Raw genomic sequence first — 57,671 nt, 5'->3', positions numbered from 1 at the left:
GGCTCAGGAGCCGCCGGAGCGGGAGGTGTGATCCGCCGCCGCCCGTACGGCCGGGATCAGGTCCGCGGCCCGTTCGAGCTGGTCGCGCTGGGAGGGCAGGCCCAGGGAACCGAGGCGTACGACGAGGTGCCGGACGCCGGCTGCGACGTACTGTCCGAGGCGCTCGCACACCTGGTCGGCGGAGCCTGCGACGACTGCCTGGATCTTCTCCAGTTCCTCCAGCGGCATGCCGTACGCGGACCGTGCGTAGCCGTCCAGTGCTCGGCGGCCGCTCTCGACGTCGTCGTCGATCCGTACCGAGACGAACAGCGCGGGGGTGATGTCCGTGCCGGCGCGTCCGGCATCGGCCGCCGCTCGGTGGATGTCGCGGAGGCCGGAGGCGTAGTCGGCCGGTTCGGGCGGGTAGGGCAGCCATCCGTCGTACATCAGGCCGGTACGGGCCAGCGCCGCAGGGGTCGCGCCGCCGAGCCAGACGGGCGGCCCGCCGGGTCGGAACGGCCTGGTCGTGGGCGGGATGTCAGCGAACCGGAGGATCTCGCCGTGAAAGGCTCCGGCACCGTCCCAAAGGGCCCGCCACAGGGCGACGGTCTCGTCCAGGCGGGCGAAGCGCCTGGACCACGGCAGCTCGGACAGCGTGTAGAGGGGCCGTCCGAAGCGGCCGGGGAAGCCGGCGCCGACGGTCACGGTGAGCCGGCCTCCGGAAAGCAGGTCGATCGACGCGAGGGACTGGGCCGCCTGGACGGGACGGCGCAGGAACGGCATCAGTGCCGCCGTCCCCAGCGTCACGTTCTCGGTCGCGGGAGCGAGCGCGGCCAGCATCGTGAGCGCCTCGATGCGCGGGCTGATGAGGGAGTCGTTGACGAAGAGCGAGGAGAAGCCGAGGCGTTCGGCCCGGCGGCCGAAAGAGATCAGGTCACGGGGGTCGTCGGACGGGCCCCACTGGGCGGTTCCGGTCGGAAGCAGCACACCGATGTCCATGCCGGCGATGTTCACGGGCGATGTGGACGGGCGGCAATTCCCTGCGGGGAATGGCCTGGGGCTCTCCGCCACCGTTAGAACAGGCGCGTGGACTTCTCCCGTGCGCTTCGCGAACGTCGTACCCGCCGGCATCTCAGCCAACTCGACCTGGCGCTCCGGGCGGGCACCACCCAGCGGCACCTCAGCTTCATCGAGTCCGGCAGGTCCGTCCCCGGCCGGAACATGGTCGTGCGCCTGGCCGAGTCACTGGAACTGCCACTGCGGGAGCGCAACGAACTGCTGCTGGCCGCCGGATACGCACCCGCCTACCCCGAGAGCGCGTTGGACGACCCGGCGCTGGCTCCCGTGCGCACGGCGATCGGCCACATCCTGCGCGGGCATCTGCCGTATCCGGCGCTGGTGGTGGACCGCGGTGGTGACCTGATCGCCGCGAACACCGCATTCGACCTGATCACCGAGGGGGCGGCGCCCCGACTGGTGGGCGAGGGCACGAACATCTACCGCCTCGCCCTGCACCCGGACGGCCTGGCTCCGCGCATCGTCAACCTCGCCGAATGGGCACGCCACATCCTGGCCCGCCTCGGTCACCTCGAGGAGCTGCGCTCCGAACTCACCGGATACGTTCCCGACCTGGAGCGGTCCGCCGGGGCTCTGGGTTTCGCGGTGCCGCTGCGCCTGCGGTCGTCGTACGGCGAACTGCGCCTGATGACGACCGTGACGACCTTCGCCACGGCCGTCGACGTGACACTCGCCGAACTGAAGCTGGAGGCATTCCTGCCGGCCGACCCGGCGACCGCCGAGGCACTCCTGGCGGCCGCCGGGCGCACAGCACCCTCTGCTGTCGCGGGTCAGGCCCCCGGGAAGGGGTAGTCCGCCCCGGCGCCCGGACGGCCCGGTACCGCGTGGTACCGGGCCGTCCGCCCGCCCCGGGCCGGTGGCAGGGTGAGAGTGCCCGGTCAGTTGTTGGCCAGGAACTGCTTGGCCAGCTGGTCGCCGAGGGTCACCGCCGCGCTGTGGCTCTCTATGGGGGACACCTTGGAGTTCTTGAACAGGATGTAGGTCACGCCGGAGTCGGCGCCGCCGGTCGCCGGGTCGGGGTCGATGCCGAGCGCCTTGGCGGTGGCGTAGGAGGCCTCGCCGATGATCTTCGTGGGGCCGGTGTCACCGACCACCGCGTATTCGACCTTGTTGTTGTAGATCACGGCGACCACACCGCCGCCCTTGATGCCGGCGCTGGAGTAGTTCCAGATGCTGCTGGAGCTGGGGACCACGATGTACGGCAGCGACTCGGCCTTCAGCGGCTTGCCGTCGGACTGGTGGAACGCCGTGTCGTCCTGGTACCAGGGGTCGCGGTCCTCGTTGCAGTTGGTGGTGCGCTGCCCGTCGCAGTCGATGTCCATGTCGGCCTTCCAGAAGACCGCGCCGTTCTTGCCGCAGACGGGAATCGTCGCCGACGTCTCGTCGTCGGTCTTGTACTTGCCGCTGGAGATCTGGGAACAGGACGTCACCTTGGCGAGCAGGTCGGCCGCGCTGACCGAGCCCTCCTGGGCGGACTTCGGGACGGCGCCGGACGCGCTCGCGGGCAGCACTCCGGCGGCGAGCAGTGCGGCCCCGGAGGCCGCGGCAAGGGTCAGTGTTCGGATGCGCACTGTGGGGGGTCCCCTTCTGTTAGGAAAGTTTCCTGACCGGGTGTCGTACAAGGTGGACCCGGCTGCATGTCCGCGTCAAGCCCTGGATGTCAACTCGGTGATTTCTCGCGCATTGCGGTGATATGGCCACCAGGGAAGACTGGTGGGGCAGGACATTCCGGATATTTGCTCAGGAGCCGTGCGGGGGTTCGGCGGTGGCTCCGGTGGCTCCTGGAAGGCGAGGGGTCATGTTCGTACGCGCGGTGTACGTCACCGGCGATCCGGCGAAACTCGAGGCTGCCGTCAGGGCGCTGAACAGCGAGGGGCGCGAACTGCTCGAAGAGCGTCCCGAGTACCGGGGCGCGGGCGTCTTCATCGACCGGGAGCTGGGCAAACTGCTCGCGGTGAGCTGGTGGGGCACCGAGGCGGCCCGGCGCAACAGCGACCAGGTGATGCGCGAGCGGCGCAGGCCGATGCTGGAACCGTTCGCGGGCACCGTCGCCGTCGAGAACTACGAGGTCGCCGTCCACCACGCCGTGCGGCCGCCGAGAACCGGCGGTGGTCTGCGTTCCACCCGGGTGGAGTTCGACCCCGCCGACACGGACCTGTTCGCCGAGACCTTCCGCTCCTCGGCGCTGCCCCGGCTGGAGGGACTGCCCGGCTTCGCCCAGTGCTCCCTGTTCGTCGACCGGCAGCGGGGCCGGGGCATGGCCGGCTCGCTCTTCGTCGACCGCGCCTCGATGGCCGCCTCGCGCGCCGGACAGGCCGAGGCCCGGCGCGCGGACGCCGCCAAGGCACGCGTGACCGTGGTCGGTCTGGAGGAGTTCGAGGTCCTGCACGCGGACGTCCGCGCCGACTGACCTGCCCCGCACGGGAGTCCGGGAACGCGAACGGCCGTCCCGCCCCGTGCGGGGCGGGACGGCCGTCGGCGGGACGGGCTCCGGCTCAGCCCACGTCGAAGGTGGCCGGGTCCGGGCCGATGCGCCGGTCCTCGTTGAGCGCGCTGATCGCCGCGAGGTCCTCGGTGTCCAGGCTGAAGTCGAACACCTGGATGTTCTCCTTGATCCGGGACGGTGTCACGGACTTCGGGATCACGATGTTGCCGAGCTGGATGTGCCAGCGCAGCACGACCTGGGCCGGGGTGCGGTTGTGCTTCTGCGCGATCGCGACGATCGCCGGGACCTCCAGCAGGCCCTTGCCCGAGCCGAGCGGCGACCAGGCCTCGGTGGCGATGCCCTGCTCGTCGTGGTACTCGCGGGCCGCGTGCTGCTGCAGGTGCGGGTGCAGCTCGATCTGGTTGACCGCCGGGATGACGGAGGTCTCCGCGATCAGCCGCTCCAGGTGCTCCGGAAGGAAGTTGGAGACACCGATCGCCTTGACGCGGCCGTCCGCGTACAGCTTCTCGAACGCCTTGTACGAGTCGATGTACTTGCCCCGGGCCGGCAGCGGCCAGTGGATCAGGTACAGGTCCAGGTAGTCCAGACCCAGCTTCGCCAGCGACGCGTCGAAGGCGCGCAGCGTGGCGTCGTACCCGTGGTCGGCGTTCCAGAGCTTGGTGGTGACGAAGATGTCCGCACGCGGTACGCCGGACGCGGCGATCGCCTTGCCGGTGCCCTCTTCGTTGCCGTAGATCGCCGCTGTGTCGATGCTGCGGTACCCGGCCTCCAGTGCCGTGGCGACGGCCCGCTCGGCCTCGTCGTCCGGCACCTGCCACACGCCGAAGCCCAGCTGGGGCATCTCCACGCCGTTGTTGAGGATTTTCGGGGGGACCTTGCTGCTCACGAGCTCTCGATCCTTAGGTTGTCGACAGGTGGTACTCCCATCGTCAACGATCACCGGCCCGGACGCATTCCTGACCGCGGAATCCGCCGGAACTGACCGGTGGGCCGGCCGGTGCGGGCGGAGATTGGCCGGAAATGCATCCGACCTTATGGGTCCGGACCATTGACCGGGGCCCGTCTCTGCCGGGACTCTGGTGCGCATCGTCGGACGTATCGCTGAACCCGGTCCAGAGATGTGAACATCCCTGTGGGTTTCCCGATCGGACCCTGTGAACGAGAAACCTCTCTCTGCGCTCTGAGACCCCCCGACCTCAGGAAAGCAGGTACCCACCCCATGAACGAGACGCCCTCCGAGGACCGTCAACAGACACCCGCCGCCCCGCAGACATCGGATGAAAAGGTCTGGCGGAGCCCTGGTTACCACATCGTGGAGACCGCCCTGGAAGTGACCGGCTACGCCCTCGGCGACCGCTGATCGGCCGCGGGCGGGCCACCATGACCGTCACCGCCGCCACCACCGTCCACCCCGGGTCGGACCTGGGCCCCTGGCCGGCCGCGGAGTTCGCCGAACGACTGCGCGCCGTCACCGCCGACCGCTACCACGACCGCCACCCCTTCAACCAGCGCATGCACCGGGGCGAGTTGACCCCGGCCGAACTGCGCCGCTGGATCGCCAACCGCTTCCACTATCAGCGGCACATCCCCGTCAAGGACGCCCTGATCCTCGCCCGACTCGACCGGCCCGAGCTGCGCCGTCCGTGGGTGCGCCGCATCCGCGACCACGACGGCACCGCCGACGGCGAGGGCGGCATCGAGCGCTGGCTGCGCCTCGGCGAGGCGGCCGGCCTTTCTCGCGAACAGCTGTGGGACAGCACCCGGGTGCTGCCCGGGGTGCGCTTCGCGGTCGAGGGGTACGTCACCTTCTGCCGCCTGCGCCCCGCCCTGGACGCGGTCGCCGCCTCCCTCACCGAACTGTCCGCGCCCGGCCTGATGCGCACCCGCATCGCCGCCTTCGAACGCCACTACCCGTGGATCGACCCGGCCGGCCTCGGCTACTTCCGCACCCGCGTCGACCAGGGCGCCCGGGACGGTGCGGAGGCCCTCGCGCTGGTCATGTCCTGGGCCCGCACCCGCGAGGAGCAGCACCGCGCCGTCGCCGCCCTCGCCTACAAGTGCGAGGTGCTCTGGGCGCTGCTCGACGCCGTGGACCGGGGGGACACCGGGGGCCGGGACGACGCTCCGGACGGCGGTGGGCCATGACCTGGCACCCCGTCCTCGCCCGCACGGCCGTGCTGCGCCACGACCGGGTCCGCGGCACCGACCTGTTGCTGCTGCCCGAGCGTGTGGTCGTGCTGCACGGCCGGGCGGGCGGCGTGCTCCGGCTGTGCGACGGCACCCGGGCGGTGCCCGAGATCGTCGCCGAACTGTCCGGGGCCTTCCCGGGCGCCCCGGTCGCGACCGAGGTCCCGGAGTTCCTCAGCGCGTTGCGGAAGGAGGGATGGCTGCGATGACGACCGCGGAGCCGGGTGGACCCGCGCCGCCCTGGGCACTGCTCGCCGAGCTCACCCACGCCTGTCCGCTCCACTGCGGCTACTGTTCGAACCCCGTCCGACTGATCGGTCGGTCAGCGGAGCTGCCGACCGCGCAGTGGGCGGAGGTGTTCCGGCAGGCCGGCGAGCTGGGCGTCGTCCAGACCCATCTGTCCGGCGGCGAGCCGCTGCTCAGACGCGATCTGCCCGAGCTGGTCGGCGCCGCGGACACCGCCGGCCTGCACACCCAGCTCGTCACCAGCGGGCTCGGGTTGACCGAGCGGCGGCTGGCAGGGCTGGTCGGGGCCGGGCTGCGCGCGGTGCAGCTGTCCGTGCAGCACGCGGCACCGACGGCCGCCGAACGCATCGCCGGCGCCCGTTCGTTCACGGCCAAGGAACGCGCGGCCCGGCTGATCCGGGCGGCGGGCCTGCCCTTCGGTCTCAACGTCGTCCTGCACCGGGGCAACCTGGACGCCGTCGAGGACCTCATCGCGCTCGGCGTGGCCTGGGGCGCGGACCGGATCGAGCTGGCCAACACCCAGTACCACGGCTGGGCCGCCCGCAACCGAGCCGCCCTGCTGCCACTGCCGGGACAGGTCGAGCGGGCCCGCGAGGCGGTCCTGCACTGGCGCCGGCGCCTCGACGAACCAGAGCTGGTCTGGGTCGCCCCCGACCTCCTCACCGGCACGGCGAAACCCTGCATGGGCGGCTGGGGCCGGATCTCGCTCACCGTCACCCCGGACGGCACCGTCCTGCCCTGCCCGGCCGCCGCCACCCTGCCCGGCCTCGACCCGCCCAGTGTCAGGGACCGACGACTCGCCTGGATCTGGCGGGAGTCGGGAGCCTTCAACGCCTACCGGGGCGAGTCCTGGATGCGCGAGCCCTGCCGCGGCTGCGCCCTGCGCACCGCCGACTTCGGCGGCTGCCGCTGCCAGGCGTACGCACTCACCGGAGACGCCCGCAACACCGACCCGGCCTGCCGCCACGCCCCCGGCCACCACCTCGTACCCCTGCGGCGGACCTCCGAGGCCGCCGCCCCCAGAGAAGCCCTTGCAGAAGGAGGACCATGAAACGCCTGCGAGTCGCCCTCGCGGCCGTCACCCTCACCACCGCCCCCCTGGTCGCGCTCCCCGCGGCCGTCCCCCCGCCCGCCCTCGCCGCGGCCGCCGCCCCGGCCAGGCCGGCCGCCGCCACCGACTGGTCCACCGCGGTCGTCGACTCCACCATGGCCCGCTACACCCCGAGCACCATCGGCGGCTGGTCCTACCCTGTCGGCCTCTACCTCTACGGCCAGTACCTCACGTACCGGCGCACCCACGACCCCCGCTACCTCACCTACATCAAGGACTACGTCGACCGGTTCGTGAAGAGCGACGGGTCGATCGACCAGTCCTTCAACAGCCTGGACAGCATGCAGGCGGGCCGGCTCCTGGTGATCCTGCATCACGAGACGGGCCAGGACCGCTACCGCAAGGCGGCCAAGAAGATCCGCGACCGTCTGAACACCTATCCGCGCACCGGCGACGGCGGCTTCTGGCACGCGGACAACTCCAGCCGCGCCCATCAACTCTGGGCGGACGGCGTCTACATGGTGAACCCGTTCCTCGTCGAGTACGGCAAGGAGTTCGGCGACAGCACCTACACCGACGACGAGGCGGCGAAGCAGCTGTACGTCTACGGCAGTCATCTGCAGGTCGCGAACGGACTGCTCAAGCACGCCTACGACGAGTCGGGGACCGCGAGTTGGGCCGATCCGCAGACCGGGCTCGCCCCCGAGCACTGGTGCCGCGCCGTCGGCTGGTACTCCATGGCGATCGTCAACGTCCTGGACGCCGTTCCGGCGAACCAAGCACGGCGCCCCCAACTCCTGTCCGTCTTCCGCAAGCTGGCCGCCGGTCTGGAGAAGTACCAGGACCCGGCGACCGGTCGTTGGTTCCAGGTGATGGACAAGGGCGACCAGTCCGGCAACTGGACCGAGACCTCCTGCTCCAGCATGTTCACCTACGCCCTCTCCCGCGGCGTCCAGCAGGGCTACCTCGACCCGCACTACGCCGCCGTCGCGCACCGCGGCTACCAGGGCGTGCTGGCGAAGCTCTCGGTCGGCTCGGACGGCCGCACCAACCTCGCCGACATCTCCATCGGCACCAACGTCGGCGACTACGCGTACTACGTCGGCCGCTCCCGGGCCACCAACGACTTCCACGGTCTGGGCGCCTTCCTGATCATGAACGAACAACTGCGAGGCGAGTAGTGTCATGAGCACATCCAGAAGAGCACTGCTGGGCGCGGCTGCCGCGGGCGCGGCCGGAGCGGCGCTGGGGCTGCCCGCCACCGCCCACGCCGCCTCCTGGCAGCAGAAGTGGGCCCCCTCCGCGAGCAGCGACGGACTCGGCGCCTTCGAGACGGTCGAGGACGACCGCGCCGACTCGCACCCCGCCGGGCATCCGCACATCTTCGTCACCGGCAGCAACTGGCGCTTCAACATGCACACGGTGGACCGGGACACCTCGACCGACCGGCAGCGCCAGGAGGTGACGGGGCTGCGCACCGGCTCCAGCGGCTACCTCAAGTGGAACGAGGGCCAGACCTGGCGGATCACCTACTCGATGTACATCCCGAGCTCGCTGAAGGCGACCACCACCTTCACGCACATCATGCAGATGAAGCAGCCCGGCAGCGGCACCTCCCCGATCGTCACGCAGTCGCTGCGGCGGGTGAACGGCAAGCAGACCATCGAGCTGAACCTCGCCACCGACGGCATCATCGTCGGCCGCACCGACCTCGACCCGCTGCACGACTCCTGGACCGACGTCGACTTCCAGATCAAGGTCGGCAACGGCTCGGCGGGTTCGGTCCGCTGGATCCTCAAGTCCGGCGGTGCCACCGTGATCGACGCCTCGAAGACCGGCGTGGACACCTTCCTGGCCGACCGGGTCCGCCCGAAGTGGGGCATCTACCGCTCCCTCGGTGACACCTCCGGGTCCCTGCAGGACACCTACCTCCTGCTCACCAACCTCCGTGGCTATCAACTGGTGTGAGGAGACGCCACATGAAACCCCCCACCGGTCCGGGCCGCCGCGCGGCGGCCGTCATCCTCTTCGTGGTGGCCGTGGTCCTCGGCCTCACCCACCCCGCGGCCCTCGCCGCCCAGCACGCCGCCGCACCCCGCGCCGGCGCCGTCTACGACGTGCGTGACTACGGCGCCAAGGGCGACGGCTCCACCAACGACAGCCCGGCCGTCGACAAGGCGATCACGGCCGCGAACTCCGCGGGCGGCGGCACCGTCCGCTTCACCGCCGGCACCTACAAGTCCAAGAACACGATCCACCTGAAGAGCCATGTGACACTCCAGCTCGACAAGGGTGCCACCCTCCAGGGCTCCAGCGCGGACACCTACGACAAGGCCGAGTCCAACCCGTACGACGCCTACCAGGACTACGGCCACAGCCACTTCCACGACGCGATGATCTACGGCGACCGGCTCACGGACATCGGCTTCGTCGGCCAGGGCGTCATCGACGGCGCGGGCAACCTGATCACCGGCAACCCGAAGACCGGCGAGGCCGACAAGATCATCTCGCTGACCCGGTGCGACGGCCTCCGGATCGGCGACGGCCTCACCCTCCGCCGCGGTGGCCACTTCGCGGCCCTGATCAACGGCTGCACCAACGTGACGTCCGACCGCCTGACCATCGACACCGCGAGCGACCGCGACGGCTGGAACGTCATCTCCACGACGAACGCCACGATCACCAACGCCACCATCCACGCCAACGACGACGCCCTGGTCTTCAAGAGCGACTACGCCCTCGGCGCCAAACTGCCCAACGGGCATGTGCGGGTGAGCGGTTCGACACTGGGCGCGAAATGCTGCAACGCCCTGATGTTCGGCTCCGAGACCTGCGGCGACTTCTCGGACTACCGGTTCGAGAACATCCGCATCGACGGCGCCGACAAGTCCGGCCTCGGCATGGTCTCGATGGACGGCGCGAAGATCTCCGACGTCCACTACCGCGACATCACCATGACGAACGTGCACTCGCCGATCATGGAGAAGATCGGGACGCGGAAACGCTGCGGGAACAGCCCCGGCGTCGGATCGATCAGCAATGTCACGTACGACGACATCACCGCCACCGGCAACAGCCCCTCCTTCAGCCCGACCCTGTGGGGCGAGAACGGCCACCGCATCAGCGGAGTGACCTTCAACAACGTCAACATCACGGTTCCGGGCGGCAACGGCACCATGTCCACCGGAGTGCCGAGCAACGATCCGAACGACTACAACCCCAAGGCCATCGGCACCCGGCCGGCCTACGGCTGGTACCTGCACAACGCCGACCACGTCCAGTTCACCGACAGCAGCGTGAAGTTCGCCGCGAACGACGGCCGGCCCGCGGTCATCGCCAACTCGGCGAGCGATCTGCGCCTCACCCGCTTCACCGCCGAGAAGGGGAGTGACTCCCCGTACGACATCGGCCTCCAGGACGTCACCGGCGCCTGCCTGACGGACAGTCACAACAGCTCGGGCGGGGCGCTGCGCGTCTCCGGCAGCCAGGACTGCACGGCGGCCACGCACCCGCTCGACCTGGAGAACCCCCGCCAGGACTTCCTGCGCAACTCCGTCGGGGGGCTCTTCCTGCACTGGGGCGAGCGCACCGCACCCGCGCACACCAACTGCACCGCCTGGGAGAACGACGTCACGAACGGCGGCTGGACCCCGGGCTACTGGGTGAACGAGGCCCAGAAGCTGCACACCCAGTACCTGGTCCTCGCGACCTTCCACAGCCGCCTCGGCTACGCTCGCCCCTGGCCGTCGAAGATCCCCGGCTCCTGCTCCACCAAGCGGGACTTCCTCGGCGAGCTGATCGCCGCCGCCAAGGCCAAGGACATGAAGGTCATCCTCTACATGACCAACGACCCCCAGTGGCACGACGAGGGCGGCCACGAGTGGCTCGACTCCGCGGCGTACTCCGCCTACAAGGGCAAGAACGTCGACCTCACCACCAACGACGGGTTCGGGCAGTTCAGTTACGACAACTTCTTCGAGGTCATGGACCGCTACCCCGACCTCGGCGGCTTCTGGATCGACAACGACAACTCCTACTGGGAGAGCCACAACCTCTACCAGCAGATCTACGACAAGCGCCCGAACTACACGCTCAGCAACAACAACGAAGACACGCCGATCATGGACATGATCAGCAACGAGCAGAAGACGGGCATGACCCCGGCCTACGACTACCCGCAGGCCGTCTACACCGCCCAACCCCGCCTGACCGAGGCCGACTTCAAGCTGCCCTCGACCGGTGCGTGGTGGTACGACGGCTCCGACCCCTCCGTCGACAAGATGCTCACCCTCGGCCGCCTCGTCACCAACGCGGGCTCCTCGGTGAAGGCCCTGATGGCCGAGACCGCCCAGGTCAACGGCAAGTTCCCGGCGAACCAGGCCGCCTTCAACAACTTCGCGAACACGTACCTGAACCCCATCTGGGAGTCCCTGCACGGCACCGAGGGCGGCGGCTACATGTACGGCGGCCTCAAACCCGGCTTCTGGAACGACGGCGCCCACGGTGTGACGACGATCGCCAAGGACGACCCCGACCGCCAGTACGTCCACGTCCTGACCCCGCCGTCGACCAGCACCCTGCGGATCCGCGACAACGGCTACCGCGTCGCCTCCGTCACCAACCTCCGCACCGGCAAGGCGGTCTCGTGGTCCCAGTCCGGCGGTGTGCTGACCCTGACCGGACTCGGCGACTGGGACCCGTACGACACCGTCCTCAAGATCACCACCGCCGGCCGCCAGGGCATCCTCACCGGAGTCAAGGTGACCGCGAGCGCGGCGGCGAGCGGGCACGCCGGTTCGGCCGCCGGTGACGGCGACCACCTCACCTACTGGGACAACAACAAGACCCTGCCCGTGAACCTCACCTTCGACCTCGGCTCGGCCAAGAAGGTGCAGTACATCGGCCTCAACCAGCGCGAGGACTCGGTCGCCTACGCCCGCTCGGACACCGAGCAGTCGGCGCGCATCAAGGACTACAAGGTGTACGTCAGCAACGACGGCACCACCTGGGGGAGTGCGGTCAAGTCCGGGCAGCTGCCCAGCCGGCGCGGCATCCAGGGCATCGACCTGACCGCCGCCACCGCCCGTTACGTCCGCCTGGAGGTGGACTCCACCTGGGCCGCCGCCACCGACACCACCCGCTACCAGCGACTGCGGGTCGACGAGGCGTGGATCGGCACCGCCTACGCCACACCCGTGAACGGAGAACGCCCGTGACCCGGACCAGAACCCTCACCGCGGCGGCCGCCGCGCTGCTGGCCGCGGCCGCGGTGCCGCTGCTGAGCCCGGGCCACCGGGCCCCCGCCTCCGACAACGGCCAGGCGGTGCGGCCCGCGATGGGCTGGAGCAGCTGGAGCTTCGTGCGCCGGTGGCCCACCCAGGCCAAGATCGAGGCCCAGGCCGACGCACTCGCCGCGAGCGGCCTCAAGGACCACGGCTTCGTCCAGGTCAACCTCGACGACTTCTGGCAGAAGTGCGACGCGAACGGCTTCACCGTCGACTCCTACGGCCGCTGGGCCGTCGACCCCGCCAAGTTCCCCGACGGCATCAAGGCGCTCGCCGACTACGTCCACGCCAAGGGCCTGAAGTTCGGCTTCTACGTCACGCCCGGCATCGCGAAGAACGCCGTCACCAGGAACACCCCGATCGAGGGCACCTCGTACCACGCCAAGGACATCGCGGACACCTCGAAGACCGAGAAGAACTACAACTGCAAGAACATGTACTACATCGACTACTCCAAGCCGGGCGCCCAGGAATTCGTGAACTCCTGGGCGAAGCAGTTCGCCTCCTGGGGAGTCGACTACCTGAAGATCGACGGGGTGGGCAGCCAGGACATCCCCGACGTCCAGGCCTGGTCCAAGGCCCTGCGCGTCACCGGCCGCCCCATCACCTTCGCGCTCTCCAACAACCTCGCGATCGCCGACGCCCCGACCTGGCGGTCCCTGGCCAACAGCTGGCGCACCCAGGGCGACGTCGAGTGCTACTGCGGCCCCGGCGACAACGGCAGCGGCTACCCGCTCACCGACTGGTCGCACGTCTCCGCCCGCTTCAACACGGCCGCGAGCTGGCAGCAGTACGCAGGACCCGGCGGCTGGAACGACCTGGACTCGCTGGAGATCGGCAACGGCGACCAGGCGGGCCTCACCGCCGACCAGCGGCGCTCCCAGTTCACCCTCTGGGCGATGGCCGCGGCGCCCCTGCTCCTCGGCACCGACCTCACGCACCTCGACACCGTCGACAAGGCCATGCTCACCAACGACCGGCTGATCGGCGTCGACCAGGACGGGGTGGCCGCGAAGCGGATCGTGAACAGCGGGGTCAAGCAGGTCTGGAGCAAGAAGGAGAGCGACGGCCAGTACGTCGTGGCCCTCTTCAACACCGGCACCTCCGGCAGCTCCACGGTGAGCGTGGACTGGTCCCAGGTCGGCTTCACCGGCTCGGGTGACGTCACCGACCTGTGGTCCGGCTCCCACAAGGGCACCGTCGCCACCACCTACAGCGCGACCCTGCGCCCGGGCGAGACCCGGCTGATCCGCGTCCGGCCGCTCGGCTGAGGAGGACCGTCATGACCCCCAGAACCCTGCTGGCCCGCGCCCTGCCGCTGGCCCTCGCCGTCCCCCTCGTCGCCCTGCTGCCGGGGACCGCGCGGGCGGCCACCGACTACCAGGCCGAGGACGCGACGATCTCCCAGGGCACCGTCGCCACCAACCACACCGGCTACACCGGCACCGGCTTCGTCGACTACACCAACATCAAGGGCTCGTACGTCGAGTTCACGGTGAGCGCCGCCACGGCCGGCACCTCCGCGCTCACCCTGCGCTTCGCCAACGGCACCGCCACCGACCGGCCGCTGGACATCTCCGTCAACGGCACAGTCGTCGCCTCCGGCGTCTCCTTCCCGGCCACCGCCGACTGGAACACCTGGGCCACCAAGTCGGTGAACGTCCCGCTCACGGCGGGCAGCAACAAGATCCGCGCCACCGCCACCACCGCGAACGGCGGCCCCAACCTGGACAAGGTGAGCCTCGCCGCGGCGGCCGACACCCAGGCCCCCACCCGCCCCGGCCAGACCTCCTGCTCCGACATCGGCGAGGACGCGCTCACCCTCGCCTGGGGCGCCGCCACCGACAACGTGGGCGTGACGGCCTACGACCTCTACGAGCACGGCAACAAGATCGGCGAGGCGTCCGGGAGTTCGACCTCGAAGACCCTCACCGGGCTCGCCCCGAACACCACCTACGACCTCACCGTCATCGCCCGCGACGCGGCCGGCAACACCTCGCCGGCCAGTCCCGTCGTCGACTGCACGACCAAGCCGAGCAGCGACACCACACCGCCCACCGCCCCCGGCACGCTGTCCGCGACCGGCGTCACCGCGAACACCGCCGACCTCGCGTGGGGTGCGTCCACCGACGACCGGGCGGTGACCGCGTACGACATCCGCAGCGGGACCACCGTCTACAAGACGGTCACCGGCGCCACGAGCACCACTCTCACCGGGCTCGCCTGCGACAGCCCGTACACCCTGGACGTGGTCGCCCGGGACGCGGCCGGGAACGTCTCCCAGCCCAGCAACGCCGTCACCTTCACCACCAAGGCGTGCGCCACCGACGGCGGGGTGCCCTCCTCCATCGCCACGCTCTCCAGCGGGTGGACCATCCCCTGGGGCACCTACTGGCTGCCCGACGGCAAGACCGCGCTGGTCACCGAGCGGGACGACTTCCGGGTCTGGAAGGTCACCAAGGACGGGGCCAGGACCCAGGTCGGGACCGTCCCGAACGCCGTCACCACCAACGGCGAGGGCGGCCTGCTAGGCGTCGCTGTCGACCCCAAGTGGGAGACGAACCACTACGTCTACTTCATGCACACCGCCGACGAAGGCAACCGAGTCGTGCGCATGACGTACGACGGCAGCACCCTCGGTGACTACAAGATCCTGCTCCAGGGCATCAAGAAGAACCGCTACCACAACGGCGGCCGGCTCCTCTTCGGCCCCGACGGCTACCTCTACGTCTCCACCGGGGAGGCCCAGACGCCCGACCTGGCGCAGGACAAGAACTCCCTCAACGGCAAGATCCTGCGCATGACGACCGACGGCAAGCCGGCCCCCGGCAACCCGTTCGGCAACTACGTCTACAGCCTCGGCCACCGCAACCCGCAGGGCCTCGCCTTCGACCGCAACGGGCGGCTGTGGGAGGCCGAGTTCGGCAACAGCTCCAAGGACGAGCTCAACCTCATCAAGCCGGGCGCCAACTACGGCTGGCCGACCTGCGAGGGCACCTGCTCCGTCGCCGGGATGACCAACCCCAAGGCCACCTGGAACGTCTCCGAGGCCTCCCCGAGCGGCATCGCCATCGTCCGCAACGTCGTCTACATGGCCTCGCTGCGCGGCGAACGGCTGTGGCGCATCCCGATCAACGGGGACACGGAGAGCGTCGGCACCCCGACCGCTTACTACGTGGGAACCTACGGCCGGCTGCGGACCGTGACCAAGGTGCCGGGCGCCGACCAGCTGTGGCTGTCCACCACCAACTGTGACAACAACGGCAACGAACCGGACGGATCCGACAAGATCTTCCGGGTCAGCATCAGCTGACGGGCCATCAGGCCCGGTACAGCGCCTCGACCTCGTTGGCGTAGGCGTTCTCGATCGCCTTGCGCTTCAGCTTCAGCGACGGGGTCAGCAAGCCGTGTTCCTCGGTGAACGGCTGGGCGAGGATACGGAACGTACGGATCGACTCGGCCTGTGAGACCAGGGTGTTGGCGGCGACCACCGCGCGCCGCACCTCGGTCTCCAGGTCGGCGTCCCGCACCAGCTGGGCCGCGGACATCTGAGGCTTGCCCCGCATGGTCAGCCAGTGCTCGACGGCCTCGGTGTCCAGGGTGACCAGGGCGGCGATGTAGGGGCGGTCGTTGCCGACGACGATGCACTGGTTGACCAGCGGATGGTCGCGGACCCGCTCCTCCAGGACACCGGGGGAGACGCTCTTGCCGCCGGAGGTCACCAGGATCTCCTTCTTGCGGCCGGTGATCGTCAGGTAGCCGTCCTCGTCCAGGGAGCCCAGGTCACCGGTGGCCAGCCAGCCGTCGTGCAGGGTGGCGTCGGTGGCCTTCTGGTTGTTGAGATAGCCCTGGAAGACATGGCCGCCGTGCAGCCAGACCTCGCCGTCGTCCGCGATGTGCACCGTGGAGCCCGGTACGGCCTGGCCGACCGTGCCGTACCGGGTGCGCTCGGGCGGGTTGGCGGTGGCGGCCGCCGTCGACTCCGTCAGGCCGTACCCCTCGTAGATCTGCACGCCCGCGCCGGCGAAGAACAGGCCGAGCCGGCGGTCCATCGCCGAGCCGCCGGACATGGCGTTGCGGATCCTGCCGCCCATCGCCGCCCGCACCTTGGCGTAGACGAGCTTGTCGAAGATCTGGTGCTGCATGCGCAGCGACGCCGACGGTCCGGGCCCGGTGCCCCAGGCCTTCGCCTCCACGGCGTCCGCGTACTTCACCGCGATCTCGACCGCCTTCTCGAACGGCCCGCCCTTGCCCTCCTTCTCCGCCTTGCGCCGCGCCGCGTTGAACACCTTCTCGAAGATGTACGGCACGGCCAGGATGAACGTCGGCCGGAACGCGGCCAGGTCGGGCAGCAGCGCCGCCGCGTGCAGCTGCGGCTGGTGACCGAAGCGGACCCCGTGCCGGATCGCCGCCACCTCCACCATGCGCCCGAAGACGTGCGCGAGCGGCAGGAAGAGCAGGGTGGAGACCTCCTCGCCCTTCTTCGCGCGGAACACCGACTCCCAGCGGGCCACGACCGTGTCCGCCTCGTACATGAAGTTCCCGTGCGACAGGACACAGCCCTTCGGGCGGCCCGTGGTGCCCGAGGTGTAGATGATCGTGGCCACCGATTCGGGCGTCACCGCCTGCCGGTGCCGGTGCACCACCTCGTCGTCGAGGTGCGCGCCCGCGTCGTACAGCTCCTGCACCGCGCCCTCGTCGAGCTGCCACAGCTGGCGCAGCTGCGGCAGCCGGTCGATGACGGTGGCGATCGTCATCGCGTGGTCCTCGTGCTCCACGATCGCCGCCGTGCACTCGGCGTCGTACAGCATCCAGAAGCACTGCTCCGCCGACGAGGTCGGGTAGACCGGCACCACCTGGGCGCCGATGGTCCACAGCGCGAAGTCGAACAGCGTCCACTCGTAGCGGGTGCGGGACATGATCGCGACCCGGTCGCCGAACCGGATGCCCCGGGCGAGGAGTCCCTTGGCCAGGGCGAGGACCTCGTCGCGGAACTCGGCCGCGGTCACGTCACGCCACTGGCCGAGCTCGTCCTTGCGGCCCAGCGCGACGTGCAGCGGGTCCGTCCGGGCACGCTCGAACACGCTGTCGGCCAGACCGCCGACCGGCGGCGCCGACACCAATGGCGGGTTGGTGAACTCGCGCAAACCCCGCTCCCCGCTCCTCGCTCCACAGTGACGGTAGTAGTGACGCTCCGGACAGCGCGTGAAAGCTACCCCACCGGAAGACCGATCGGGAGGGGGTGCGAAAACGAGCATTGCTCTCGTATGACCACGCTCACGTAGGGAAAATACGCCCACATGGGGAAGGGCCGGACAGAATCCCTACGGTTCAGTAAGTTCCGGCTCCGTAATCTCCACGGAATCTGTACGACCCGATTACGGCCCCCGGCCGGTTACCCGCCGGTCAGGGGCGGGGCGCCGCAGCGCCCTCTCTGGACAGCGCCGACGTGGCCGATTCCGTCACACCGGCCGAGCACGGTTCATGTGCACCGCCCCGGGAGCCGAGCATGCAGGCCGGCGGGGGCTTGTCGCGCAGTTCCCCGCACCCCTACGGGGCGCGTGCAGCTAGGGGCGTCTCAGGCGGGCTCCGCTGGTCAGGATGGCGGCCGCCAGTGCGTCGGCCGCCGACTGGGCCGGTGAGCGTCTCGGGCCGTGTACCAGGACGAAGTCGACCTTGCCCAGTTCCGGCAGGCCCGCGCGGTCCGGGACGCGGAACAGGCCCGGGGGGATGAGGCCCTTCGAATGGGCCATCACGCCCAGGCCGGCCTGGGCCGCCGCGAGCAGGCCGTTGAGGCTGCCGCTCGTGCAGACGATGCGCCAGTCGCGGCCCTGGCGCTCCAGTGCCTCCAGAGCCAGCGCGCGGGTGATGCCCGGCGGCGGATAGACGATCAGCGGGACCGGGCGCGCGGGGTCCAGGCGGAGCCGTTCCGCGCCGATCCACACCAGGTCGTCGTGCCAGACCAGCTCGCCCAGCGGGTCCTCGGGGCGCCGTTTGGCCAGCACCAGGTCCAGCTTCCCGGCGGCCAGCTGCTCGTGCAGGGTGCCCGAGAGCTCCACCGTCAGTTCGAGATCCACCTCGGGGTGGTCGTGACGGAAGCCCTCCAGGATCTCCGGCAGCCGGGTCAGGACGAAGTCCTCCGACGCGCCGAAGCGGAGCCGGCCGCGGACCCGGGTACCCGTGAAGAAGGCCGCCGCCTGCTCGTGCACCTCCAGGATCCGGCGGGCGAACCCGAGCATCGCCTCGCCGTCCTCGGTCAGCTCCACGGAGTGCGTGTCCCGGGAGAACAGCTGGCGGCCGGCCGCGTCCTCCAGACGGCGCACGTGCTGGCTCACCGTGGACTGGCGCAGCCCGAGCCGCCGGGCGGCCTGGGTGAAGCTGAGCGTCTGGGCCACGGCCAGGAAGGTGCGCAGCTGGGAAGGGTCGTACACTCCAACATGTTATCGCAGAACGCGATGGCAGTCAGAGTGGTATACCGGATTCCCGATCAAGAGCCGGAGGAGGACGATGGAGGGGGCCGTTCCGGCCCCGGCGAGAAGCCGGCCGTGTCCGCCGGCACGACAACCTGACCGACCCGCAAGTGGAGCACCGTGAAACGCCTGAGCTGGCCCAGTCGGATGCCGATCGACCCGTACGTCCTGCTGTTGCTCGGGACGGTATGCCTCGCCGCGCTCCTCCCGGCCCGGGACACGGCCGCCGACGTGGCCTCCGGCGCCTCCACGGCCGCGATCGCCTTCCTCTTCTTCCTCTACGGGGCCCGCCTGTCCACCCGCGAGGCTGTCGACGGGCTGCGGCACTGGCGGCTCCACGTCACGGTCCTGGTCTGCACCTTCGTGGTCTTCCCGGTGCTGGGCATGGCGGCCCGCGGTCTGGTGCCCGTCCTGCTCACCCATCCGCTCTACCAGGGCTTCCTCTTCCTGACCCTGGTGCCCTCCACCATCCAGTCGTCGATCGCCTTCACCTCCATCGCCCGCGGCAACGTGCCCGCCGCGATCTGCGCGGGGTCCTTCTCCTCGCTGATCGGCATCGTCCTCACACCGTTGCTCGCCGCCGCGCTGCTCGGCAACAGCGGGGGCGGGTTCTCGGCCGACTCGATCGTGAAGATCGTGCTCCAGCTGCTGGTGCCGTTCGTCGCGGGGCAGCTGCTGCGCCGGTGGATCGGGGCCTTCATCACCCGGCACAAGAGGATCCTCGGCCTCGTCGACCGCGGCTCCATCCTGCTCGTCGTCTACACCGCGTTCAGCGAGGGCATGGTCCGGGGCATCTGGCACCAGGTCAGCGTGGTCCGGCTGGCCGGGCTCCTCGCCGTCGAGGCCGTGCTGCTCGCCGTGATGCTCCTGCTGACCTGGTACGGAGCCAAGGCGCTCGGCTTCGGCCGTGGGGACCGCATCGCCATCCAGTTCGCCGGGTCGAAGAAGTCCCTCGCCTCCGGGCTGCCCATGGCCAGCGTCCTGTTCGGTGCCCACGCCTCGCTCGCCGTGCTGCCGCTGATGCTCTTCCACCAGATGCAGCTCATGGTCTGCGCGATCATCGCCAAGCGCCGCGCCCACGACCCCGAGGCCCAGGAGGAGGCCGAGACCCCGGCCGTCCCGGCGGCGGAGTCACGGCCCGCGGTCGGCACGGGCCCGCTCCGCCGCTGAGCCGCGGCCGCGGCCGCGGCCCGGGGTGGCGCACCCCCGCCGTCGGCTGCCGAACGCGACCAGTTCACGGGCCTGTTGATCCGGATTTCCGGTACGGACGGCTCATGACGGCTAACGTTCCGTCATGACCGCACCCCTGGCGCTCGATCCGGCGCGCACGGCCCTCGTCCTCGTCGACCTGATGGACCGCATCGTCGCGCTGCCCCTGGAGCCCCGCAAAGGCACCGACGTCCTGCACACCGCCGAGGAACTGGCCCACACCTTCCGCGCCGCCGGCGCGCCCGTGGTGCTGATCCGCGTCGAACGGCCCTCGCTCGCCGAGCAGCCGCCGGGCAGCGGACTCGTCGCCGGACTGAGGAAGGAAGGGGACGTGGAGATCGTCAAGCGGACGATCGGCGGCTTCCAGGGCACGGACCTCGACGCCCGGCTCCGCGCGCTCGGCGTCACCCGGCTGGTGTTCGGCGGTATCGCCACCAACCTCGGCGTCGAGTCCACCGCCCGCGCCGCCGCCGACCTCGGCTACGACCTGGTCTTCGTCGAGGACGCCATGGCCGCTCTCACCGGCCCCGAGCACGAGGCGTCCGTCCGGCTCGACTTCCCGCGCCTCGGCACGGTCGTCACCGCTGCCGACGTCGGCCTGGGCCCCGCCTGACAGCGAGGTCGCTCAGACCAGCGTCCCGCCCCCGTCCACGACCACCACCGACCCGGTGCTGTACCCCCCACGCATCAGGTACAGGTACGCCTCCGCCACATCCGCCGGCTCGCCCATCCGCCCCACCGGCAGCGACTCGGCGGACGACCGGAACAGCTCCTCCCTGACCTCCTCCGGCAGCCCCCGCCACAGCTCGGTCCGCACCACCCCCGGCGAGACCACGTTGACCCGCACCGGCGCCAGCTCCACGGCCAGTGCCCGGGTCAGCGACTCCATCGCCCCGCACAGCGCCGACGCGACACTCGAACCGGGCAGCGGCCGGCGCCCCGCCGTCCCCGTGGTCAGCACCACCGACCCGCCAGGGCGGACCGACCCGGCGCCGTACTTCACCGCCGCGTACGCACCCCACAGCCGCGTGTCCAGGAAACTCCGGGCCGCCGCGATGTCCGTGTCGGCCAGCGTCTCCAGCAGGATCGAGTCACCGGCCGTGTACACCAGGTGGTCGTACTCCCCGATCCCCGTGAAGAACGCGCGCACCGCGTCCTCGTCCGTGGCGTCGAGCACCTGCCCCTCGGCGTCCTCCGGCAGCACCTTCAGCGCCGCGTCGACACTCTCCTGCCGCCGCGACGCGACGACCACCCGCGCGCCCTCCCGTGCCGCGCCCTCGGCGACCGCGAGGCCGATCCCCGAGGTACCCCCGATGACGACCACACGCTGTCCCTGCAGACCCATGGCTGATCCCTTTCCAAGCCGGTGTTCCGTCCCGTTCGGACGCCTCCAGCCTGCGGTCCCGTGACATCGGCCGTCCAAGACCTCTTTCGGCACCGGCGATACCCTGAAGACATCGCCATCGGGAAGGGGTCGCGGTCATGGACCTGGATCTGCGCAAGGTCCGCTACTTCGCGGCGTTCGCCGAACTCCTCCACTTCGGCCGGGCGGCGGAACGGCTGCACATCGCCCAGCCCGTGCTGAGCCGTCAGATCCGGGCGCTGGAGAAGGACTTGGGGGCCGAGCTGTTCGTACGGGACAGCCATGGCGTGACCCTGACCGACGCCGGGCATCAACTCCACGAAGACGCCCGCCAGTTGCTGGCCCTCGCCGACGGCACCCGGCGCCGGGTCGTGCAGGCCGCGCGAGGCCGGCGGCGCCTCGTCGTCGGCTTCCGGGCCGGTGTCGTGGTCACCGAGGCGCTGCGGGTCTTCAGCGCGGGCCACCCGGACGTCGAGGCGCGGGCCCTCCGGGTCGAGTGGGACGACCAGGAACAGCTGATCCTCGACGGCACCGTGGACATCGCCTACGTACGGCTCCCGGTCCGGGGGGAGGGGCTCGAACTGCGCCCCCTGTACAGCGAGCCCCGCGTGGCCATGCTCCCGGACCGGCACCGGCTCGCGGGGAAGCAGGAGATCGCGCTCGCCGACCTCGACGGCGAGACGTGGCTGCGCTACAACGACCCCCGACCCGGCGACCTGCCGCTGCGCACCATCGAGGAGAAGTTCGAGTGCGTGGCTGCCGGCACCGCCATCACGATGGTGCCCCGCTCGGCCGCCGAGCAGTACTCCCGCCCGGACATCGTCTACGTCCCGGTCGTCGACGCCGAACCGGACCGGGTGCTGCTGGCCTGGGCGGCCGGCCGCCGCTCCGCGCTGGTAGCCGCCTTCGCCGAGGCCGCGGCAGGCGTCGGGGCCCCCGGTTCCGGCTGAGGCGGGGCGCCCGGTTCCGGCTGAGGCGGGGCGCCTGGCTTCGGCTGAGGCGGGGCCCCTGCGGCGCAGGGGGCGCTCCCCGCCGGTCGGGGCCCCGCCGCCGTGCCGCGGGGAACCGGGTCAGCCCTGGGCGGCCGCGGCCCGCAGGGCGATACGGTCCTCGCCCGCGTACACGTTCATGTTGCTGCCGCGCAGGAAACCGACCAGGGTCAGCCCGGTCTCCAACGCCAGGTCCACCGCCAGCGAGGACGGCGCCGAGACCGCCGCGAGCATCGGGATGCCCGCCATCACGGCCTTCTGCGCCAGCTCGAAGGAGGCCCGCCCGGAGACCAGCAGGATGGCCCGGGACAGCGGCAGGCCGCCGTTCTGCAGGGCCCGGCCGACGAGCTTGTCCACCGCGTTGTGCCGGCCCACGTCCTCACGGATGTCCAGCAGCTCGCCGTCCTCCGCGAACAGGGCCGCCGCGTGCAGCCCCCCGGTCCGGTCGAAGACCCGTTGCGACGCGCGGAGCCGGTCGGGGAGGCTCGCGAGCAGCTCGGGCTCCACCCGGACCGGGGGAGTGTCGGCGATCGGCCAGCGGGCCGTCGTACGCACCGCGTCCAGGCTCGCCTTGCCGCACAGCCCGCAGGACGAGGACGTGTAGACGTTCCGCTCCAGGGTGAAGTCGGGGAGCTGGACGCCCGGCGTGGTCCGGACGTCGACGACGTTGTAGGTGTTCGAGCCGTCGACGGTGGCGCCCGCGCAGTACACGATGTTCTGCAGGTCGCCGGCGGCCGCCAGCACCCCCTCGCTCACCAGGAACCCGGCCGCCAGCGCGAAGTCGTCGCCGGGTGTGCGCATGGTGATGGCGAGGGGTTTCCCGTTGAGCCTGATCTCCAGCGGTTCCTCGGCGACGAGCGTGTCCGGCCGGGCGGAGACCGCTCCGTCGCGGATGCGGATGACCTTGCGTCGTTCCGTGACTCGTCCCATGTCCTGATCAGCCCCGGTTCTGTACGTGCTGGTAGCCGAAACGGCCCTTGATGCAGAGATTGCCGTGGGTCACCGGGTTGTCATGCGGCGAGGTGACCTTGACTATCTCATTGTCCTGCACGTGGAGCGTGAGGTTGCAGCCCACACCGCAGTACGCGCACACGGTGGTCGTCTCCGTCTGCTTCGACTCGTCCCAGGTACCCGCCGCCCGCATGTCGAACTCCGACTTGAACGACAGCGCTCCCGTCGGACACACCTCCACGCAGTTGCCGCAGTAGACGCAGGCGGAGTCGGTCAGCGGGGCGTCGTGCTCGACGGCGATCCGGGCGTCGAAGCCGCGCCCGGCGACGGAGATCGCGAAGCTGTTCTGCCACTGGTCGCCGCAGGCGTCGACGCACTTGTAGCAGAGGATGCACTTGTCGTAGTCGCGTACGTACAGATCGTTGTCGACCCTCGGCTCCTCGCTCAGGCGGGCCGCGTCGGGGCCGAAGCGGTCCGGTTTCGCCTCGTACTCCTTGATCCACTCGGCGGCGCGCGGGGTGGTCGACAGGTCCACCGAGGAGGCCAGCAGCTCCAGGACGATCCTGCGGCTGTGCCGGACGCGTTCGCTGCCGGTCCGCACGACCATGCCCGGCTCGGCCTTCCGGGAGCAGGCGGGCACGAGGGTCCTGGCCCCCTCCACCTCCACCACGCACACCCGGCAGGCGTTCTTCGGGCGCAGCGTGTCGCCCTCGCACAGGGTCGGCACGTCCTTCCCGGCCGCCCGGCAGGCGTCCAGGATCGTCGAGCCCTCCGGGACCCGCGCCTCCTCGCCGTCGATCGTGAACTCCAGCAGCCGGCGCGGGATCCCCAGCGGTGTCACGGTCATTCGTACGCCCCCAGACGGTCGATGGCGGATTCCACGGCGTTCCACGCGGTCTGCCCGAGACCGCAGATCGAGGCGTCCCGCATCGCCCGGCCGACCTCGCGCAGCAGTGCGACGTCCCCGGCCGCGTCCGCGCCGGTGCGCTCGACGATCCGGTGCAGCGCCTCCTCCTGCCGGACCGTGCCGACCCGGCAGGGCACGCACTGCCCGCAGGACTCGTCCCGGAAGAACTGAGCGATGCGGAGCAGGAGTTGGGGGAGAGGGACGGTGTCGTCGAAGGCCATCACCACACCCGAGCCGAGCGTGGTGCCCGCCTCGCGGGTGCCCTCGAAGGTGAGCGGGATGGCGAGTTCGTCCGGTCGTACGAACCCGCCCGCGGCGCCGCCGAGCAGGACCGCCCGCAAGTCCTCGCCTACCCCGGCCAGTCGGAGGAGTTCGCCGAGCGTGGCGCCGAAGGGGAGTTCGTAGATGCCGGGGCGGGCCACGCTCCCGGACACGCAGAAGAGCTTCGGGCCGGTGGACTTCGCGGTGCCGATCGCCGCGTACGCCGGGGCGCCCATGGTCAGGATCGGCAGGACGTTGACCAGCGTCTCCACGTTGTTCTCGACCGTCGGCTTCCCGAACAGCCCCTTCTCCACCGGGAACGGCGGCTTCGAGCGCGGCTCGCCCCGGTACCCCTCGATGGAGTTGAACAGGGCCGTCTCCTCGCCGCAAATGTACGCCCCGGCGCCGCGCCGGATCTCGATGTCGAAGGCGAAGCCCTGCCCGAGGACGTCCTCGCCGAGGAAGCCGCGGGCGCGGGCCTGGTCGATCGCGTGCTGGAGACGCCGGGTCGCCCGCGGGTACTCGCCGCGGAGGTAGACGAAGCCCCGGCGCGCGCCGATCGCGTACGCCGCGACCGTCATCGCCTCCACCAGTGAGTACGGATCGCCCTCCATGAGCACGCGGTCCTTGAAGGTGCCCGGCTCCGATTCGTCGGCGTTGCAGACCAGGTAGTGCGGATGGTCGGGCTGGGACGCCGTGGCCTGCCACTTGCGGCCGGTGGGGAAGGCCGCGCCACCGCGCCCGACAAGACCCGAGTCGGTGACCTCGCGGATGACCCCGGCGGGGCCGAGCGCGAAGGCGTGCCGCAGGGCGGTGTAGCCGCCGTTCGCCCGGTAGTCGTCGAGCGAGGCCGGATCGACCACGCCCACCCGCTTCAGGAGGGTCAGGCCCTCCTGTCCGGCCTGGGGTACGGCCGCCTCGGCCGTCGGCTCCTCCGGCACCGAGTCGGGCGCGGTGGCCGCGAGGACGGTAGCCTCGACCGTCGCCGGGGCCGCCACCGCCGTATGCACCGGATCCCCGGCCCGGATCGCGAGGGCCGCAGGCGCCCGCTCGCACAGGCCCAGGCAGGGGCTGCGCTCGACGTGCACCCCGGGGCCGAGGCCCTCCTCCACCCCGGCGCACAGTGCGGACGCCCCGGCCGCCGCGCACGCGAGGTCCGTGCAGACGTGCAGGACGGTCGCCGGGCGGGGCCGGACGGAGAACATCGCGTAGAAGGTGGCGACCCCGTAGGCCTCGGCCGGGGGCACGGTCAGGCGGCGGCACAGGTAGCCGAGGGCGCCCTCGCTGATCCAGCCGATCCGGTCGTTGATCGCGTGCAGCCCCGGCAGCAGCAGGTCCCGGCGGTCCCGGGCCTCCCGGCCGCCGCGCGCCCACCGCAGGTCCGCGTCGGAACGGTCGGCGCCCTCCCAGGAGGACTCCGGAGGGCCCAGCAGGGCGTCGACGGCGGCGCGTTCGTCGTCCGTCGGTTTGCTGTCGCCGAAGTGCAGGTCCACTTACGTCACCTCACGATGGTCGCGACCGGGAGCTTCTCGATACGGATCGCCGACGCCTTGAACTCCGCCGTCCCCGCGATCGGGCAGTTCGCCTCGATCGTCAGCTGGTTGGTGTCCACCTCGTCGGGAAAGTGCATGGTCATGAAGGCGAGCCCGGGCCGCAGCGCCGGGTCGACCCAGACCGGCGCCACCACCGCGCCCCGCCGGGAGGACACCTGGACCTCCTCGCCGACGACCACCCCGTACCGCTCGGCGTCCTCCGGGCACAGCTCGATGTACTCGCCGCGCCGCAGCGGGGAGGCGTAACCGCCGCTCTGCACGCCGGTGTTGTAGGAGTCGAGACGGCGTCCGGTGGTGAGCCGGATCGGGTACTCCTCGTCGGTGAGGTCGACCGGCGGATCGTGCCGGACCAGCCCGAACGGCGCCGGCGTCCCGCGCTTCGCCGGGTCCGTCTCCCACAACCGGCCGTGCAGGTAACTCGGTTCGAGGCGGTCTGTGCTCGGGCACGGCCACTGGATGCCCTGTTGCTCGACGAGCCGGTCGTACGTCATGCCGTAGTGGTCGGGGGAGACGGAGCGGAGCTCGTTCCAGACGGCCTCCGCGTCCGCGTACTTCCAGTCGTGGCCGAGCCGGCCCGCCAGCTCGCAGATGATGTCGATGTCCTCACGGGCCTCGCCAGGCGGGGTGACCGCACGGCGCACCCGCTGCACCCGGCGCTCGCTGTTGGTGGTCGTGCCCTCGGTCTCGGCCCAGCCGGCGGTCGCGGGCAGCACCACGTCCGCCAGCTCCGCCGTCTTCGTGAGGAAGATGTCCTGGACGACCAGGAAGTCGAGGGCCCGCAGCCGCCGCACCGCCTGCTCGCTGTCGGCCTCCGACTGGGCCGGGTTCTCGCCGATGCAGTAGACCGCCTTGAGCGAACCCTCCTCCATCGCCTCGAACATCTCGGTGAGGGTCAGCCCGTAGTGCGGCTGGATGACGGTGTCCCAGGCCGACTCGAACTTCAGCCGGGCGTCCGGGTCGAGGATGTCCTGGAAGCCGGGCAGTCGGTTGGGGATCGCCCCCATGTCGCCGCCGCCCTGCACGTTGTTCTGTCCGCGCAGCGGCTGCAGCCCGGCTCCCCAGCGGCCCACCTGACCGGTGAGCAGGGAGAGGTTGATCAGGGCGCGCACGTTGTCGGTGCCGTTGTGGTGCTCGGTGATGCCGAGGGTCCAGCACAGCTGGGCGCGCTCGGCGCGGGCATAGGCGTGCGCCAGCTCCCGTATCGCGCGGGCCGGTACGCCCGTCACCTTCTCGGCGAGGGACAGCGTCCAGGGCTCGACGAGGGCCTTGTACTCCTCGAAGCCGGTGGTCGCCCGCTCGACGAACGCCTCGTTGACCAGCCCCGCCTGGATGATCTCCCGGCCGATCGCGTGCGCCATCGGGATGTCGGTGCCGACGTTCAGCCCGAGCCAGCTCTCCGCCCACTCCGCGGTGGAGGTGCGCCGCGGGTCGACGGCGTACATCCGGGCGCCGTTCCTGATCCCCTTCAGCACGTGCTGGAAGAAGATCGGGTGCGCGAAACGGGCGTTGGAACCCCACATCACGATGACGTCGGTGTGCTCGATCTCCTCGTACGACGAGGTGCCGCCGCCGGAGCCGAAGGCCGCCGAGAGACCGGCGACGCTCGGCGCGTGACACGTCCGGTTGCAGGAGTCGACGTTGTTGGTGCCCATCACCACCCGGGCGAACTTCTGCGCCACGTAGTTCATCTCGTTGGTGGCGCGGGCGCAGGAGAACATCCCGAACGCGTCGCGGTTGCGCGCCAGGCCGCGGGCCGCGCGGTCCAGCGCCTCCTCCCAGCTCGCCTGCCGGAACGGCTCGTCGCGGGAGTCCCGGACCAGCGGGTGGGTGAGACGGGTGTAGGTCTTCGGTTCGCGGTTCCGGGTGCTCTTCGTGCCTGTCGTGCTCCTCATGCGGCGCTCCTCAGGGCGAGCAGGTCCGAGATGGCGTGCACGGTGCGCAGGGTGGGCACCTGCACGCCGGTGATCTCCGCCAGCTCGACGACGGCCGCGAGCAGCACGTCGAGTTCCAGCGGCTTGCCGCGCTCCAGGTCCTGGAGCGTGGAGGTGCGGTGGTCGCCGACCTTCTCGGCGCCCGCCAGACGGCGTTCGATGGAGATCCCGACCTCGCAGCCGAGCGCCTCGGCGACGTCGAGCGTCTCGCGCATCATGATCTCGATGACCCGCCGGGTGCCGCCGTGCAGGCACATCTGCCGCATCGTGGCGCGGGCCAGCGCGCTGATCGGGTTGAAGGAGATGTTGCCGAGCAGCTTGAGCCAGATGTCGTTGCGCAGGTCGGGCTCGACCGGGCACTTCAGCCCGCCGGTCTGCATGGCCTCGCTGAACCGCACACAGCGCTCGGACACGCTGCGGTCGGGCTCGCCGACCGAGAACCTGGTGCCCTCCAGGTGCCGTACCACGCCGGGGGCTTCGAGCTCGGTGGCCGCGTACACCACGCAGCCGACGGCACGTTCGGGAGCGAGTACGGCGCTGACGGTGCCGTCCGGGTCGACGCTCTCGACGCGGTGGCCGTCGTAGGGGCCGCCGTGCCGGTGGAAGTACCACCAGGGAATGCCGTTCTGGGCGGCGACCACCGCCGTCCGCTCGTGCAGCAGCGGCTCGACCAGCGGCCCGCACGCCGCGTACGAGTTGGCCTTCAGGCCCAGGAAGACGTAGTCGACCGGGCCGACCTCGGCCGGGTCGTCGGTGGCGTGGGCGTGCGCGGTGAAGTCGCCGCGCGGGCTGAGCACCCGTACTCCGTACTGCCTCATGGCCGCCAGATGCGGTCCACGGGCGATGAGATGCACGTCGGCGCCCGCGCGGTGGAGCGCGGCACCGACGTAGGCGCCGATCGCACCGGCGCCGAGGACTGCGACTTTCACGGAACGCTCCGTTCGGTTTGAGGGATACCGCGGAGGTGGCCTCGGAGCCGGCCCAGGACCGGGCCTCTTCGAGAGGTGTCGACGAAATATTGTCTACAGTATGGAGTCAGGGTCGACAAGGGTTCCGACAGCGACCGTTCGGCGCATTCTGGATACCGTTCAACGCATACGATCGAGCCCGCGGGTTCTCAACCACCCTTGCGGGGCCCTACCGTTCGGGATTCATGAGCAGTCCCCCTGTAGCGCCTCCGGGCTGGAGCCGCTGGCTCGTCCCGCCCGCCGCCCTCTCCGTCCATCTCGCCATCGGCCAGGCCTACGCCTGGAGCGTGTTCAAACCGCCGCTCGAATCCGCCCTGAACCTGAGCGGCACCCAGAGCGCGCTGCCCTTCCAGCTCGCGATCGTGATGCTCGGCCTGTCGGCCGCGTTCGGCGGCACCCTCGTCGAGCGCAACGGACCGCGCTGGGCCATGACGGTGGCCCTGATCTGCTTCTCCTCCGGCTTCCTGATCTCCGCCCTCGGCGCCGAGACCAAGCAGTACTGGCTGATCGTCCTCGGCTACGGCTTCGTCGGCGGCATAGGCCTCGGCATCGGCTACATCTCGCCCGTCTCCACCCTGATCAAGTGGTTCCCGGACCGGCCCGGCATGGCCACCGGCATCGCCATCATGGGCTTCGGCGGCGGGGCGCTGATCGCCTCGCCGTGGTCGGCGCAGATGCTCGCGTCCTTCGGGAGTGACAACGATGGCATCGCCCTCGCCTTCCTGGTGCACGGGCTGTCGTACGCCGTCTTCATGACCCTCGGTGTCCTGCTGATCCGTGTCCCGCGCACCGAGAAGCCGGTCGCGGACGCGCCGAGCGCCTTCGAGGGCGTGCAGGTCTCCGCGAACAGCGCGATCCGCACCCCGCAGTTCTGGTGCCTGTGGGTCGTGCTCTGCATGAACGTGACCGCGGGCATCGGCATCCTGGAGAAGGCCGCCCCGATGATCACGGACTTCTTCGCCGACAGCTCCACCCCGGTGTCGGCGTCCGCGGCGGCCGGGTTCGTCGCCCTGCTGTCCGCCGCCAACATGGCCGGCCGGATCGGCTGGTCGTCCACCTCCGACCTGATCGGCCGCAAGAACATCTACCGCGTCTACCTGGGCGTGGGCGCCGTGATGTACCTGCTCATCGCCCTGTTCGGGGACTCCTCCAAGCCGCTGTTCATCCTCTGCGCCCTGGTGATCCTCTCGTTCTACGGAGGCGGCTTCGCGACCGTCCCCGCCTACCTGAAGGACCTCTTCGGCACCTACCAGGTCGGTGCCATCCACGGCCGGCTGCTCACCGCGTGGTCCCTCGCCGGTGTGCTCGGCCCGCTGATCGTCAACTGGATCGCCGACCACCAGAAGGGCGCCGGCAAGCACGGCGCCGACCTCTACACCCTGTCCTTCGGCATCATGATCGGCCTGCTCGTCGTCGGTTTCGTCGCCAACGAGCTGGTCCGTCCCGTCCATGCCCGCCACCACATCCCCGCCCCGAGGGAGGCCGTCGATGTCGAACGAGAGCAGCCGGCCTGAGCCGGACCGCCGCTGGCTGATCGCCGTCGCCTGGGTCTGGGTGGGCGCGCCCTTCGCCTACGGGGTCTATGAACTCGTACAGAAAGCGACCCAACTGTTCAACGGGTGACCGGCGGGAATACCCGGGCGTCCGAGGGTCTGCAAGAAGCCGACAACTCGGCCGCCCGTTTCCTGTGGCCTCACATGCCGTCGTACCCGTGAGTCACTGAACAGACTGGTGGACCCACACCGAGGCAACGAGGGGGCTCCACCACCCATGATCGGCTCGCGCATCGCCGCCGTCGGCCACTACCAGCCCGCCAGGGTACTCACCAACGAGGACCTGGCGGGCATGGTCGACACCAGTGACGAGTGGATCCGCAGCCGGGTGGGCATCGACACCCGGCACATCGCGGGCCCCGACGAACCCGTCGACGAACTGGCCGCGCACGCCGCCGCCAAGGCCCTCGCCGCGGCCGGCCTCACCCCCGCGGACATCGATTTGGTCCTGGTCGCCACCTCCACCGCGATCGACCGTTCCCCGAACATGGCCGCGCGCGTCGCCGCCCGCCTGGGCATTCCGCAGCCCGCCGCGATGGACGTCAACGTCGTGTGCGCCGGCTTCACCCACGCGCTCGCCACCGCCGACCACACGGTCCGGGCCGGCGCCGCCACCCGGGCGCTGGTCATCGGCGCCGACAAGATGTCCGAGGTGACGGACTGGACCGACCGTACGACCTGCGTCCTGGTCGGTGACGGGGCCGGCGCGGCCGTGGTCGAGGCGTGCGGACCGGGCGAGGAAGCCGGGATCGGGCCGGTCCTGTGGGGTTCCGTCCCCGAGATGAGCCACGCCGTACGCATCGAGGGCACCCCGCCCCGGTTCGCGCAGGAGGGGCAGAGCGTCTACCGCTGGGCCACCACCCAGCTGCCGCCCATCGCCCGGCGCGCCTGCGAGAAGGCCGGGGTGGCACCCGCCGACCTCGCGGCCGTCGTGCTGCACCAGGCCAACCTGCGGATCATCGAGCCGCTCGCCGCGAAGATCGGCGCGGTCAACGCGGTCGTCGCCCGGGACGTCACCGAATCCGGCAACACGTCGGCCGCGAGCATCCCGCTCGCCCTGTCCAAGCTGGTCGAACAGGGCCGGGTGTCCGGCGGCGACCCGATCCTGCTGTTCGGCTTCGGCGGCAACCTGTCGTACGCGGGGCAGGTCGTGCGCTGTCCCTGAGAGCGCGTTCCGCGGTGTGACGTGGCCGGCTCCCGCTTCCGCCGGCGGCTGCGCGCCGTAGACTGTAGACGAAAGACAATCGATACTGAGTGTCCGCTCGTAACGGGTGTCTGCCGAAGGGGGACCCGATGTTGTCAGCCGGACTGCCGCAGGGCGCGGTGCCCAGGCTCGAACGCCCCGGACCGCTCCGCGACCGTGTCTACGAGGCGCTGCTGGAACTCATCACCACCCGTGCGCTCCAGCCCGGCCAGCACCTCGTCGAGAGCGAACTCGCCGGCCACCTCGGTGTCTCCCGGCAGCCGGTCCGCGAGGCGCTGCAGCGGCTGAACACCGAGGGCTGGGTGGACCTGCGACCCGCCCAGGGCGCCTTCGTCCACGAGCCGACGGAGGCGGAGGCCGACCAACTCCTCACCGTGCGCACCCTGTTGGAGGCCGAGGCGGCCCGGCTGGCGGCCGCCAACGCGGGCAGCGCGGGAGTGGCCGCCCTCGAATCCCTCTGCGCCGAGGGCGAGAAGGCGGTCGCCGCGGACGACGTGGACGGAGCCGTCGCCCTGAACGCCGCGTTCCACGCCAAGATCATGGACCTCGCCGGCAACACCGTCCTCGCCGAACTCGCCGCCCAGGTCGACCGCCGGGTCCGCTGGTACTACACGCCGGTGGCCCGGCAGCGCGGCCACCAGTCCTGGATCGAACACCGCGAGTTGATCGCGGCGATCACGGCGCGGGACGAGCAGCTGGCGACCACGCTGATGCGCGAACACACGGAACACACGCGGCGCTCGTACCACGAGCGGGCGAAGTCCTGACCCGGGTGGCGGCGCGGGGCCCGTCCGTCCCGGCCGGGCGGTTCACGGCAGCGTGATGAGAGCGATGCTCTCCGCCGTCGCGACGGCCAGCCGGCTGCCGTCGGGGTGGAGGGCGGCGACGGGGGTGGGAACACGCCGGTAGCCGAAGCAGGTCGGTTTGACGGGCACGGCGACCTCCGGCCACTCCGCCACGATGCGCCCGGTGACCGGGTCGAGCAGCCGTGGGTGGCCTGGGAACGAGATCACCTGATCGCCGCGGGGCAGGAGCAGGACACCCGGGTCGGCATCGGCGACGGGACTGCGGTGGAGCCAGCGGCCCTCGGACACCGACCACACCCCGACGTGGCGCGGGGGCAGCCCGGCCGTCTCCTCCTCATCCCACTCCTCAGCTCCCGTCGCCAGCACCAGCCGGTCGGCGTCGAGCCAGCAGCCCGCCGTCACCTCGGCGGTCATGACCGCCGATATCTGCAACAGACCTTCGCCGTCCAGGGTGCCGGGGTCGCTGAGCGCGAGCGCGGTGTCGTAGACCAGGGCCATCCCGAAGGGCTGCCAGACCCAGCCGACCGAGAGCAGGTACCGGCCGTCCGGGCTCAGACTCAGCCTGGAGTGGAAGACGTCCTCCGGCTCCCGCCCGCCCGCGGTCAGCCGCTCGCCGCTCGCGGCATCCTCGATCTGCAGGACGTTGTACTCGTCGGGGCAGTGCACGACGACCTCGCGACCGTCGCCCAACGCGCCCAGGGCGAGCGGGTAGTCGTAGTCCGGCGCGTGGTAGTAGCTGCGGTTCAGCTCCCGCACGGTCCGTCCGTCTCCGACCAGCACCGCCTTGGTGCCGCGCTCCTGGTACACCGCGGAGTAGTGCCCCGAGGCCGAGGCGGTCCCGGCGTCGAACGGGAAGCTCCACGTGAAGGACGCCGTGTGCTCCACCCCGTCGCGGTCCCAGCGCCGACCGCCCCCGACCGCGGAGACCAGTTCGTCCCCGTCCCACATCAGCGACTTCGGCGCCGACTTCACCGGTATCGACTTCACGGTCATGGATGCCCCCAACCCGGAGCACCTCGGGCGGGCCTCCGCCGGGAATCTACGGGACCCCGCTCAGTCGGCGCGTACGAATTTCGCGCGTCCCGCGCCTACCCGTCGTCCCGGCGCCTAGTCACTCCCCGTGAGCTGCGTCCCGGACACCCTCCACGGCCGTCCGGGGCGCTCTCGCGTCTGGAGCGGTCCCCTGGTGCCCCCGGTGGCCTCTCAGGCCCTCGGGAGGTCCGTCCCGCCCAGCCCCACCCCGGTCAAGTTGGGGTGAGGCTCAGGCGCCGGTCAGGGTGTAGGTGAGGGGGCGTCACCCGGGGGGAGGCGTAGCGGTGGTGGGAGCAGGTACAGCGGGGTATGAGCAGGATGCCGACGAGGTGCTGAACCGCCTGCTCCCGGCCGAGCCGCCCAAGGAGATCGAACCAGGCGAGTCCGACCGCTGACGGCGAAGCCCCGGGGTGCTGGCTTGCACCTCCGGGGCCTCCGCACGTTCACAACACCTTGAGGGCCTTCAGGACGAGCACGCACAGGGCGAGAGTGCCCCCGAAGGACCCCCCGCCGCACAGAACAGCCTGGCCAGCGGGGCGTGCCCGGGGTGTGGTTCAGCCAGGCGGCTGCCATGCCGACGTTGGCGGAGAAGGAGCCGACATCGGTGATCGAAGCGCCAGCGCGAGAGCCCAGGAGAGCTACCGTCGCGACTTCGGAGATGAATTGCCTCTCCGGAAGCGGCTGAGTCCCGGACCCCGATCCGGGACTCAGCCATCGGGAATACCCCGCTCCGAGGCCCCGCGGAAACCGTCAGGTAGCCGTCTGCGCCTGCACCGCCCCCACCGTCGTGGTCGTCCCCCGCCCCGGCTGCCGCAACAGCAGCGCCACCCCTGCCGCCAGCATCGAGATGCCGCCGGCCAGGGCGTAGGCGCCGTTGTAGCCCCAGGCGCCGACGACCATGGAGCCGAGGCCGCCGCCGAAGAGGCCGCTGATGAGTTTGCCGCTGTAGACGAGGCCGTAGTTGGTGGCGTTGTAGTTCTCGCCGAAGTAGTCCGGGGTGAGGGCGGCGAAGAGCGGGTAGAAGGCGCCGCCGCCGAAGCCGGAGAGGAAGGCGAAGAACAGGAACAGCCACTCGCTCTTGATGTCACCGGCCCAGATCACGCCGAACTGGGCGAGGCCGAGGACGACGATGACGAAGACGAGGGTCGGTTTGCGGCCCAGGCGGTCGGAGAGCCAGCCGACCACGCCGCGGCCGATGCCGTTGATGACCGCCATCACGCCCATGGACGAGGCCGCGACCAGGGGGCCGAAGCCGACGTCCTTCGCGAAGTCCACCTGGAAGGAGATACCGAAGATCGAGACGCCGGCCGTCATGACGATGGAGATCCACATCAGCGGGAGCATCCCGGTGCGGATCGCCTCCTTGGGGGTGAACTGGCGTACCGCGGGCGGGTTCTTGGCAAGGGCCGCGCCGGTCCGGGTGCCGGTCGCGTGAGTGAGTGGGTCGACGTCGGCCGGCCACCAGTTCTTCGGCGGGTCCTTGAAGAAGAACGCGGTGACCAGGACGACGACCATCACGTAGGCGCCGATCAGGTCCAGGACCCGGTGGTAGTTGGCCGTGTCGAAGGCGTAGTTGAAGATGAAGATGAAGGGCAGCGAGCCGTACGCGAAACCGCCGTTCACGAACCCCGTGCGGGCGCCCCGGCGTTCGGGGAACCACTTGCCGACCATGTTGATGCAGGTCGCGTAGACCAGGCCGGAGCCCAGGCCGCCGATCACGCCGAAGCCGATGATCGCCAGCCAGATCTCGCTGATGTGGGAGAGGGCCAGGAAGCCGATCAGGCACATGAACGATCCGGTGTACATGGCGCGGCGTGCGGTCAGGATGCCCTTCTCGCGCAGCCAGCCCGCCGGGAAGGCGATGCCGGCCTGGAAGAACACCCAGACGCTCAGGATCCAGAAGGTGTTGGACTGCGTCCAGCCGTGCGCGTGGGACAGGGTGTCCTCCGCGGAGCCGTACGCGTACTCGAAGACACTGATGGCCATCATGGCTGTCCACGGGAGGTACACCATGATGTTCCGGGAGTGGCCGAGGATGTCCCGGTCGGTCTCGCCGATCCGGTAGACGCGGCCCCGGGCGTCCGTGACCTCGCGGTACGGGCGGCGTCCGGCGTCCGTGCTGTTCGTGGCTACAGGGTCTGCCGTCATGTCACGCCATCTCCTCGCCGAGCGGCTGCGGGTTGGGGACGATGCGCCGGGCGCTGGGCCTGCCCGGTGCCTTGAGGAAGAGGGCCAGCACTGCGGAGGCCAGGCCGACGGAGCCCGCGAGCACGAACGCGCCGTGGTAGTCCCACTCACCGACGACGACCGCGCCCAGACCGGAGCCCACCAGGCCGGAGATCAGCTTGGAGCTGTAGACCATTCCGTAGTTGGTGGCGTTGTTGTTCTCACCGAAGTAGTCCGCCGTCATGGCCGCGAAGAGCGGGAAGATCGCCCCGCCGCCGAAGCCGGAGACCATGGAGCAGAACAGGAAGAACGGCATGCTGCCCATCTGGCCGGAGACCAGCACGCCGAACTGCGCGCTGCCGAGCACGATGCACACGATGATGAGCGTGTTGCGGCGGCCGTAGCGGTCGGAGATCCAGCCGATGACGCCGCGCCCGGTGCCGTTGACGATCGCCTTCAACGACATCGCCGTGGCGACGATCCCGCCCGCGAACCCCATGTCCTTGCCGAACGGCACCTGGAAGGCGATGCCGAAGATATTGATCCCGGCCGTGCAGAGCAGACAGAACCACATCATCCACAGGACGGGCGTACGGGCTGCCTCCTTGGGTGTGTACTGCTTGACCGCCGGCGGGTTCTTCTCCAACGCCCGCCGAATCTTCGGGTCCTGAGTCGCCTTCAGCGGGTCGACGTGCGGCGGCCACCAGTTCTTCGGCGGGTCCCTGAAGAACCAGCCGGCCGACGCCACCACCAGACACAGCCCGACCCCGACCGCGGAGAGCACGACCTTGTAGTTGCTCAGGTCGAGGACCGAGGTGAAGAGGAACACGAAGGGCACGGACCCGTAGGCGAAACCGCCGTTGACGAAGCCCGTCTTGCCGCCCTTGCGCTCCGGATACCACTTGCCGACCATGTTCACGCAGGTCGCGTAGACGAGACCGGCGCCGATGCCGCTGCACATGCCGAAGCCCAGATAGGCGACGACCACGTTCGGCGCGAACGCCAGCGACACATAGCCAAGCAGCGTGCCCACCGCGCCGATCAGCATGGCCGTACGGGCGGGGAGCCGGCCGCTCTCCCGCAGCTGCCCGGCCGGGAAGGCCACGGCCGCCTGGAAGAACACCCAGACGCCCATCAGCCAGAAGATGTGCCCGCTGCTCCACAGATGCGCCTCGTGCAGCGTGTCCTCCGCCGACGTGAACGCGTACTCGGCGGAACTGATGCCCATCATGCCCACCCAGGGCAGGATGACCATCCACTTGCGTGTCCGGCCCATCAGATCGACGTCTCTCTCGCCGATCCGGTACCTGCGGCCGTTGCGGTCCGTCACCTCCCTGAAGGGGACGGACGCCGTGAGATCGATGGATGACATGTTCGCTCAGCACCCCTTGCGTCGAAAGTTCTGGCCAGCGCCCCCTGTCCAATGCCTTTCGTGCGCGCTCGGGTCCCGGGGCCGGCCGACGCGCACCGCCGGCCGGCCCCTTCCCGCACCTACGTCATGAGCCGCCCCCCAACAGTCCGGCCGCCCGCGCCCAGCGGTACTTGGCGCCGAGCACGGCCACCGGCCGCTCGGTCGTGTACGGGTACGCCACGACCCCCCGCTCGTACAGGTACTGGCAGGCCTCCTCGACCTCGACGTCCCCCGCGAGCGAGGCGACGACCGGCTTCTCGATGCCCCGCTCCCGGAACTCCGCGACCACCCGCGCCGTCAGCTCCGCGAACACCATCGGCGGGGTGACGATGGTGTGCCAGTAGCCGAGGACCAGCGCGTGGATCCGCGGGTCCTCAAGACCCAGCCGGATCGTCGCCTCGTACGTCGACGGCGGCTCTCCGCCCGTGATGTCCACCGGGTTGCCGGCGGCGCCGAACGGCGGGATGAAGCGGCGGAACGCCTCGTCCAGGTCCGGCGGGATCTCCATCAGGGTCAGCCCGTTGTCGGTGATCGCGTCGGACAGCAGCACACCGCTGCCGCCCGCGCCGGTGATGATCACGACGTTGTCGCCCTGCGGGGGCGGCAGCACCGGCAGGCCGCGCGCGTACTCCAGCATGTCGTTGAGGCCCGGCGCCCGGATGACGCCCGCCTGCCGCAGGATGTCGTCGTACACCGCGTCGTCGCCCGCGAGCGCGCCCGTGTGCGAACCGGCCGCCTTGGCACCGGCCGCCGTACGGCCCGCCTTGAGGACCACGACCGGCTTCTTCGGCACGGTCGCCCGCGCGGCCTCGACGAAGGCGCGGCCGTCCTTCAGGTCCTCCAGGTGCATCGCGATGCACTCGGTGTGCGGGTCCTCGCCGAACCAGGTCAGCAGGTCGTCCTCGTCCAGGTCCGACTTGTTGCCGAGGCCGACGATCGCCGACACGCCCGTCTTGGTGGTGCGGGCGAAGCCCAGGATCGCCATGCCGATGCCGCCGGACTGGGAGGTCAGCGCCACGCCGCCCTTCACGTCGTACGGCGTGCAGAACGTGGCGCACAGGTCCTGCCAGGTGGAGTAGTAGCCGTAGATGTTCGGGCCGAGGAGGCGGATGCCGTGGCGCTCGCCGATCGCGACGATCTCCTCCTGGAGTTCATGCTCGCCGGTCTCCGCGAAGCCGGACGGGATCAGCACGGCGTTGGGGATCTTCTTCCGGCCCACCTCCTCCAGCGCCGCTGCCACGAACTTGGCGGGAATGGCGAAGACGGCCACATCCACCTCACCGGGAACGTCCGTGACACTCTTGTACGCCTTGCGGCCCAGAATGTCATCGGCCTTGGGGTTCACCGGATGGATCTCCCCGGCGAAGCCGCCGTCGACGAGGTTGCGCATCACCGAATTGCCGATCTTGCCCTGCTCGTTGGAGGCGCCGATCACGGCGACCGAGCGGGGCTGCATCAGCCGGCGCATGGTCTCCAGGATCTCGTCGCGGGTGTACTTCCTACGCGGTGGCGGCTGTCGCTCCGCGAGGATGATCCTGATGTCCGCGGCGACCGCGCCCGCCGCGGTCGCGATCACCGGGTTGAGGTCCACCTCGGCGATCTCCGGGAAGTCCGCGACCAGTTGGGAGACCCGGCGGATCTGCTCGGCGACCGCCCACCGGTCCACCCCGGCCTGCCCGCGCACCCCGCGCAGCACCTCGGCCGCCTCGATGGAGTCCAGCATCGACAGCGCCTCGTCGGCGGAGACGGGCGCGAGCCGGAAGGTCACGTCCTTCAGCACCTCGACCAGCACCCCGCCGAGCCCGAAGGCGACGACCTTCCCGAAGGTCGGGTCGGTGACCGCGCCGACGATCACCTCCGTGCCCTTCGGCAGCAGCTCCTGGACCTGGACGCCCTCGATGCGTGCGTCGGCGTCGTAGGCACGCGCGTTCTCGACGATCCGGTGGAAGGCCGCGCGCACGTCCGCCGCGCCCTCCACCCCGACGACGACCCCGCCCGCGTCGGTCTTGTGCAGGATGTCAGGCGACACGATCTTCATGACGACGGGTCCGGCGAAGCGTGCCGCGTACGCCACCGCCTCGTCGACGTCGGTGGCGAGCTCCTCGCCCGGTACGGCGATCCCGTACGCGTCGGCGACCACCTTGCCCTCCGGCGCGGTGAGTGCCGTACGGCCCTCGGCGCGCACGGAGTCGAGGAGCTCGCGGACCCGCAGCTCCCGGTCCTCTGCCATCACGTCAGATCACTCCGTTCGACTTGAGCAGGCGCAACTCTTCGTCGCCGAGGCCGAGTTCGCCGATGTAGACCGCTTCGTTGTGCTCGCCGAGCAGCGGCGAGCTGGTGACGTCGACGGGGGAGTCGGAGAGCTTGAGCGGGCTGCCGACGGTGACGAACTCGCCGCGCTCGGGGTGCGGGACGGTGACCACCATCTCGTTGGCGACCAGCGACTCGTCCTCGATGATCTCCTTGGTGGAGAGGATCGGCCCGCACGGGATGTTGTGGGCGTTGAGCTGCTCCAGCACCTCCCACTTGGGGAGCGTCGAGGACCACTCCTCGATCAGCTGGAACATCTTGTTGAGCTTGGGCAGCCGGGACTCCGGGGTCGCCCACTCGGGGTCGTCGGCGAGCTCCGGCCGGCCGATCAGCCGGGTGATCGGCTGCCAGCCGACGGGCTGCACGATGACGTACACGTAGTCGTTGGGGCCGCCCGGCGCGCACTTGACCGCCCAGCCGGGCTGGCCGCCGCCGGAGGCGTTGCCGGAGCGCGGCACCTCGTCGCCGAAGTCCTCGTTCGGGTACTCGGCGAGCCGGCCGCGCGCGAGCCGCTGCTGGTCGCGGAGCTTGACCCGGCAGAGGTTGAGCACGGCGTGCTGCATGGCGACGTTGACGCGCTGGCCGCGGCCGGTGTGCTCGCGCTGGAAGAGTGCCGCCAGTATTCCGGCCACGGTGTGCACTCCGGTGCCCGAGTCACCGATCTGCGCGCCCGTGGCCAGCGGCGGGCCGTCCTCGAAGCCGGTGGTGGCCATCGACCCGCCCATCGCCTGGGCGACCACCTCGTACGCCTTGAAGTTGGTGTACGGGCCGTCCCCGAACCCCTTGATGGAGGCGTACACGATCCGCGGGTTGATCTCCTTGATGCGGTCCCAGGTGAACCCCATCCGGTCGACCGCGCCGGGACCGAAGTTCTCCACCATCACATCGGAGCGCCGGATCAGCTCGGTCAGGATCTCCTTGCCGCGCTCGGTCTTGGTGTTGAGGGTGATGCTCCGCTTGTTGCAGTTGAGCATCGTGAAGTAGAGGGAGTCGACGTCCGGGAGGTCGCGCAGCTGCTTGCGCGTGATGTCACCGGTCGGCGCCTCCAGCTTGACGACGTCCGCGCCGAGCCAGGCGAGCAGCTGGGTGGCGGAGGGGCCCGACTGGACGTGGGTCATGTCGAGGACGCGAATGCCCTCAAGTGCCTTGGCGGTCATGGGCGTTCCACCTCACTTGTACATGGTCTGGTTCATGGTTCCAGGGGCGTACGCGTCCGGGTCGACCCAGACGTTGATCAGCGACGGCTTGCCGGACTCACGGGCCCGGCGCAGGGCGGGGCCGATGTCCGCCGGGTCGCGGACCTCCTCGCCGTAACCGCCCAGCATCTGGGCGAACTTGTCGTAGTGGACGTCCCCGAGGGTGTTACCGACCCGCTCGCGCTCGATGCCGTACTTGGCGGCCTGGCCGTAACGAATCTGGTTCATCGAGGAGTTGTTGCCGACGATGCCGACGAACGGGAGGTCGTAGCGGACCAGGGTCTCGAAGTCCCAGCCGGTGAGCGAGAAGGCGCCGTCACCGAAGAGGGCGACCACCTCCTTGTCGGGGCGGGCCTGCTTGGCGGCGAGCACGAAGGGGACGCCGACGCCGAGGGTGCCGAGCGGGCCCGGGTCCATCCAGTGGCCCGGCGACTTGGGCTGCACGACCTGCCCGGAGAAGGTGACGATGTCGCCGCCGTCGCCGATGTAGATCGAGTCCTCGGTCAGGAAGTCGTTGATCTCGCTGACCAGGCGGTACGGGTGGATGGGCGAGGCGTCCGACCGCAGGCTCGGCAGCCGCTTCTCCAGCGCGGTCTGCTCCGCGGCGCGCAGCTCGTCGAGCCACTCCTTCCGCCTGGAGGCACCCCCGTTGACACGCCCGGAGGCCGCCTCGGTCACCGACTTCAGGACCAGGCCCGCGTCGCCGACGATCCCGAGGTCGATGTCCCGGTTCTTGCCGACCGTGCGGTAGTCGAGGTCGATCTGGACGACGGTCGCGGTGGGGGAGAGGCGCTTGCCGTAGCCCATGCGGAAGTCGAAGGGGGTGCCGACGATCACGATGACGTCGGCGTTGGAGAACGCGTACCGGCGGGAGAGCTGGAAGTGGTGCGGGTCGCCGGGCGGCAGGGTCCCGCGGCCCGCGCCGTTCATGTACGCCGGGATGTTGAGGGTCCGCACCAGCTCGATGGCGTCCGCGGTGCCGCGGGTCGTCCAGACCTGGCTGCCGAGCAGGATGGCCGGCTTCTCGGCGTGCACGAGCAGGTCGGCGAGCTTCTCGATCGCCTCGGGGTCGCCGGCCGAGCGGGTCGAGGCGCGGTAGGCGCCCGACCTGGGCACCCGCGCCTTCTCCGCGGGGACCTTGGCGTCGAGGACGTCGCGGGGTATCTCCAGGAAGGAGGGGCCCGGGGCGCCGTGGTAGCACTCGCGGAACGCCATGGAGACCATGTCGGCGGCGCGGGCGGTGTCCGGGACGGTCGCCGCGAACTTGGTGATCGGCGTCATCATGTCGACGTGCGGCAGGTCCTGCAGGGACCCCATCTTGTGCTGGGTGAGCGCCCCCTGGCCGCCGATCAGCAGCATCGGGGACTCCGCGCGGAAGGCGTTGGCGACCCCGGTGACGGCGTCGGTCGTACCGGGACCGGCCGTGACGACCGCGCAGCCGGGCCTGCCGGTGAGGCGCGCGTAGCCGTCGGCGGCGTGTGCGGCCACCTGCTCGTGGCGGACGTCGACGACTTCTATGCCCTCGTCGACGCAGCCGTCGTAGATGTCGATGATGTGGCCGCCGCACAGGGTGTAGATGCGGTCGACCCCCTCGGCCTTCAGCGCCTTGGCAACGAGATGACCACCGGAAATCACGTCCTGGGTGTCGTCGGGCATGGCGAAGTCCTGTCCCTTCGTAGGGGGTTGGAACGCTCTCGCGGTACATTGCATACAGTCGACGAATACTGTATGAACCTTGTTATCCCGCATCCGGTGGGTGGTGTCCAGGGGGTGTGCGGCACTTTTCGGTCATCGGAGTTCAGCCTCCTTCGGCCTCTCGATGACTTCTCGACGGACTTCGCAGACAGGAGCCGGAATGGACCTGTACGAACACCAGGCAAGGGAACTCTTCGAAGATCACGGCATCGTGGTGCCGAGGGCCGAGGTCACCGACTCGCCCAAGGAGGCCCGGGAGATCGCCCGCAGGCTCGGCGGCAGGGTCGTCGTGAAGGCGCAGGTCAAGACCGGTGGCCGGGGCAAGGCGGGCGGGGTGAAGCTCGCCGCCGACCCGGCCGCGGCGGAACTCACGGCACGTCAGATCCTCGGCATGGACATCAAGGGGCACACGGTGGGCAAGGTGATGCTGGCCCAGCCCGTCGACATCGACAGCGAGTTCTACGTCTCCTACGTCCTCGACCGGGCGGCCGGCGGCTTCCTCGCGATCGCCTCCGCCGAAGGCGGCATGGAGATCGAGGAGGTGGCCGCGAGCCGGCCCGAGGCGGTGGCCCGGGTCCGCATCGACCCCGCGGTCGGCGTCACCTCCGCCAGGGCCCAGGAGATCGCCGCAGCCGCCGGACTGCCGCCGCAGACCGTCGACGTCCTGGTACGGCTCTGGCAGGTACTGGTCCGCGAGGACGCGGTGCTCGTCGAGGTGAACCCGCTCGTGCGCACCGAGGAGGGCCGGATCCTGGCCCTCGACGGCAAGGTCACCCTTGACGACAACGCCCGCTTCCGGCAGCTCCGCTGGGGCGCGGAGGAGGGCGAGCACCACGACCCGCTGGAGGCGGCCGCCGCCGCGAAGGGACTCAACTACGTCAAGCTCGACGGCGAGGTCGGCATCATCGGCAACGGCGCCGGCCTGGTCATGTCCACCCTGGACGTGGTGGCCGGCTGCGGCGCGCGGCCCGCCAACTTCCTGGACATCGGCGGCGGGGCCTCCGCCCAGATCATGGCCGACGGACTCTCGGTCATCCTGTCCGACCCGTCCGTGAAGTCGGTCTTCGTCAACGTCTTCGGCGGGATCACGGCGTGCGACGCGGTCGCCGACGGCATCGTCCGGGCCCTGGATACCGTCCGGCTGACCAAGCCGCTGGTGGTCCGCCTCGACGGCAACAACGCGGCCCGCGGCCGGGCGATCCTCGACGGCCGCGCGCACCCCCTGGTCGAACAGGCCACCACCATGGACGGCGCCGCCCGCCGTGCCGCCGAACTCGCCACCACCGCCTGAGGAGTCCTGCCATGGCGATCTACCTCACCAAGGAGAGCAAGGTCCTCGTCCAGGGCATGACCGGCGGCGAGGGCATGAAGCACACCCGCCGGATGCTCGCCGCGGGAACCGACGTCGTCGGCGGGGTCAACCCGCGCAAGGCCGGGCAGAGCGTCGACTTCGACGATCGCGCGGTCCCGGTCTTCGGCACGGTCGCCGAGGGCATGGCGGCGACCGGCGCAGACGTCACCGTCGTCTTCGTGCCGCCCGCCTTCGCCAAGGCCGCGGTGCTGGAGGCGGCCGACGCCGGCATCGGCCTGGCGGTGGTGATCACCGAGGGCATCCCGGTCCACGACTCGGTCGCCTTCACCTCCTACGCGCGGGCCAAGGGCACCCGGATCATCGGCCCCAACTGCCCGGGCCTGATCACCCCCGGCCAGTCCAACGCGGGCATCATCCCCGCCGACATCACCAAACCCGGCCGCATCGGCCTCGTCTCCAAGTCGGGCACCCTGACCTACCAGCTCATGTACGAGCTGCGGGACGTCGGCTTCTCCACCTGCGTGGGCATCGGCGGCGACCCGGTCGTCGGGACCAGCCACATCGACTGCCTGGCCGCCTTCCAGGAGGACCCCGACACCGAACTCGTCGTCCTCATCGGGGAGATCGGCGGCGACGCGGAGGAGCGGGCCGCCGCCTACATCCGGGAGCACGTCACCAAGCCGGTCGTCGGCTACATCGCCGGGTTCACCGCACCCGAGGGCCGCACCATGGGCCACGCGGGCGCCATCGTCTCCGGTTCGGCCGGTACCGCCCGGGCCAAGCAGGCGGCGCTGGAAGCGGTCGGAGTACGGGTGGGAAGCACGCCGACCGGGACCGCCCGGCTGGTGCTCGAACTCCTGAAAGCGGGGGGTTGACCATGGTCCTCGTCCGCAAGCCCGGCACCGGCTGGGACGACGCCTGGGCGCGCTGCCTCGCCCTCGCCCCCGAGGCCTTCCGGGACGACCGCGTCCTCAACCTCTGGGCGGGCGGCTGGCAGCCCGACGGCCGCCCGCTCCCCGCGACCAGCCCCGTCGACGGCAGCCCGATCGCCGGCGCCCCCCGCCTCGACCACGCCACCGCGCACCGGGCCGTCCGCGCCTGCCTCGACCAGCACCGCGCGTGGCGGTACGTCCCGCTGGAGGAACGCCGGGCCAGGGTGGCCGCCACCCTGGACGCCCTCACCGAACACCGCGAGCTCCTCGCCCTGCTGCTCGTCTGGGAGATCGGCAAGCCCTGGCGGCTGGCCCAGGCGGACGTCGACCGGGCGATCGACGGGGTGCGCTGGTACGTCGACGGCATCGAGACGATGCTCGCCGGGCGGGCCCCGCTGGACGGGCCGGTGTCCAACATCGCCAGCTGGAACTACCCGATGAGCGTGCTCGTCCACGCGGTACTGGTCCAGGCCCTGGCGGGCAACGCGGTGGTGGCGAAGACCCCGACCGACGGCGGGGTCGCCTGCCTCACCCTGGCCAGTGCACTGGCCGCCCGGGAGGGCCTGCCGGTGACGCTGCTCAGCGGCAGCGGGCGCGAGCTGTCGCAGGCGCTGGTACGGGCGCCCGAGATCGGCTGCGTCTCCTTCGTCGGCGGCCGGGACACCGGCGCGGCGGTGGCCACGGCCGTCACCGACCTCGGCAAGCGGCACGTACTCGAACAGGAGGGACTCAACACCTGGGGCATCTGGAACTTCACCGACTGGGCCGCGTTCACGGCCGTCGTCCCCAAGCTCTTCGACTACGGCAAGCAGCGCTGCACCGCCTACCCGCGCTTCGTCGTCCAGCGCGAGCTGTTCGACGAGTTCCTCACGGCCTATCTTCCGGCGGTACGCCGGCTCCGCATCGGCCACCCCCTCGCGGTGGCCGATGCGACCGACGCACCGCCCGACCTGGACTTCGGGCCGGTGATCAACGCGGCCAAGGCCAAGGACCTGACCGACCAGGTGGCCGAGGCCGTCGACCGCGGCGCCGTCCCACTGCACCGCGGCAGCCCGGCCGACGCCCGCTTCCTGCCCGGCCAGGACACGTCGTCGTACGTCCACCCGGTCACCCTCCTCAACCCGCCCCCCTCCTCACCCCTCCACCACGCGGAACCCTTCGGCCCGGTCGACACGATCGTCCTGGTCGACACCGAGGCCGAACTCCTGGCCGCCATGAACGCCTCCAACGGCGCGCTGGTCGCCACGCTCTCCACCGACGACGAGGCCACCTTCGCGCGCCTGGCCCCGCAGATCCGCGCGTTCAAGGTCGGCCACGGCACGCCACGCTCCCGCGGCGACCGCGACGAGCTCTTCGGCGGCTTCGGCGCGTCCTGGCGGGGCGCCTTCGTCGGCGGGGAACTGCTGGTGCGGGCGGTGACCCGGGGGCCGGCGGGGGAGCGGTTGCCGGGGAACTTCCCGGAGTACCAGCTGATGCCCTGACCGCACGCAACCCTCACGCCACGGCGCGCCCGGGTACCCGGGCGCGCCCGGTGCCGGACCCCAGGGGGGCGCCGCGGCCGCGGCCCGCCACCTCCGGACGTCCGGACGTCCGAGTGCTCGGCGAGCGGCCGCGGCAGGCGGCGGCCCGCGGGACGGGAGGCGCAACATCGTCGCACCGGCGGCCACAGGGCGTGACCGGTGCGGACCGGTCACGCCGGGTGTGACGGGGCCGAGTCGAGGAGGTGCGGCGGGCCGCCGGGCACCGCTTCCGCCCGCCCGGTGACGGCCCGACCACGCGCCGTGACCCGCCCCCCCACCTGCATCGGAGCCGACGGAAACGCAGGTGAAAGGCACTCCGAAAGCTTGGTATTGTTGTCCATGTCGCCGCGGGGCACACCCCCGGTCGCGCGACAGACACCTAGTCCGGGTGGCGGAATGGCAGACGCGCTAGCTTGAGGTGCTAGTGCCCTTTATCGGGCGTGGGGGTTCAAGTCCCCCCTCGGACACTCGCTACTGGCTTTAGCGATACGCGGATGAGGACCTCGACCTAACGGTTGCGGCCCTACTTGCGTATTCGTAACTGATCGTGATCCCGAGGGCTTCGTAGAGCGGGCTCTTCTTCTCTGCGTCGGTTGCCTGCACGCGTTGTGCGATGTCTCCGAATCTCTCAGTGATCTCCAGGATCTGGTCGGCGCTGGGGGGAGTTTCCCTCTTTGGAGTGGCGGCAGGTGACGTGGCTTGCCCCTTGCGTGCTGTCTCCTTGTCCGTCTGCGCCTCGTTGATCCTTTGAGTGACGATGGCGGGGGTCGGCGCCGGCTTCGAGGGCGGCCCGGTAGCGGGCGAGACGCCGCTCGTACTCCTTGACCGTTGTGCGGGCCTGTGCCTGCTGCGGTGTGAGCGGCTCGGCAGCGTTCGCTGCCGAGCGGGCGTGGGCGAGGGCGGTGAGGGTGGCGGCGAGCCGGTCGGGGGCGAAGGCTTTTGCGATCCATCGGTCCAGAGCCCGGCAGACAACGTCCTCCCGGAGGTAGACGGTCCGGGGGCGGTCCAGGCCGGGGTGGAGGGACTGTTGCTCCTCCTTGCGCTGCTTGTTCCAGATCTCGTGGCCGGGCAGCGGGGGTTGATGAGGATCGCTCTGGCGGCACCGGCCTGCCATGCGGTCTTCTTCCGGTGGGGTTGCGGGTTGCGTCGTGGGCGGAGGGGCAGGGGGGTGCCTTCCGGGGTGAGCTGGGCGGCGATGGTCTTGTCGCTCGTGCCGTCGACGTACATCTGGAAGATCCGGGCCACGATGGGGGCTGCGGCGGGGTCGGGTTCCAGGCGGTGGATCCGCTGTTCCGTCGCGGCCTTGGCCGGGTTCGGGTGCGGTCCCGCGTCGCCGATCAAATCCCGTACGGGGGGCGTTCGCCGAGGTGGCGGTCTTGGGGCTGGGCCTGGGAGCTCATGGCGGTCCGGACACGGATCTTGATGCGGTTGCGTTCGCCCTTGCTCATGCCGCCGAAGACGGACATGACGAGGTCGTGGGCCTCGTTGTCCGGGTCGCTCGGGCCGCCGATCTCCGGGACCCACAGGGGGATGCGGAAGTGGACGAAGACGAGGACGGTGTTGCCGAACTGGTTGCCGTAGAAGGTGCGCTGCGGTTCGCCGGTCACGACGGCGTGGAATGCGCGGTGGGGGTTGCGGGAGGCCTGGAGGAGTTCGTTGGCGCGAGGGCGGCGCTGCCAGGGCAGTTCGGGCATCAGCCCCATACCGGCCACGTCGGACCGATGACGAGAACGACAGAGCCCTGGCGCAACGGCTCGGTCTCCTCCGACCGGCCCGCACCGACACCGCTGTGAGGGTCGGGACGAGTTCCTGCCCTCATAGCAGTGTCCTTCATGTCAGACCTTCAGCGGCTGTCTGCCGGACGAGTTCGGTGGCTTGTTCCAGTCCGGGGAGATGGCGAACAGCCACAGGCCGTTCTGCTTGAAGACGGTGAAGTTCTGCTGCTGTCCGGTGCGGCGGAAGTAGATCGTGCCGCCTCGGACGTCGTAGGGATCCTCTTCGGTCATGTTGATCGAGACCGGTCCTGCGGCGCCCCTGCCGTAGCTGCGGATGAACCAGCGGGCGCCGGCTGCCTCGCTGCGGCGGGCGAACCAGGAGTGCCTGGACAGATCCTCCAGGCCGTCCGTGTCACCGTCACGCACTCGCTCTATGAAGAGTTGCATGTAGAGCTTGAGTGTGTCGGGGGCGGTCTTGTCGCCGGTGAAGGTCACCGCGGGCAACCCCGCCCGGCTCGCCTGGCGGTAGTCCCACTGGTCGCGCGGCGCGCCCCAGGCGGCTGTGCCTGCGGCCAGCAGGACAACCAGGGCCAGCGAGGCCCACAGCACATAGCTGCGTTTCATCTTCACCTCAGTACCAGTGCGGAGTGATGTGGGCGATGTAGACCGTGACGCCCTTGCGGCGCTTCATGATCGCGGAAAGGGTTGTCTTCCTGTACTTGCTGGAGTGCTGGTAGACCAGCACGGAGCCGGTCGTGGAACCGGCGTAGTAGATCACGCCCGCGTGGTCGAGGTTGGAACTCGTGCCCGCGTAGTCCAGCAGCATGATGTCGCCAGGCACGATGTCGCTGATCTTGCGGACCCAGGTGACGCTGTCCTCGTTGGCCATGAAATGGGCGAAGTTGTTCGCAGCGGACCAGGAGTAGGTCATGTCCGACTTCGACTTGCGCCACCATTGCCACGGGCTGCGTCTGACGTCGACGATCGAACCGTACTCCATGTGCGCGCCGCCGCCCTTGTTTAGAGCCCTGGAGGCGAAGTTGGTGCAGTCGGTTCTGAGTTCGTCCTTGTCGTTGTAGTGCTTGGACGCCCAGTTGGCGACGCCGTTGCGGGTGAAGGACGCGTAGCTGGTGGTGGACGACGCGGTTCCTGTCGGGAGTGGGTCCCCGTCGGTGTAGAAGGCGTCCATGGCGGGCGCCGTGGCGTCGGTGGTGTCGTTGTCGAGAGCGACCTGCGCCGCGGCGTTGCCGGAGGTGGACAGGCTGGTCAGGAAATCTTCCGCTGACAGGATCTGGGAGAGGACAGGTACCGCTCCTGTGGTGTCGAAGGTGTAGACCTCGAAGGCATTCTCCTCGTCCTGGGCGCTACCGTCGGTCATGGTGGCTGTACCCGTGTGGTGCGTGTAGACCAGATCCGAGCTGCCGCTCAGGGGACCGGCGGCGGTGCTGGACAGGGTGGCGGTGATGGAGGAGTAACCGAGCCCGTCGCCCGCGTCGTGGGCCCTCTCGGCGAGCAGGTCGTCCTCTTCGGTGTGCAGCTGGGCACTGAAGGAGGTTCCGTCGGCCTTGGCCGACACGGCCGCGTCCGCACTCGCATAGGTGCCGGTCAGCAGGCCGTTGCAGGCGTCGAGATACTGTTGGACGATCGACTGGTACGCGGTGGTGCTCTTGCTGTGGGTTGCCGCGGGCTTCGTCAACGTGGACGTTGCCGCCGCGCTGGTGCCGTTGCCGGTGGTCGCAGTTACCGTGACGCTGTATCCGGTGCCGTTGGTGAGTCCGGTGAGTACAGCCGTGGTGCCGCCGGTTGCGGCGTCGACCTCGACCTGTGCGGCTTGTGTGGTGCCGGCGGCGTAGGCGGTGACCTGGTAGGAACTGATGTCGCCTGAGTAGCCGGTGTTCTCGGGCGCGTTCCAGTTCACCAGAAGGCCGCTTGCGGTAGGTGTCACGGTCACAGCCGTGGGTGTGTCGGGGGCGCCCGGGGCGATGTAAGTGACCGTGAGGTTGGTGCCCGAGGCCGGGTAGGTGGTGCCCGTCGTGGTTTCAGAACCCTCGTCTGCGGCTTGGATGGCGAGCCCCTGGTTTGGGTTCGATCCGTCGAGCCACAGCTGTACGGCGGAGGTGACGTCGAGCGCGGCCGGGTCGGCGGCACTCAAGTCGAGCGTGTCGCCGCTGGCCGCTGTGACCAGGTCGGTGCCGGTGCCGGTGCTGGACCAATCGGCGTTGAGCGGGTGGACTTCGACATCGTGCGCTTCGCAACTGCCCAGGCACCCGGCGGTGCCCATGCTGAGGGTCGCCGAGGTGATCTGCGCACCGGCGGGAAGCGCGGACAGGTCCGGACGGATGTAGCTGCGCCAGTGCGTGCTGCCTGAGGCACCGACCTTCAAAGTGGCTGCTGCGGAGCCGGTACACGGGGCGCCGGAGCAGTCGCTCGCTCCGGTGTCCACGGTTGCCTGTGTGAGAGCAGAGCCGCTGATGACCTTGGTGGTCGTGGTCGGCGCCGTCGTCGACTGAGGAAGGTGGACGGTGAAGGTCTGCAGGGCGGTGTAGCCGGAACAGAGGTTGTTGGAGCAGGCCCGCATCTTCCAGGTGTAGGTGGCTCCGTCGCTGAGCAGGCCGACTGGGACCTGGACGGCTGCACGGGCCCCGTTGTCCGCTCCGACCGTTGCCAGAGGTGCTCCGCCGAGCGCCACGCCAGCGCTGTCGTACAACAGGAAGTCGGCCTGGACCAGGTTTCCGGACGGGGCCGAGACCACGCCGGACAAGATCGGAGTGAGGGTTTGAGTGGCGCCGCTTTGAGGTGCTGTCGGCAGGTCTGCGGCAGGCTTGGGCGCCTTGGACGTGTCCACGGCGAAGCTCAGCCAGCCCGACCAGTCCGAGTAGTCCGTGCCGTCGTAACCGCGGACGCGGAATTTGTACGTCGTCTTGTCCGAGAGCACGCCGGTGGGAACGCTCCAGGTCGCCTTCGAACCGGCGGCGACGGAGGTCGCGGAGCCGGTGGTCAGGACTGTGCCGCTGCTGTTGGCGACAGAGAACTGGGGTGTGAGGCTGTTGGAGTCGGCGTCACTGACCAGAGCGGATAGCGCCGGGGCGGTGGAGGTGACGTACGAGGCGCTGCCTGAAGTGCTGCCCGGTGTGGCCTGCAGGCCCGACGGCTTGGCGGGCAGGGTGTTGTAGGTGACGGCGAGGGTGGGCTCACGGGTGGCGGTGTAGCAGGAGGTGTGCGACGAATCCGGGTTCATCGAGCAGAAGCGCTTGCCATAGGTGAAGTCACCATCGGCGTTGTTCAACTGGATGCCGTGCTGGTCGTGGGTACCGTCCACCCACCCCTTGATGATCTTGGTGATGTCGATCGTCTCGGAGCCGTTGCTGCAGCCATCGGTCTCGTCACCATGGTTGAAGCTGTCACTGATCCACCATGAGCCCGCGTAGTCGGCCGCCGGTTTGTTGGACCACACCGTCGAGCCCGAGGCGTTCCCGTTCAGTGGGTGGATCGACATCGGCTGGGGCGTACAGGTGTTGGCGTCGTACTGGTACAGCTTCAGGTTGGCGCTGACCACGTGCTTGCCCTGAATGGCATCGAGCTTCCAGTTCAGGTACGAGCGGTAGTTGGTGGTGCCGCCATCGAACGTACCGACCATCAGACGGTAGTTGCTGACCTCAGGCGTGGTGCTGCCCGTGTAGACATAGGTGTCGCCGTTGCGGCTGAGCGAGGAGATGTCCGGGTCGATCGTCACCGGGTAGACCGTGTGCGGGCTGTCCAGAAACCTCATCGAAGGGCGCAACTGCATCCGAGGCGTGCCGTCCGGCGCCTTGGTCAGGGTAGTGGCCACCTTGCGCTCGGTATCGGGAAGATGCTCAGCACCGTGCGCGGAGTCCCACATCGTGAACTGGTGGGCCGATGCGACGGTGGCACCCAGCGCCCTGCTCCGCAGAGTGATCGCGCCGTCGGTGCCCTGGTGGGCCTTGAGACCGTCGCCGAGGACGAGCGGAAGTGTGAGGGAGACCCTCTTCGTCGGACGCTTGGTGAGCACGACATGCGCGGTGAACCCGGTGGCCGTGGTCGACACGACCAGTCGTTCGGTAGCGGTGACTCGGAACGTCGCGACACCGCCGCGGACCTTGGGCGCGGGCAGCTTCGAGGGCCACCCGACACCGACCTCCGAGCCGTCGCTCTGGGTCATGGTGGCGGCGGTCCGAGAACCGCCACCCGAAATGCGCAGCCGGACCGGCGACTTCCGCGGAACCCAGCCGGTGGTGGAGTGCTTGAGCGTCAGATCGACAGCGCTGTAGGTGCCGGCGGAGTTGGCGACACGCTGCTGGCCCTCCGATATCTGAGTGGTGAGCGTACCGTCCGGGTTGGCGAATGTGGTCGAGTACTCGTCGTCCAGGCCCTCGATGTGGACCGGTTCACCGGTGTCGGCAGCCTTGGACAAGGCTGATGCCGCGTCACCGGTCGTGAGGTCCGTCTGTTCACTGCTCTGCGACATGAGGGGAGTAGCCGTAGCCACCGCACCCACACCGCCCGCGAGCATCATGTCGAGCGTGAGAGTGGCGGCCGCAATCACGGCGGTCCGTCTCAGGCGTCCAGCGAGGGGTTGCGTCCATGGAGATGGTGTACGGGTTCGACCTGATCCGGGGGTTTGCTCCGGCGTTGGGATGAGGCCCGCATAGACGAACGGCCACCGGCTGATCTTCGAGATGTCGAGTCACGAAGGAGATCAGCACGATGACCGCACCCGACAGTCTGCCCCTGCACGCCCTCGCCGAGGACAACCTCGCCGCGGCGAGTCCCGATCTGCTGCGCGCGATGGTCAAGTCGTTCGCCGACGCGCTCATGTCCGTGGAGGCCGATGCCCTCTGCAATGCCGAATACGGGCAGGTCAGCGACGAGCGAGTCAACCACCGCAACGGCTATCGCCCGCGCGAGTGGGACACGAGGGCGGGCACGATCGAGCTGGCCATTCCCAAGCTCAGGTCCGGGAGTTACTTCCCGCACTGGCTGTTGGAGCGCCGCCGGCGGGCCGAGCAGGCCCTGATCTCGGTGGTGGCCACTGCCTATCTGCTGGGCGTGAGCACGCGCAGGGTCGAGAAGCTCGCCGAGTCCCTCGGGGTGACCCAGCTGTCGAAGTCCCAGGTCAGCGCGATGGCCAAGCACCTGGACGAGCAGGTCGCCGCGTTCCGCAACCGGCCCCTGGACGCCGGCCCCTACGCGTTCGTCTGGGTGGACGCGCTCACGCAGAAGGTCCGCGAGGGCGGTCGCATCATCAACGTTCACGCGCTGATCGCGGTCGGCGTCAACGCCGACGGGCACCGCGAGATCCTCGGCCTGGACGTGGCCACCGCCGAGGACGGCGCCGGCTGGCTCGCCTTCCTGCGCTCTTTGATCGCCCGCGGCCTGGCCGGCGTCCAGCTGGTCATTTCCGACGCGCACATGGGTCTGGTCAACGCGATCGGCGCCACCCTGCCCGGTGCGAGCTGGCAGCGTTGCCGCACTCACTACGCCCGCGCGTTGCTGAGCCAGGTGCCCAAGTCGGCCCAGCCGTGGGTGGCCACGCTGCTGCGGACCATCTTCGAACAACCCGACACTGACGCAGTCCAGGCTCAGATGCGGCACGTCCTGGACGCCCTGGAGGCCAAGTTCCCCAAGGCAGCGGCCCACTTGGACGCCGCTCAGGGCGACGTGCTGGCGTTCACCGCGTTCCCACGCGAGAGCTGGCGGCAGATCTGGTCGAACAACCCGCAGGAACGACTGAAACAAGGAGATCAGGCGTCGCACGGACGTGGTCGGCATCTTCCCCGACCGCACCGCCCTGATCCGCCTGGTCGGCGCGGTGCTGGCCGAGCAGAACGACGAGTGGACAGAAGCCCGCCGCTACATGGGACTCGACCTGCTCGCCAAGGCCCGCCTCCACCCGATCGAGTCAGAAACCGACGAGACCGTCCTACCAGCCGAACTCACCGCCTAGCCTCAAAGAAGAGATCACCGAGTGGCTGTCGATACACCACTCCGGCGGACGTGACCCAGCGAGGTGCAAAGCGCTCCTTGATGAAGAACGAAAGTCGACGAATATTCGCAACGACTTCACACGTTCTTCAAGATCGGACGGGCTTGACTTACCTAACTCTTACTTCATTACCGCAGGTCAGATCCCTGCTGAGGACCCCTGGGTGCCTCGCGTCAGGGGGAGGGGCTGATCTGCGGAGTGTTTGGGAGTGTAAATCTAACGGCGGATCCGGCGATCATTGGACGACGTCATGTGACCTACCCAGCCGTGGAGTTGGAGGCCGCGGAGCCTGTCGAGAGTGCTCATTTGGGGCAGCAACCCGGGCCTGTGTCCGATGAGCAGCTGGTCGCCATGCTGGCCGAGGTCCACGTGGTCGAGGTGTCCAAGCGGACCATCTCCACCATCACCGACAGTCATAGTGATGTCCGGGTCCCCGGTGGCTGGCGGGTGGGTCAGGTCCAGGGCTCACGAGGTAGGAGTGGGGTCTTTCGGCAGAACTTGCAGCTGGAGCCGCCCTTACGCCACCATGGCCGTATCGGCAGAGGGCAACTCGCCCCTCGGGCATAGACGGCACGTTCACGAGATCGTCCCGAAGCGTTCACGAATTACCGGTCGAGTCATGTGACTCACCGGTACTTCGTCGTTCCTGGGGCCTCGAGCCTCGTGATCGGCTCGACCAGGGGGTGAGGCGGTGGCGGTCCAGGTACTGCGCCTCTCACCTGCGGAAACAGGACACTCTTGCGCGACGGCTGGTAGCCGTGGCGCAGGCATGTGGGGTTTTCAGCGGGTGGACCGCTGCGGGAGTGTGTCACTCGCGTGGCGGAGGCTCGCCCTGTTCGGCCGGAAGCGGTCGTGCCTGGGGCAGGTCGGAGGGCTCACGGGGTTGGGTTGTGGCGCTCTGCGTGCCGGCTTTGCGGGGCTGGATGCCCTGGTCGGCGCAGAACAGGTCTTTGACCAGGCCTCGTTCGAAGGCCGGCTGGATGGCGCGCAGGGCGGCCGGGCCGGGTTCGGTGCCCGTGGGGTGGAGGATCCTGTCGAGGCAGACCGCCGGGTAGGCGCCAGCTAGGTCGCCATGCCCATGGCCTGGGAACGCGGCCATCATGGCGTAGCGGAACTCTCTCTCCTCCGGCGCCCTGGCCTACTGGTAGTCCGGCTCTTTACCCCAGTCCGGAGCCGGCGTGTCGTCGACCGCGATGTGGCCAGGCCACCGAGCGAAGTCGCCGCGCTCGCAGGAAGCCAACACCGGAGCGAGGATCAGATCCTGGGCGATGGCCTCCGACAGGCCTCACTCGGGCATGCGCCAACGCCCGCCCGCTGCACCTCTTGCCGACGCCGATCAGTGACATCGAGCAGATCACCCACCTCGACATACCGTGCCGCCCACGACTTGGCGGCAACCTCGACGAGTACCAACATGCTGCTTGAACTGGGAGCATGAGGTTTTCGGCATGCGCTGGCATACCGCCGGGGCTCATCGAAGGAAGAGAACGTGGAGCAGTTCGCCGCAGGCAAGGTTCTGCGCAGCAGGTACCGGCTGGACCGGATGCTGGGCAGAGGGGCGATGGGGCACGTCTGGCAGGGCACGGACGTGTATCTGGAGCGCCCTGTCGCGGTGAAGACCGTCGCCACGGATCTTCTGGCTCTCCCCGACTGGCGCCACACCGCCCTGGCGCGCTTCGAGAGGGAGGCCAAGGCTGCCGCTCGTCTCGACCACGCCAACATCACGGCCGTGTACGACGCGGCCGTCACCGAGGACGTCTGCTGTCTGGTGATGCAGCTCGTCGACGGCACGACCCTCGACAACGTCATCGACGGCGCCGACGAAGGGCTCCTGCCCGTGCCCGTCGCGGCCTCGGCAGCCGCGCAGCTGTGTTCAGGGCTGTCGGCCGCACATGCGGCCGGCCTCGTGCACCGCGACCTCAAGCCGCAGAACGTCATGGTAAGCACCAGTGGGCTGGTGAAGATCCTCGACTTCGGTCTGGTGAAGGTCCTCTCGGACACCGACCCGCGGCTCACCATGACGGGTGAAACGCTCGGCAACGTGACCTATGCTTCGCCCGAACTCCTGGTCGGCGAACAGCCGCTGGACGGCCGCAGCGACCTGTACGCCGTGGGGTGTCTGCTGTACCACATGCTCACCGGACACCCTCCGTTCCACTGTGAGGGCCCCGCCGAACTCGTGACCCGGCACCTCACCGCGTCTCCGCCGCGGCTGGCCGACCGCGGCGTCGATGCCCCGGCCGCTCTGCAGGACCTGCTGCACGCACTGCTCGCCAAGCGCCCCGAGGACCGTCCCAGCCGGGCGGCGGACGTGTACGCGGCCCTCGCCCCGTACCTGCCGGACCCCGATCCGGCCCTTGCGACCCGCAGGGTGCCGCCGGAGGATCCCCGGCGGCCGTTTCTCGTGCCTCAGGGGCCGGTCATGCCGCGCTGACCGAAGTGAACCGTGGCACGATCCCAGAGGCCGGTCACGCCGCGACCGGCGGCCGGACCCGGATCAGTTCCTCCAGGAACGGGCTCGGCTCCCCGTGCCAGAAGACGTCGAGGCTGTCGCGGGCGCGCGTGGCCGCCACGAAGAGCAGGGACCGGGCGCGCTGCATCTCGGTCCGGTAGCGCGCCGGGTCCGTGGTCCGTCGTTGCTGGACGCTCGCACGTGGCACCAGCCCGTCGGTCACGCCGGCGATGATCATGCGCTGGTACTCGAGTCCCTTGAAACGGAACATCGTGCCGATGTGGACGCCGCTGTCGCCGCGGGGTCCGTCCGGGCCGATCTCCAGCGCCCTGATGCCGTGCTGGGCGAGTGTGTAGGCGGTCTCGCTCGCCATCTGGTTGGTGGGCACGGCGATGGCGATCTGCTCGTGCGGCACCTGCCCCCAGGACTCGATGAGCGCGGCGATCGCCTCGCGCTCGTCCGCCCAGTCGCCCGACCGGTGCAGGTCGGGCACGGCGCCGCTGAGCACGGACCGGTACCCGGCCAGCGTCTCGCTGCTGCCGTCGAGGTCGTCGTACGTCTCGTCGCCGAGCACGTTCAGCGCGGAGCGCAGGATCTGCCGGGTGGTGCGGTAGCTCAGCGACAGCTTCGACGACCGCCCGCGGATGTTGATGCCGAGGCTGCCGAGGGTCACCTGGTTCTTGTAGATGCGCTGGTGGGTGTCGCCGACCAGGAAGAGGTCGTTGCGTTCCGGAGCGGTCATCGCGCGCAGCATCTTCCAGTGGGCGGGCCGCAGGTCCTGAGCCTCGTCCACCACGATGTGCCGGTACCGGTAGCGCAGCCAGCCGCCCGAACCGTCGGCCATGTGGACGTTGTCGAGGCCGCCCGCTTCCTCCCGCTGCCGGTCGATGGCCTGGATACGCCGGGCGCGCTCCGTTTCCAGCTGGGCCGCCCGCTCCGCGACCTGGTCCCAGGTCTGTACTTCGAGCCGGTCCAGGCGCTGGGTGAAGCGCTCGGCGAGCTGCCAGATCTCGGCGCGTTCGGACCGGCTGACGGTGCGTCCGCGTCCGGCGCGGCGTGCCCGGAAGTAGTCGGCGCGGGAGGTGACGGCCTGGCCGAGGATCACCTGGGTCCATTCGTCGTGCAGGAACTCCGCGTCCCAGCCGTCCTCGCCGAGTTCGTCCAGGAGCGAGCGCCATTCGCGGACCGCCTGAGACTCGTCGACGATCCGCTTGCGATTGCCCGGCTCCGCCTCCCGGACGGTACGCAGCGCCAGCTGGTCGACATGGCTGATCTCGACACGCGACAGCAGGTTCTCGCCGCCCAGGGCGAGAAGCCGTGAACGCAGGTCCGCCGCGAGGTTCTTGTTGTAGGTGGTCAGCAGGACCGGCTTGGTCCGGCCTGCGGGGAGCCGCTCGACCAGGTGCTTGACCCGGTGCAGGGCCACGATCGTCTTGCCGGTGCCGGGCCCGCCGCCCACGCGCGCCGGCCCGCTGTAGTCCCGCGTGACC

The 57,671-nt window shown here is 70.0% G+C and carries 44 protein-coding genes, 1 tRNA gene and 1 pseudogene (1 of these 46 only partly in view); 24 read left to right on the top strand and 22 right to left on the bottom strand.

The window, feature by feature from the left end:
* Nucleotides 1-3 precede the first annotated feature (3 nt).
* The gene (locus ACFY0K_RS20545; protein ID WP_390641374.1) at nucleotides 4-987 is read right to left on the bottom strand and encodes an LLM class flavin-dependent oxidoreductase; all 984 of its coding nucleotides are present in this window, start codon (nucleotides 985-987) and stop codon (nucleotides 4-6) included.
* 78 nt (nucleotides 988-1,065) lie between these two features.
* Between ACFY0K_RS20545 and ACFY0K_RS20540 the strand changes: the two genes are divergently transcribed.
* Nucleotides 1,066-1,848: a helix-turn-helix domain-containing protein gene (locus ACFY0K_RS20540; protein WP_390641036.1), complete on the top strand. Its 783-nt coding sequence runs from the start codon at nucleotides 1,066-1,068 to the stop codon at nucleotides 1,846-1,848.
* Nucleotides 1,849-1,934: 86 nt separating this feature from the next.
* On the opposite strand, the gene ACFY0K_RS20535 is transcribed toward ACFY0K_RS20540, so the two are convergent.
* Nucleotides 1,935-2,627, bottom strand: coding sequence for a glycoside hydrolase family 75 protein (locus ACFY0K_RS20535; RefSeq protein WP_366365662.1), 693 nt, complete (start codon nucleotides 2,625-2,627; stop codon nucleotides 1,935-1,937).
* A gap of 227 nt (nucleotides 2,628-2,854) precedes the next feature.
* Between ACFY0K_RS20535 and ACFY0K_RS20530 the strand changes: the two genes are divergently transcribed.
* Nucleotides 2,855-3,466 carry a hypothetical protein gene (locus ACFY0K_RS20530; RefSeq protein WP_351961627.1) on the top strand — a complete coding sequence of 204 codons (612 nt, stop codon included), beginning with the start codon at nucleotides 2,855-2,857 and terminating at the stop codon, nucleotides 3,464-3,466.
* An 85-nt stretch (nucleotides 3,467-3,551) separates the two neighbouring features.
* On the opposite strand, the gene ACFY0K_RS20525 is transcribed toward ACFY0K_RS20530, so the two are convergent.
* Nucleotides 3,552-4,388 (bottom strand): aldo/keto reductase, encoded by an 837-nt coding sequence (locus ACFY0K_RS20525; protein WP_390641035.1) that lies wholly within the window; start codon nucleotides 4,386-4,388, stop codon nucleotides 3,552-3,554.
* Between the two features lie 333 nt (nucleotides 4,389-4,721).
* Here ACFY0K_RS20525 and ACFY0K_RS20520 point away from each other — a divergent pair, with 333 nt between their 5' ends.
* Genes ACFY0K_RS20520 through ACFY0K_RS20480 form a run of 9 tightly spaced genes read left to right on the top strand, consistent with a single transcriptional unit; the run spans nucleotide 4,722 to nucleotide 15,584 of the window.
* Complete coding sequence (locus ACFY0K_RS20520; protein WP_390641034.1) at nucleotides 4,722-4,862, top strand: pyrroloquinoline quinone precursor peptide PqqA; 141 nt, start codon at nucleotides 4,722-4,724, stop codon at nucleotides 4,860-4,862.
* 20 nt (nucleotides 4,863-4,882) lie between these two features.
* Nucleotides 4,883-5,647, top strand: a complete 765-nt coding sequence (gene pqqC, locus ACFY0K_RS20515; RefSeq protein WP_390641033.1) for a pyrroloquinoline-quinone synthase PqqC — start codon at nucleotides 4,883-4,885, stop codon at nucleotides 5,645-5,647.
* Nucleotides 5,644-5,898 carry a pyrroloquinoline quinone biosynthesis peptide chaperone PqqD gene (gene pqqD, locus ACFY0K_RS20510; protein WP_390641032.1) on the top strand — a complete coding sequence of 85 codons (255 nt, stop codon included), beginning with the start codon at nucleotides 5,644-5,646 and terminating at the stop codon, nucleotides 5,896-5,898. Before pqqC ends, pqqD begins: the two co-directional genes overlap by 4 nt.
* Nucleotides 5,895-6,986, top strand: a complete 1,092-nt coding sequence (gene pqqE / locus ACFY0K_RS20505; RefSeq protein ID WP_390641031.1) for a pyrroloquinoline quinone biosynthesis protein PqqE — start codon at nucleotides 5,895-5,897, stop codon at nucleotides 6,984-6,986. Before pqqD ends, pqqE begins: the two co-directional genes overlap by 4 nt.
* Complete coding sequence (locus ACFY0K_RS20500; protein WP_390641030.1) at nucleotides 6,983-8,167, top strand: glycoside hydrolase family 105 protein; 1,185 nt, start codon at nucleotides 6,983-6,985, stop codon at nucleotides 8,165-8,167. The genes pqqE and ACFY0K_RS20500 overlap by 4 nt, the downstream gene beginning before the upstream one ends.
* A 4-nt stretch (nucleotides 8,168-8,171) precedes the next feature.
* The gene (locus ACFY0K_RS20495; RefSeq protein ID WP_390641029.1) at nucleotides 8,172-8,954 is read left to right on the top strand and encodes a heparin lyase I family protein; all 783 of its coding nucleotides are present in this window, start codon (nucleotides 8,172-8,174) and stop codon (nucleotides 8,952-8,954) included.
* Nucleotides 8,955-8,965: 11 nt separating this feature from the next.
* Complete coding sequence (locus tag ACFY0K_RS20490; RefSeq protein ID WP_390641028.1) at nucleotides 8,966-12,202, top strand: glycosyl hydrolase family 28 protein; 3,237 nt, start codon at nucleotides 8,966-8,968, stop codon at nucleotides 12,200-12,202.
* A complete protein-coding gene (locus ACFY0K_RS20485; protein ID WP_390641027.1) occupies nucleotides 12,199-13,542 on the top strand; it encodes a glycoside hydrolase family 27 protein in 1,344 nt (447 codons plus the stop codon). Before ACFY0K_RS20490 ends, ACFY0K_RS20485 begins: the two co-directional genes overlap by 4 nt.
* Nucleotides 13,543-13,553: 11 nt before the next feature.
* A complete protein-coding gene (locus tag ACFY0K_RS20480; RefSeq protein ID WP_390641026.1) occupies nucleotides 13,554-15,584 on the top strand; it encodes a PQQ-dependent sugar dehydrogenase in 2,031 nt (676 codons plus the stop codon).
* Between the two features lie 7 nt (nucleotides 15,585-15,591).
* Here the strand turns inward: ACFY0K_RS20480 and ACFY0K_RS20475 are convergent, their stop codons facing one another.
* Entirely contained in the window at nucleotides 15,592-17,418 is a 1,827-nt protein-coding gene (locus ACFY0K_RS20475) for an AMP-dependent synthetase/ligase (RefSeq protein ID WP_382729035.1), read from the bottom strand.
* A gap of 420 nt (nucleotides 17,419-17,838) precedes the next feature.
* On the bottom strand, nucleotides 17,839-18,702 hold the full coding sequence (locus tag ACFY0K_RS20470; RefSeq protein WP_352357638.1) for a LysR substrate-binding domain-containing protein: 864 nt from the start codon (nucleotides 18,700-18,702) through the stop codon (nucleotides 17,839-17,841).
* 159 nt (nucleotides 18,703-18,861) lie between these two features.
* On the opposite strand from ACFY0K_RS20470, the gene ACFY0K_RS20465 reads away from it, so the two are divergent.
* Nucleotides 18,862-19,911 (top strand): bile acid:sodium symporter family protein, encoded by a 1,050-nt coding sequence (locus ACFY0K_RS20465; protein ID WP_390641025.1) that lies wholly within the window; start codon nucleotides 18,862-18,864, stop codon nucleotides 19,909-19,911.
* A 124-nt stretch (nucleotides 19,912-20,035) separates the two neighbouring features.
* Entirely contained in the window at nucleotides 20,036-20,563 is a 528-nt protein-coding gene (locus ACFY0K_RS20460; protein ID WP_390641024.1) for an isochorismatase family protein, read from the top strand.
* A gap of 12 nt (nucleotides 20,564-20,575) precedes the next feature.
* Here the strand turns inward: ACFY0K_RS20460 and ACFY0K_RS20455 are convergent, their stop codons facing one another.
* Complete coding sequence (locus tag ACFY0K_RS20455) at nucleotides 20,576-21,295, bottom strand: SDR family oxidoreductase (RefSeq protein ID WP_351961641.1); 720 nt, start codon at nucleotides 21,293-21,295, stop codon at nucleotides 20,576-20,578.
* 137 nt (nucleotides 21,296-21,432) lie between these two features.
* Here ACFY0K_RS20455 and ACFY0K_RS20450 point away from each other — a divergent pair, with 137 nt between their 5' ends.
* Entirely contained in the window at nucleotides 21,433-22,263 is an 831-nt protein-coding gene (locus tag ACFY0K_RS20450) for a LysR family transcriptional regulator (RefSeq protein ID WP_390641023.1), read from the top strand.
* A 120-nt stretch (nucleotides 22,264-22,383) separates the two neighbouring features.
* Here ACFY0K_RS20450 and fdhD read toward each other — a convergent pair whose 3' ends face one another.
* Genes fdhD through ACFY0K_RS20425 form a run of 5 tightly spaced genes read right to left on the bottom strand, consistent with a single transcriptional unit; the run spans nucleotide 22,384 to nucleotide 28,834 of the window.
* A complete protein-coding gene (gene fdhD / locus ACFY0K_RS20445) occupies nucleotides 22,384-23,232 on the bottom strand; it encodes a formate dehydrogenase accessory sulfurtransferase FdhD (protein ID WP_351961643.1) in 849 nt (282 codons plus the stop codon).
* A gap of 7 nt (nucleotides 23,233-23,239) precedes the next feature.
* The gene (locus ACFY0K_RS20440) at nucleotides 23,240-24,100 is read right to left on the bottom strand and encodes a 2Fe-2S iron-sulfur cluster-binding protein (RefSeq protein WP_390641022.1); all 861 of its coding nucleotides are present in this window, start codon (nucleotides 24,098-24,100) and stop codon (nucleotides 23,240-23,242) included.
* Entirely contained in the window at nucleotides 24,097-25,914 is a 1,818-nt protein-coding gene (locus ACFY0K_RS20435) for an NADH-ubiquinone oxidoreductase-F iron-sulfur binding region domain-containing protein (protein WP_390641021.1), read from the bottom strand. Before ACFY0K_RS20435 ends, ACFY0K_RS20440 begins: the two co-directional genes overlap by 4 nt.
* A 5-nt stretch (nucleotides 25,915-25,919) precedes the next feature.
* The gene (locus tag ACFY0K_RS20430; protein ID WP_390641020.1) at nucleotides 25,920-27,866 is read right to left on the bottom strand and encodes a molybdopterin oxidoreductase family protein; all 1,947 of its coding nucleotides are present in this window, start codon (nucleotides 27,864-27,866) and stop codon (nucleotides 25,920-25,922) included.
* The gene (locus ACFY0K_RS20425) at nucleotides 27,863-28,834 is read right to left on the bottom strand and encodes a 2-dehydropantoate 2-reductase (protein ID WP_382729052.1); all 972 of its coding nucleotides are present in this window, start codon (nucleotides 28,832-28,834) and stop codon (nucleotides 27,863-27,865) included. Before ACFY0K_RS20425 ends, ACFY0K_RS20430 begins: the two co-directional genes overlap by 4 nt.
* A gap of 224 nt (nucleotides 28,835-29,058) precedes the next feature.
* Between ACFY0K_RS20425 and ACFY0K_RS20420 the strand changes: the two genes are divergently transcribed.
* The 4 genes from ACFY0K_RS20420 to ACFY0K_RS20405 all read left to right on the top strand — a co-directional run bounded on the left by ACFY0K_RS20420 (nucleotide 29,059) and on the right by ACFY0K_RS20405 (nucleotide 32,397).
* Nucleotides 29,059-30,387, top strand: coding sequence for an OFA family MFS transporter (locus tag ACFY0K_RS20420; RefSeq protein WP_390641019.1), 1,329 nt, complete (start codon nucleotides 29,059-29,061; stop codon nucleotides 30,385-30,387).
* A complete protein-coding gene (locus ACFY0K_RS20415) occupies nucleotides 30,362-30,496 on the top strand; it encodes a hypothetical protein (RefSeq protein WP_256215692.1) in 135 nt (44 codons plus the stop codon). The genes ACFY0K_RS20420 and ACFY0K_RS20415 overlap by 26 nt, the downstream gene beginning before the upstream one ends.
* Nucleotides 30,497-30,643: 147 nt before the next feature.
* Nucleotides 30,644-31,591: a beta-ketoacyl-ACP synthase III gene (locus ACFY0K_RS20410; RefSeq protein ID WP_390641018.1), complete on the top strand. Its 948-nt coding sequence runs from the start codon at nucleotides 30,644-30,646 to the stop codon at nucleotides 31,589-31,591.
* Between the two features lie 128 nt (nucleotides 31,592-31,719).
* Entirely contained in the window at nucleotides 31,720-32,397 is a 678-nt protein-coding gene (locus tag ACFY0K_RS20405) for a GntR family transcriptional regulator (RefSeq protein WP_382729058.1), read from the top strand.
* Between the two features lie 42 nt (nucleotides 32,398-32,439).
* On the opposite strand, the gene ACFY0K_RS20400 is transcribed toward ACFY0K_RS20405, so the two are convergent.
* The 6 genes from ACFY0K_RS20400 to ACFY0K_RS20375 form a co-directional block, all read right to left on the bottom strand.
* Complete coding sequence (locus ACFY0K_RS20400; protein ID WP_390641017.1) at nucleotides 32,440-33,429, bottom strand: hypothetical protein; 990 nt, start codon at nucleotides 33,427-33,429, stop codon at nucleotides 32,440-32,442.
* Between the two features lie 789 nt (nucleotides 33,430-34,218).
* Complete coding sequence (locus ACFY0K_RS20395) at nucleotides 34,219-35,616, bottom strand: OFA family MFS transporter (RefSeq protein WP_390641016.1); 1,398 nt, start codon at nucleotides 35,614-35,616, stop codon at nucleotides 34,219-34,221.
* A 1-nt stretch (nucleotide 35,617) separates the two neighbouring features.
* Entirely contained in the window at nucleotides 35,618-37,006 is a 1,389-nt protein-coding gene (locus tag ACFY0K_RS20390) for an OFA family MFS transporter (protein ID WP_351961654.1), read from the bottom strand.
* Nucleotides 37,007-37,130: 124 nt separating this feature from the next.
* The gene (locus ACFY0K_RS20385; RefSeq protein WP_390641373.1) at nucleotides 37,131-39,275 is read right to left on the bottom strand and encodes an acetate--CoA ligase family protein; all 2,145 of its coding nucleotides are present in this window, start codon (nucleotides 39,273-39,275) and stop codon (nucleotides 37,131-37,133) included.
* Between the two features lie 4 nt (nucleotides 39,276-39,279).
* A complete protein-coding gene (gene frc / locus ACFY0K_RS20380) occupies nucleotides 39,280-40,512 on the bottom strand; it encodes a formyl-CoA transferase (RefSeq protein WP_390641015.1) in 1,233 nt (410 codons plus the stop codon).
* Between the two features lie 12 nt (nucleotides 40,513-40,524).
* Nucleotides 40,525-42,207: a thiamine pyrophosphate-binding protein gene (locus tag ACFY0K_RS20375; RefSeq protein ID WP_390641014.1), complete on the bottom strand. Its 1,683-nt coding sequence runs from the start codon at nucleotides 42,205-42,207 to the stop codon at nucleotides 40,525-40,527.
* Between the two features lie 199 nt (nucleotides 42,208-42,406).
* On the opposite strand from ACFY0K_RS20375, the gene sucC reads away from it, so the two are divergent.
* From sucC to ACFY0K_RS20355, 4 genes are all read left to right on the top strand, one after another.
* Nucleotides 42,407-43,537 carry an ADP-forming succinate--CoA ligase subunit beta gene (gene sucC, locus ACFY0K_RS20370; protein WP_390641013.1) on the top strand — a complete coding sequence of 377 codons (1,131 nt, stop codon included), beginning with the start codon at nucleotides 42,407-42,409 and terminating at the stop codon, nucleotides 43,535-43,537.
* An 11-nt stretch (nucleotides 43,538-43,548) separates the two neighbouring features.
* Nucleotides 43,549-44,433 carry a succinate--CoA ligase subunit alpha gene (sucD, locus tag ACFY0K_RS20365; protein WP_390641012.1) on the top strand — a complete coding sequence of 295 codons (885 nt, stop codon included), beginning with the start codon at nucleotides 43,549-43,551 and terminating at the stop codon, nucleotides 44,431-44,433.
* Nucleotides 44,434-44,435: 2 nt separating this feature from the next.
* Nucleotides 44,436-45,971, top strand: a complete 1,536-nt coding sequence (locus ACFY0K_RS20360; protein WP_390641011.1) for an aldehyde dehydrogenase family protein — start codon at nucleotides 44,436-44,438, stop codon at nucleotides 45,969-45,971.
* Nucleotides 45,972-46,392: 421 nt separating this feature from the next.
* Nucleotides 46,393-46,477 (top strand) — tRNA-Leu (locus ACFY0K_RS20355).
* A 13-nt stretch (nucleotides 46,478-46,490) separates the two neighbouring features.
* On the opposite strand, the gene ACFY0K_RS20350 is transcribed toward ACFY0K_RS20355, so the two are convergent.
* From ACFY0K_RS20350 to ACFY0K_RS20335, 4 genes are all read right to left on the bottom strand, one after another.
* Nucleotides 46,491-47,237: a hypothetical protein gene (locus ACFY0K_RS20350; RefSeq protein ID WP_390641372.1), complete on the bottom strand. Its 747-nt coding sequence runs from the start codon at nucleotides 47,235-47,237 to the stop codon at nucleotides 46,491-46,493.
* 110 nt (nucleotides 47,238-47,347) lie between these two features.
* Nucleotides 47,348-47,722, bottom strand: a complete 375-nt coding sequence (locus ACFY0K_RS20345) for a hypothetical protein (protein ID WP_390641010.1) — start codon at nucleotides 47,720-47,722, stop codon at nucleotides 47,348-47,350.
* A gap of 123 nt (nucleotides 47,723-47,845) precedes the next feature.
* Complete coding sequence (locus tag ACFY0K_RS20340) at nucleotides 47,846-48,349, bottom strand: hypothetical protein (protein ID WP_390641009.1); 504 nt, start codon at nucleotides 48,347-48,349, stop codon at nucleotides 47,846-47,848.
* A gap of 7 nt (nucleotides 48,350-48,356) precedes the next feature.
* Nucleotides 48,357-52,211, bottom strand: coding sequence for a DNRLRE domain-containing protein (locus ACFY0K_RS20335; RefSeq protein WP_390641008.1), 3,855 nt, complete (start codon nucleotides 52,209-52,211; stop codon nucleotides 48,357-48,359).
* Between the two features lie 239 nt (nucleotides 52,212-52,450).
* Between ACFY0K_RS20335 and ACFY0K_RS20330 the strand changes: the two are divergent.
* Together ACFY0K_RS20330 and ACFY0K_RS20325 are read left to right on the top strand one after the other, a co-directional pair.
* Nucleotides 52,451-53,690: pseudogene (locus ACFY0K_RS20330) on the top strand (IS256 family transposase).
* A gap of 1,528 nt (nucleotides 53,691-55,218) precedes the next feature.
* Nucleotides 55,219-56,163, top strand: a complete 945-nt coding sequence (locus ACFY0K_RS20325) for a serine/threonine-protein kinase (protein ID WP_390641007.1) — start codon at nucleotides 55,219-55,221, stop codon at nucleotides 56,161-56,163.
* 34 nt (nucleotides 56,164-56,197) lie between these two features.
* On the opposite strand, the gene ACFY0K_RS20320 is transcribed toward ACFY0K_RS20325, so the two are convergent.
* On the bottom strand, nucleotides 56,198-57,671 hold the 3' portion of the coding sequence (locus tag ACFY0K_RS20320) for a UvrD-helicase domain-containing protein (protein WP_390641006.1). It continues 785 nt past the right edge of the window; the window shows 1,474 of its 2,259 coding nt (coding positions 786-2,259); its start codon lies off the right edge, out of view; it ends in the stop codon at nucleotides 56,198-56,200.

It is taken from the genome of Streptomyces sp. NPDC001507 (assembly GCF_042894765.1).
Taxonomy (GTDB): domain Bacteria; phylum Actinomycetota; class Actinomycetes; order Streptomycetales; family Streptomycetaceae; genus Streptomyces.
The sequence above is the reverse complement of the archived record's forward strand: the minus strand, read 5'-3'. Positions and strand labels throughout refer to the sequence as shown.

What these genes read in the sequence shown, in the direction of transcription:
- ACFY0K_RS20530 (WP_351961627.1), top strand. Translation starts at nt 2,855, where the DNA reads ATGTTCGTACGCGCGGTGTACGTCACCGGCGATCCGGCGAAACTCGAG.
- ACFY0K_RS20520 (WP_390641034.1), top strand. Translation starts at nt 4,722, where the DNA reads ATGAACGAGACGCCCTCCGAGGACCGTCAACAGACACCCGCCGCCCCG.
- pqqC (WP_390641033.1), top strand. Translation starts at nt 4,883, where the DNA reads ATGACCGTCACCGCCGCCACCACCGTCCACCCCGGGTCGGACCTGGGC.
- pqqD (WP_390641032.1), top strand. Translation starts at nt 5,644, where the DNA reads ATGACCTGGCACCCCGTCCTCGCCCGCACGGCCGTGCTGCGCCACGAC.
- pqqE (WP_390641031.1), top strand. Translation starts at nt 5,895, where the DNA reads ATGACGACCGCGGAGCCGGGTGGACCCGCGCCGCCCTGGGCACTGCTC.
- ACFY0K_RS20500 (WP_390641030.1), top strand. Translation starts at nt 6,983, where the DNA reads ATGAAACGCCTGCGAGTCGCCCTCGCGGCCGTCACCCTCACCACCGCC.
- ACFY0K_RS20495 (WP_390641029.1), top strand. Translation starts at nt 8,172, where the DNA reads ATGAGCACATCCAGAAGAGCACTGCTGGGCGCGGCTGCCGCGGGCGCG.
- ACFY0K_RS20490 (WP_390641028.1), top strand. Translation starts at nt 8,966, where the DNA reads ATGAAACCCCCCACCGGTCCGGGCCGCCGCGCGGCGGCCGTCATCCTC.
- ACFY0K_RS20480 (WP_390641026.1), top strand. Translation starts at nt 13,554, where the DNA reads ATGACCCCCAGAACCCTGCTGGCCCGCGCCCTGCCGCTGGCCCTCGCC.
- ACFY0K_RS20460 (WP_390641024.1), top strand. Translation starts at nt 20,036, where the DNA reads ATGACCGCACCCCTGGCGCTCGATCCGGCGCGCACGGCCCTCGTCCTC.
- ACFY0K_RS20455 (WP_351961641.1), bottom strand. Translation starts at nt 21,295, where the DNA reads ATGGGTCTGCAGGGACAGCGTGTGGTCGTCATCGGGGGTACCTCGGGG.
- ACFY0K_RS20450 (WP_390641023.1), top strand. Translation starts at nt 21,433, where the DNA reads ATGGACCTGGATCTGCGCAAGGTCCGCTACTTCGCGGCGTTCGCCGAA.
- fdhD (WP_351961643.1), bottom strand. Translation starts at nt 23,232, where the DNA reads ATGGGACGAGTCACGGAACGACGCAAGGTCATCCGCATCCGCGACGGA.
- ACFY0K_RS20440 (WP_390641022.1), bottom strand. Translation starts at nt 24,100, where the DNA reads ATGACCGTGACACCGCTGGGGATCCCGCGCCGGCTGCTGGAGTTCACG.
- ACFY0K_RS20430 (WP_390641020.1), bottom strand. Translation starts at nt 27,866, where the DNA reads ATGAGGAGCACGACAGGCACGAAGAGCACCCGGAACCGCGAACCGAAG.
- ACFY0K_RS20420 (WP_390641019.1), top strand. Translation starts at nt 29,059, where the DNA reads ATGAGCAGTCCCCCTGTAGCGCCTCCGGGCTGGAGCCGCTGGCTCGTC.
- ACFY0K_RS20415 (WP_256215692.1), top strand. Translation starts at nt 30,362, where the DNA reads ATGTCGAACGAGAGCAGCCGGCCTGAGCCGGACCGCCGCTGGCTGATC.
- ACFY0K_RS20410 (WP_390641018.1), top strand. Translation starts at nt 30,644, where the DNA reads ATGATCGGCTCGCGCATCGCCGCCGTCGGCCACTACCAGCCCGCCAGG.
- ACFY0K_RS20405 (WP_382729058.1), top strand. Translation starts at nt 31,720, where the DNA reads ATGTTGTCAGCCGGACTGCCGCAGGGCGCGGTGCCCAGGCTCGAACGC.
- ACFY0K_RS20400 (WP_390641017.1), bottom strand. Translation starts at nt 33,429, where the DNA reads ATGACCGTGAAGTCGATACCGGTGAAGTCGGCGCCGAAGTCGCTGATG.
- ACFY0K_RS20395 (WP_390641016.1), bottom strand. Translation starts at nt 35,616, where the DNA reads ATGACGGCAGACCCTGTAGCCACGAACAGCACGGACGCCGGACGCCGC.
- ACFY0K_RS20390 (WP_351961654.1), bottom strand. Translation starts at nt 37,006, where the DNA reads ATGTCATCCATCGATCTCACGGCGTCCGTCCCCTTCAGGGAGGTGACG.
- ACFY0K_RS20385 (WP_390641373.1), bottom strand. Translation starts at nt 39,275, where the DNA reads ATGGCAGAGGACCGGGAGCTGCGGGTCCGCGAGCTCCTCGACTCCGTG.
- frc (WP_390641015.1), bottom strand. Translation starts at nt 40,512, where the DNA reads ATGACCGCCAAGGCACTTGAGGGCATTCGCGTCCTCGACATGACCCAC.
- ACFY0K_RS20375 (WP_390641014.1), bottom strand. Translation starts at nt 42,207, where the DNA reads ATGCCCGACGACACCCAGGACGTGATTTCCGGTGGTCATCTCGTTGCC.
- sucC (WP_390641013.1), top strand. Translation starts at nt 42,407, where the DNA reads ATGGACCTGTACGAACACCAGGCAAGGGAACTCTTCGAAGATCACGGC.
- sucD (WP_390641012.1), top strand. Translation starts at nt 43,549, where the DNA reads ATGGCGATCTACCTCACCAAGGAGAGCAAGGTCCTCGTCCAGGGCATG.
- ACFY0K_RS20360 (WP_390641011.1), top strand. Translation starts at nt 44,436, where the DNA reads ATGGTCCTCGTCCGCAAGCCCGGCACCGGCTGGGACGACGCCTGGGCG.
- ACFY0K_RS20350 (WP_390641372.1), bottom strand. Translation starts at nt 47,237, where the DNA reads ATGTACGTCGACGGCACGAGCGACAAGACCATCGCCGCCCAGCTCACC.
- ACFY0K_RS20340 (WP_390641009.1), bottom strand. Translation starts at nt 48,349, where the DNA reads ATGAAACGCAGCTATGTGCTGTGGGCCTCGCTGGCCCTGGTTGTCCTG.
- ACFY0K_RS20335 (WP_390641008.1), bottom strand. Translation starts at nt 52,211, where the DNA reads ATGTCGCAGAGCAGTGAACAGACGGACCTCACGACCGGTGACGCGGCA.